General features: G+C 52.1%; 49 protein-coding genes, 1 tRNA gene and 7 pseudogenes (2 of these 57 cut by a window edge). 39 read left to right on the top strand and 18 right to left on the bottom strand.

Annotated elements, in window-relative coordinates; translation table 11 throughout:
• From gltB to L1889_RS10105, 3 genes are all read right to left on the bottom strand, one after another.
• Positions 1-270 carry the start of a glutamate synthase large subunit gene (gene gltB, locus L1889_RS10115; RefSeq protein ID WP_238665020.1) on the bottom strand. The gene continues 4,212 nt to the left of window position 1, outside the view, so 270 of the gene's 4,482 nt are visible here — the first part of the coding sequence; its start codon is at positions 268-270; the stop codon falls past the left edge of the window.
• 225 nt (positions 271-495) lie between these two features.
• On the bottom strand, positions 496-1,284 hold the full coding sequence (locus L1889_RS10110) for a helix-turn-helix domain-containing protein (protein WP_238665019.1): 789 nt from the start codon (positions 1,282-1,284) through the stop codon (positions 496-498).
• A gap of 340 nt (positions 1,285-1,624) precedes the next feature.
• A tRNA-Gly gene (locus L1889_RS10105) sits at positions 1,625-1,700 on the bottom strand.
• Positions 1,701-2,044: 344 nt separating this feature from the next.
• On the opposite strand from L1889_RS10105, the gene murB reads away from it, so the two are divergent.
• From murB to L1889_RS10045, 12 genes and pseudogenes are all read left to right on the top strand, one after another.
• Positions 2,045-3,079, top strand: coding sequence for a UDP-N-acetylmuramate dehydrogenase (murB, locus tag L1889_RS10100; protein ID WP_238665018.1), 1,035 nt, complete (start codon positions 2,045-2,047; stop codon positions 3,077-3,079).
• 372 nt (positions 3,080-3,451) lie between these two features.
• On the top strand, positions 3,452-4,372 hold the full coding sequence (locus tag L1889_RS10095) for an NAD(P)-dependent oxidoreductase (RefSeq protein WP_257793889.1): 921 nt from the start codon (positions 3,452-3,454) through the stop codon (positions 4,370-4,372).
• A gap of 41 nt (positions 4,373-4,413) precedes the next feature.
• Positions 4,414-4,793, top strand: a pseudogene (locus tag L1889_RS10090) (carboxymuconolactone decarboxylase family protein).
• Between the two features lie 41 nt (positions 4,794-4,834).
• A complete protein-coding gene (locus L1889_RS10085; RefSeq protein ID WP_238665016.1) occupies positions 4,835-5,584 on the top strand; it encodes an SDR family NAD(P)-dependent oxidoreductase in 750 nt (249 codons plus the stop codon).
• A 209-nt stretch (positions 5,585-5,793) separates the two neighbouring features.
• A complete protein-coding gene (locus L1889_RS10080; protein ID WP_308217672.1) occupies positions 5,794-7,038 on the top strand; it encodes an MmgE/PrpD family protein in 1,245 nt (414 codons plus the stop codon).
• A complete protein-coding gene (locus tag L1889_RS10075; protein WP_238665015.1) occupies positions 7,035-7,985 on the top strand; it encodes a branched-chain amino acid ABC transporter permease in 951 nt (316 codons plus the stop codon). The genes L1889_RS10080 and L1889_RS10075 overlap by 4 nt, the downstream gene beginning before the upstream one ends.
• Positions 7,986-9,481 (top strand): annotated as a pseudogene (locus L1889_RS10070) (ABC transporter permease subunit); the annotation flags it as partial. It abuts the gene before it with no gap.
• On the top strand, positions 9,482-9,781 hold the full coding sequence (locus tag L1889_RS19205) for an ABC transporter ATP-binding protein C-terminal domain-containing protein (RefSeq protein ID WP_372871746.1): 300 nt from the start codon (positions 9,482-9,484) through the stop codon (positions 9,779-9,781).
• A complete protein-coding gene (locus L1889_RS10060) occupies positions 9,774-10,481 on the top strand; it encodes an ABC transporter ATP-binding protein (RefSeq protein WP_238665012.1) in 708 nt (235 codons plus the stop codon). Before L1889_RS19205 ends, L1889_RS10060 begins: the two co-directional genes overlap by 8 nt.
• 52 nt (positions 10,482-10,533) lie before the next feature.
• Complete coding sequence (locus L1889_RS10055) at positions 10,534-10,773, top strand: hypothetical protein (protein ID WP_238665011.1); 240 nt, start codon at positions 10,534-10,536, stop codon at positions 10,771-10,773.
• A gap of 2 nt (positions 10,774-10,775) precedes the next feature.
• The gene (locus L1889_RS10050) at positions 10,776-11,768 is read left to right on the top strand and encodes an ABC transporter substrate-binding protein (protein ID WP_238665010.1); all 993 of its coding nucleotides are present in this window, start codon (positions 10,776-10,778) and stop codon (positions 11,766-11,768) included.
• Positions 11,769-11,952: 184 nt separating this feature from the next.
• On the top strand, positions 11,953-12,660 hold the full coding sequence (locus L1889_RS10045) for an N-acyl homoserine lactonase family protein (protein ID WP_308217621.1): 708 nt from the start codon (positions 11,953-11,955) through the stop codon (positions 12,658-12,660).
• Here L1889_RS10045 and L1889_RS10040 read toward each other — a convergent pair whose 3' ends face one another.
• From L1889_RS10040 to L1889_RS10025, 4 genes are all read right to left on the bottom strand, one after another.
• Entirely contained in the window at positions 12,661-13,587 is a 927-nt protein-coding gene (locus L1889_RS10040; RefSeq protein WP_238665009.1) for a LysR family transcriptional regulator, read from the bottom strand. It abuts the gene before it with no gap.
• An 83-nt stretch (positions 13,588-13,670) separates the two neighbouring features.
• Positions 13,671-14,465 carry a 4-hydroxy-tetrahydrodipicolinate reductase gene (gene dapB / locus L1889_RS10035; RefSeq protein WP_238665008.1) on the bottom strand — a complete coding sequence of 265 codons (795 nt, stop codon included), beginning with the start codon at positions 14,463-14,465 and terminating at the stop codon, positions 13,671-13,673.
• A 15-nt stretch (positions 14,466-14,480) separates the two neighbouring features.
• Positions 14,481-15,017 carry an outer membrane protein assembly factor BamE gene (locus tag L1889_RS10030; protein WP_238665007.1) on the bottom strand — a complete coding sequence of 179 codons (537 nt, stop codon included), beginning with the start codon at positions 15,015-15,017 and terminating at the stop codon, positions 14,481-14,483.
• Complete coding sequence (locus L1889_RS10025) at positions 15,007-15,171, bottom strand: hypothetical protein (RefSeq protein WP_238665006.1); 165 nt, start codon at positions 15,169-15,171, stop codon at positions 15,007-15,009. Before L1889_RS10025 ends, L1889_RS10030 begins: the two co-directional genes overlap by 11 nt.
• Between L1889_RS10025 and fur the strand changes: the two genes are divergently transcribed.
• Positions 15,170-15,646, top strand: a complete 477-nt coding sequence (gene fur, locus L1889_RS10020) for a ferric iron uptake transcriptional regulator (protein WP_238665005.1) — start codon at positions 15,170-15,172, stop codon at positions 15,644-15,646. The two genes, L1889_RS10025 and fur, sit on opposite strands and share 2 nt — an antisense overlap.
• Positions 15,647-15,785: 139 nt before the next feature.
• Here fur and recN read toward each other — a convergent pair whose 3' ends face one another.
• Together recN and L1889_RS10010 are read right to left on the bottom strand one after the other, a co-directional pair.
• Positions 15,786-17,429 (bottom strand): DNA repair protein RecN, encoded by a 1,644-nt coding sequence (gene recN, locus L1889_RS10015; protein ID WP_238665004.1) that lies wholly within the window; start codon positions 17,427-17,429, stop codon positions 15,786-15,788.
• A gap of 12 nt (positions 17,430-17,441) precedes the next feature.
• Positions 17,442-18,340: pseudogene (locus L1889_RS10010) on the bottom strand (NAD kinase).
• Positions 18,341-18,467: 127 nt separating this feature from the next.
• On the opposite strand from L1889_RS10010, the gene hrcA reads away from it, so the two are divergent.
• From hrcA to dnaJ, 5 genes and pseudogenes are all read left to right on the top strand, one after another.
• Entirely contained in the window at positions 18,468-19,478 is a 1,011-nt protein-coding gene (gene hrcA, locus L1889_RS10005) for a heat-inducible transcriptional repressor HrcA (RefSeq protein ID WP_238665003.1), read from the top strand.
• A gap of 64 nt (positions 19,479-19,542) precedes the next feature.
• Positions 19,543-20,619 (top strand): ferrochelatase, encoded by a 1,077-nt coding sequence (gene hemH, locus L1889_RS10000; protein WP_238665002.1) that lies wholly within the window; start codon positions 19,543-19,545, stop codon positions 20,617-20,619.
• A 107-nt stretch (positions 20,620-20,726) separates the two neighbouring features.
• Positions 20,727-21,299 carry a nucleotide exchange factor GrpE gene (gene grpE / locus L1889_RS09995; protein ID WP_238665001.1) on the top strand — a complete coding sequence of 191 codons (573 nt, stop codon included), beginning with the start codon at positions 20,727-20,729 and terminating at the stop codon, positions 21,297-21,299.
• A gap of 130 nt (positions 21,300-21,429) precedes the next feature.
• Positions 21,430-23,351, top strand: a pseudogene (dnaK, locus tag L1889_RS09990) (molecular chaperone DnaK).
• A 98-nt stretch (positions 23,352-23,449) separates the two neighbouring features.
• Entirely contained in the window at positions 23,450-24,580 is a 1,131-nt protein-coding gene (gene dnaJ / locus L1889_RS09985; RefSeq protein ID WP_238665000.1) for a molecular chaperone DnaJ, read from the top strand.
• A gap of 154 nt (positions 24,581-24,734) precedes the next feature.
• Here the strand turns inward: dnaJ and L1889_RS09980 are convergent, their stop codons facing one another.
• A complete protein-coding gene (locus tag L1889_RS09980; protein WP_238664999.1) occupies positions 24,735-27,512 on the bottom strand; it encodes a M16 family metallopeptidase in 2,778 nt (925 codons plus the stop codon).
• Between the two features lie 175 nt (positions 27,513-27,687).
• On the opposite strand from L1889_RS09980, the gene L1889_RS09975 reads away from it, so the two are divergent.
• A complete protein-coding gene (locus tag L1889_RS09975; RefSeq protein ID WP_238664998.1) occupies positions 27,688-28,359 on the top strand; it encodes a prepilin peptidase in 672 nt (223 codons plus the stop codon).
• Positions 28,360-28,494: 135 nt separating this feature from the next.
• Here the strand turns inward: L1889_RS09975 and L1889_RS18430 are convergent, their stop codons facing one another.
• The 3 genes from L1889_RS18430 to L1889_RS18800 form a co-directional block, all read right to left on the bottom strand.
• Positions 28,495-30,432 carry a collagen-like triple helix repeat-containing protein gene (locus L1889_RS18430; RefSeq protein WP_257793888.1) on the bottom strand — a complete coding sequence of 646 codons (1,938 nt, stop codon included), beginning with the start codon at positions 30,430-30,432 and terminating at the stop codon, positions 28,495-28,497.
• Positions 30,433-30,853: 421 nt separating this feature from the next.
• Positions 30,854-31,405, bottom strand: coding sequence for a MarR family winged helix-turn-helix transcriptional regulator (locus L1889_RS09965; RefSeq protein WP_238664997.1), 552 nt, complete (start codon positions 31,403-31,405; stop codon positions 30,854-30,856).
• A 351-nt stretch (positions 31,406-31,756) separates the two neighbouring features.
• Positions 31,757-33,067, bottom strand: coding sequence for a collagen-like triple helix repeat-containing protein (locus L1889_RS18800; protein WP_505483618.1), 1,311 nt, complete (start codon positions 33,065-33,067; stop codon positions 31,757-31,759).
• Between L1889_RS18800 and L1889_RS09955 the strand changes: the two genes are divergently transcribed.
• Entirely contained in the window at positions 33,044-33,325 is a 282-nt protein-coding gene (locus tag L1889_RS09955; RefSeq protein WP_238664996.1) for a hypothetical protein, read from the top strand. The genes L1889_RS18800 and L1889_RS09955 overlap by 24 nt on opposite strands.
• A gap of 475 nt (positions 33,326-33,800) precedes the next feature.
• Here L1889_RS09955 and L1889_RS09950 read toward each other — a convergent pair whose 3' ends face one another.
• Complete coding sequence (locus tag L1889_RS09950) at positions 33,801-35,528, bottom strand: ShlB/FhaC/HecB family hemolysin secretion/activation protein (protein ID WP_238664995.1); 1,728 nt, start codon at positions 35,526-35,528, stop codon at positions 33,801-33,803.
• Positions 35,529-36,299: 771 nt separating this feature from the next.
• Here L1889_RS09950 and L1889_RS09945 point away from each other — a divergent pair.
• The 14 genes and pseudogenes from L1889_RS09945 (at position 36,300) to L1889_RS09875 (ending at position 50,694) form a co-directional block, all read left to right on the top strand.
• The gene (locus tag L1889_RS09945) at positions 36,300-36,473 is read left to right on the top strand and encodes a Flp family type IVb pilin (RefSeq protein WP_238664994.1); all 174 of its coding nucleotides are present in this window, start codon (positions 36,300-36,302) and stop codon (positions 36,471-36,473) included.
• A gap of 99 nt (positions 36,474-36,572) precedes the next feature.
• Entirely contained in the window at positions 36,573-37,043 is a 471-nt protein-coding gene (locus L1889_RS09940; RefSeq protein ID WP_238664993.1) for a prepilin peptidase, read from the top strand.
• Positions 37,025-37,501 (top strand): TadE family protein, encoded by a 477-nt coding sequence (locus L1889_RS09935; protein WP_238664992.1) that lies wholly within the window; start codon positions 37,025-37,027, stop codon positions 37,499-37,501. The genes L1889_RS09940 and L1889_RS09935 overlap by 19 nt, the downstream gene beginning before the upstream one ends.
• On the top strand, positions 37,498-38,088 hold the full coding sequence (locus L1889_RS09930) for a TadE/TadG family type IV pilus assembly protein (RefSeq protein ID WP_257793887.1): 591 nt from the start codon (positions 37,498-37,500) through the stop codon (positions 38,086-38,088). Before L1889_RS09935 ends, L1889_RS09930 begins: the two co-directional genes overlap by 4 nt.
• A 7-nt stretch (positions 38,089-38,095) precedes the next feature.
• Positions 38,096-39,052, top strand: coding sequence for a Flp pilus assembly protein CpaB (gene cpaB, locus L1889_RS09925; protein ID WP_238664990.1), 957 nt, complete (start codon positions 38,096-38,098; stop codon positions 39,050-39,052).
• A 40-nt stretch (positions 39,053-39,092) separates the two neighbouring features.
• Positions 39,093-40,399, top strand: a pseudogene (locus L1889_RS09920) (type II and III secretion system protein family protein).
• Between the two features lie 33 nt (positions 40,400-40,432).
• Entirely contained in the window at positions 40,433-41,698 is a 1,266-nt protein-coding gene (locus tag L1889_RS09910) for a CpaE/TadZ family protein (protein ID WP_238664987.1), read from the top strand.
• A gap of 17 nt (positions 41,699-41,715) precedes the next feature.
• On the top strand, positions 41,716-43,065 hold the full coding sequence (locus L1889_RS09905) for a TadA family conjugal transfer-associated ATPase (protein WP_238664986.1): 1,350 nt from the start codon (positions 41,716-41,718) through the stop codon (positions 43,063-43,065).
• Positions 43,066-43,067: 2 nt separating this feature from the next.
• Positions 43,068-44,966, top strand: a complete 1,899-nt coding sequence (locus L1889_RS09900; RefSeq protein WP_238664985.1) for a type II secretion system F family protein — start codon at positions 43,068-43,070, stop codon at positions 44,964-44,966.
• Position 44,967: 1 nt separating this feature from the next.
• Positions 44,968-45,951 (top strand): tetratricopeptide repeat protein, encoded by a 984-nt coding sequence (locus tag L1889_RS09895; protein WP_238664984.1) that lies wholly within the window; start codon positions 44,968-44,970, stop codon positions 45,949-45,951.
• A 95-nt stretch (positions 45,952-46,046) separates the two neighbouring features.
• Entirely contained in the window at positions 46,047-46,400 is a 354-nt protein-coding gene (locus tag L1889_RS09890) for a DUF3613 domain-containing protein (RefSeq protein ID WP_238664983.1), read from the top strand.
• A gap of 27 nt (positions 46,401-46,427) precedes the next feature.
• The gene (locus L1889_RS09885; RefSeq protein ID WP_238664982.1) at positions 46,428-48,536 is read left to right on the top strand and encodes a Tad domain-containing protein; all 2,109 of its coding nucleotides are present in this window, start codon (positions 46,428-46,430) and stop codon (positions 48,534-48,536) included.
• Positions 48,537-48,571: 35 nt separating this feature from the next.
• A pseudogene (locus L1889_RS09880) lies at positions 48,572-49,950 on the top strand (sigma 54-interacting transcriptional regulator).
• An 18-nt stretch (positions 49,951-49,968) separates the two neighbouring features.
• Positions 49,969-50,694: a DUF2968 domain-containing protein gene (locus L1889_RS09875; protein ID WP_238664981.1), complete on the top strand. Its 726-nt coding sequence runs from the start codon at positions 49,969-49,971 to the stop codon at positions 50,692-50,694.
• Positions 50,695-50,781: 87 nt separating this feature from the next.
• On the opposite strand, the gene L1889_RS09870 is transcribed toward L1889_RS09875, so the two are convergent.
• From L1889_RS09870 to L1889_RS09860, 3 genes are all read right to left on the bottom strand, one after another.
• Positions 50,782-51,915: a vWA domain-containing protein gene (locus L1889_RS09870; RefSeq protein ID WP_238665908.1), complete on the bottom strand. Its 1,134-nt coding sequence runs from the start codon at positions 51,913-51,915 to the stop codon at positions 50,782-50,784.
• 27 nt (positions 51,916-51,942) lie between these two features.
• Positions 51,943-52,521, bottom strand: a complete 579-nt coding sequence (locus L1889_RS09865) for a GNAT family N-acetyltransferase (RefSeq protein WP_238664980.1) — start codon at positions 52,519-52,521, stop codon at positions 51,943-51,945.
• 98 nt (positions 52,522-52,619) lie between these two features.
• Positions 52,620-53,489, bottom strand: coding sequence for an AAA family ATPase (locus L1889_RS09860; RefSeq protein WP_238664979.1), 870 nt, complete (start codon positions 53,487-53,489; stop codon positions 52,620-52,622).
• A 172-nt stretch (positions 53,490-53,661) separates the two neighbouring features.
• Here L1889_RS09860 and L1889_RS09855 point away from each other — a divergent pair, with 172 nt between their 5' ends.
• Both L1889_RS09855 and L1889_RS09850 read left to right on the top strand, forming a co-directional pair.
• On the top strand, positions 53,662-54,024 hold the full coding sequence (locus L1889_RS09855) for a c-type cytochrome (protein WP_372871428.1): 363 nt from the start codon (positions 53,662-53,664) through the stop codon (positions 54,022-54,024).
• Between the two features lie 8 nt (positions 54,025-54,032).
• The gene (locus L1889_RS09850; RefSeq protein ID WP_238664978.1) at positions 54,033-54,392 is read left to right on the top strand and encodes a c-type cytochrome; all 360 of its coding nucleotides are present in this window, start codon (positions 54,033-54,035) and stop codon (positions 54,390-54,392) included.
• Positions 54,393-54,496: 104 nt separating this feature from the next.
• On the opposite strand, the gene L1889_RS09845 is transcribed toward L1889_RS09850, so the two are convergent.
• Positions 54,497-54,922, bottom strand: a complete 426-nt coding sequence (locus L1889_RS09845; RefSeq protein WP_238664977.1) for a DUF1841 family protein — start codon at positions 54,920-54,922, stop codon at positions 54,497-54,499.
• 255 nt (positions 54,923-55,177) lie between these two features.
• Here L1889_RS09845 and icd point away from each other — a divergent pair.
• From icd to L1889_RS09830, 3 genes and pseudogenes are all read left to right on the top strand, one after another.
• A pseudogene (gene icd, locus L1889_RS09840) lies at positions 55,178-56,433 on the top strand (NADP-dependent isocitrate dehydrogenase).
• A 336-nt stretch (positions 56,434-56,769) separates the two neighbouring features.
• Positions 56,770-57,669 carry a DMT family transporter gene (locus L1889_RS09835; protein WP_238664976.1) on the top strand — a complete coding sequence of 300 codons (900 nt, stop codon included), beginning with the start codon at positions 56,770-56,772 and terminating at the stop codon, positions 57,667-57,669.
• Positions 57,666-57,671 carry the 5' portion of an NUDIX hydrolase gene (locus L1889_RS09830; protein WP_238664975.1) on the top strand. The gene runs 420 nt beyond the window's last position, so 6 of the gene's 426 nt are visible here — the first part of the coding sequence; it begins with the start codon at positions 57,666-57,668; the stop codon falls past the right edge of the window. Before L1889_RS09835 ends, L1889_RS09830 begins: the two co-directional genes overlap by 4 nt.

The following is a 57,671-nucleotide window of genomic DNA, read 5'->3' as shown; positions in this document are numbered from 1 at the left end:
GTATTGTCCTGTTGGCGGCAGCGGATTCGATAGATCATGCCAGTCCTGCCGAAACAACAAATCCGGCAGACGGGTTAGGATTCCCGCTCCGTCCCCCAGTTGGCAAGTCTCCTCGCAGGCTCCGCGATGACGCATTCGTTTCAAAGCCGTCAAACCCTGCTGAATGATGTCATGCGAGCTTTCGGCCCGAATATGAGCAATCATGGCTACACCACACGCATCGTGCTCGAAACGTGAATCGTATAGTCCGTGGGACTGTATGAACGGCATCGCTGTAACCCCTATGATGCTTGCTTCAGTGCATTGAAAAATCAGTGTAGCAACTAGGGGGCGCCTGAATTTAGACTCAGAAGCAGATGCTGTGTACTTTTTCCTGGTGTTCATCAGGCGTGTTGCTCCCAAGGGCACACACGCTGCACAGCAGCCATCACATAATCGTTCCGCCGTATCTTCTGCTAGCAAGAGCCGACCCCTTGAGGGGCTCAGGCTGAGGGCTCAGCGTATTTCGGATGGATTTCGACCGGTATATTGCTTGAACTGGCGGCTGAAAAAATGCATGTCGTTGTAGCCTAGTGCGTAGGCAGTTTCTGTAACCGACATACCCGTGAAGTGCAGCAAATGTTCCGCCCGCCTGATTCTAGACTCCACAATATATGAGCGCAGGGTCTGCCCCATTTTTTCTTTGAATCTCTGGGAAAAATATTTTGGAGACATATTCACGCGCATGGCCAGATGCTCTACATTGTGCGGAAAGCCCGGGTGCACGCTCACATAGTTGGCGACTTCGAGAATGGCCTCATCCAGTTTTCGCTTGCCGTCACTTTGAGCCGTCTCATTTTCCTGCTCCTCGCGCAGCAGATGAATCATGGCCTGTTTGAGAATCAGCTTCGCTTCGACTTCCGCGCCATAAGCCTGAGTGAGAAACAGTTTCACATAACGGCTGAGCAATGTTTCCAGCGTGATGAAATCTTTGATCACACGATACGGGGCGGGAATCTGTGTTGCTGGCTCAGCCAAATCAAAATGGATGTAGGTAAGCACCAGTGGATGATCCGACCGATGCGTTGCGTCATTGACATCACCCGCCCGGAACAAAAAACAGCTGTGCGGCCGCAAGGCGTAACGCTTGCCATTCAGGTTCATTTCGCCATGCCCGCTCCAGACATAGAACAAATCGTAATTGGGCATGGGCGCCTTGCGCTTGCGCCAAGCCCAGTTCGGCTCACAATGAATGGTGGCGAAATAGGGTTTCAGCACAAAATGTTCGGGACTGATGTGCAACAAAATGAGGCGCTCCATCATAAAAGGGGGATGACCAGTTCTCATTAAACTTGTTTTTACGATGAACGTGCTTAATGGAGTGGTATAGGCGCTACATCACGAAAGGGGATGTCCGGCTTGGCCTGCCGGAGGATTAAATCAGAGAGTGCCATCGTTCGAACACTCTAAGTTACGGCTTAGGTTCAATGCTCGTCACGATTCGCGCTCTATCCCAGCAACAATCCGGAACTGATGCCACCCATATATTATGGCCTTAAAAAGGCTGACTGTCCGCGGGTCCCAGTGAGCTTCGGCAAAAAGCAAAAAGGCCCTGAAACAGTAGTTTCAGGGCCTTTTTAGAATTTGGAGCGGGAAACGAGGCTCGAACTCGCGACCTCAACCTTGGCAAGGTTGCGCTCTACCAACTGAGCTATTCCCGCATATTTGTCTTTTAGGACAAACTTGATAAGCGTTGGTGTTGTGCTAATCAAGAAAGAATAAAATTATAAGCTAGAGCTTTTTATTTTGCAAGTATTATTTATTTAACATTACAAAAAATTTTATTCTTGGTTGTTTTTATAAGTGTAAGTCGTGATTTTCACAACCAACACACTTTAGATAAAAACAACATTTGCTTCAACCTATGCATCGCATTCCCTTGGACGGTTTGCATGGGCTAATTAAGCAAAGACAGAACTTTAGCACTGAAACGTGATACGCGTCAAGCATAATTTTGAAAGTATCAGTGCAGAGTGGTTTTCGCTGCGTTATGCTTGAACTATTATTGAGTCTTTACACTGCCACCTACGTGAATATCTACGCGCACCATAATTTAAGCAAGCTGAACACCTTCGGCTTAACGTCGTCGGCAAAGGCGATGATTTTTTACCAAAGCCGTCGGCAACTAAGCGATATCAGCGCTTTGCTTAATCAATTCGAATCGCATTGGGTGTTAGGCGGCGGCAGCAACGTAGTGCTTGCCCCCCATATAAATGGCTTAACCATTAAAGTAGATAGTAAGGGCATACGGCTAGCCTCCGAAACCGAAGATCATTGGGTCGTCGAAGCCGAGGCAGGCGAGTGCTGGCACGATTTTGTCAGATATACGATTGGGCAAGGCTGGTTTGGTTTAGAGAACTTGGCCTTGATACCGGGTACCGTAGGCGCTGCACCTGTGCAAAATATTGGTGCCTATGGGGTAGAGCTGGATCAGCGCTTACATAGCGTGTTGGCGTGGAATCTACGCGAATCCACGTTGCATGAGTTGACGCCCGATGAATGTGGTTTCGCTTATCGGGATAGCCGCTTTAAGCAAGCGCCGCCCGGAACCTGGTTGATTGTCGCCGTACGATTCTTACTGCCGAAGCAATGGCAGCCTGTATTGCGTTATCCCGACCTTCAGTCACATCCGCTGTTAGCCCACGCCCCCACACCAATGGATGTCTTTAGTGCTGTCGTTGAGATCCGTCAGCGTAAATTACCTGATCCTGCTCTTATTGGTAATGCGGGAAGCTTCTTTAAGAATCCGGTTGTGGATACCGCCGTGCTGGAGCATATTCGACAGCAGCATCCGGACGTTACGGCTTATAAACAGCCTGATGGCCGCTATAAGCTGGCTGCGGCCTGGCTGATCGATAAGGCCGGATGGAGAGCAAAAACCGTGGGATCCGTAGCGATGCATAATACGCAGGCTTTAGTTATGACCAACCTGGGTGGAGCTACCGCACATGACGTTGACACCCTTGCCTCGTTAATAAAAACGGATATTCAACAGTGTTTTAAGGTGAGGCTGGAGCAAGAACCTATTGCAGTTAGCTGACAGTGCCGGTTAGCAGAGCAATTTTCAGTATCGTATCTATGACCCACTTGAAGAGTCTGTTATGTCTTTTTTGATGTGTTATGGAGATCAACCTGCACTAGAATGTTTTTAAAGCGTGGTAATGGATTACACCCCGCTCGATTGCCTGTTGTTGTATATGCGAAAAAAATAAATTATCAATCGCCGGAGACAAGCATGGACAGTCAGCCAGATAAAACGTGGCACGAACATCATTATTTGCTCCATCGGCCAGACCGGCGTCTAACGCCGCCTTAGTCTCGTCGCACCACAGTTACCTATAGCAGCGGCTGTCTGACACCCAACATCTTGCTGGTGTCAGGAAGCCTTGTGGACGCGGTGTTTGCATCGGGTATGAAATCAACCAAAGGGAAAAACATGAGCGATATTGTTTTTGGCTTTGTGGGGTTGGGCCGCATGGGCGCTCCAATGACGCGACGCTTGTTGAATTCAGGGCATGAGGTAGTTGTTTACGACGTGGCTGATCAGGCTATGCAGGCACTGGTGAGTGCCGGCGCTGAAAGGGCCACCACGGCCCGCGACATTGCCGAGCGTGCGGATGTGGTATTTGTCAGCCTGCCCAATCCCGAAATTGTTCAGGCCGTTGCTTTAGGGCCTTCAGGGCTGATCGAAGGCACACGAGCTAAGCATGTTGTTGATTTCTCTACGATCGGGCCTCGCGCTGCCAAGATTCTGTTCAGCGCTTTCGACGATCGTCAAATCAGTTATATCGATGCACCGGTGAGCGGTGGGGTGAAGGGGGCGTCAGACGGAACACTGGCGGTCATGGTGTCGTGCCCGAATGAAACTTTCGCCTTTATTGAGCCTGTTGTGAAAATTTTCGGCAAGGTTTTTCATCTGGGAGAAGGTGCTGGGCAGGCGCAGACGATGAAGCTAGCCAATAATTTGCTGGCTGCGGCTGCACTGGCTATATCGGCAGAGGCTGTGACGATGGGGGTCAAGGCAGGTATTGACCCCAAGGTCATGCTCGATGTTATTAACGCTGGCACAGGTCGAAACAGCGCCACGCAAGACAAGTTCCCGCGTTCGGTTTTGCCGGGGACCTTCGATTTTGGTTTTGCGACCGGGCTTTCGTACAAAGACGTACGCCTGTGTGTGGACGAGAGCGAGGCGCTCGGCGTGCCGATGATAGTGGGTGCAGCAGTACGTGAAATGCTGGCAGTGACAAATGCCATCTACGGTCCAGACTCTGATTTCACCTCTATCGTTCGAGTGGTGGAAACCTGGGCTGGTGTTGAGGTGCGTTCAGCCTGATGGTTCAGGGCATTTTTTTCGACAAGGAGCAAGTAATGACAATGAATGACGATCTGTTTGAGAAAGGCCTGGAGATTCGCAAAGCTGTACTCGGCAAGGAGTTTGTAGAAAACGCCTTGTCGGCCGCCGACGATTTCAATATGCCCATGCAGCGTTTGACCACGGAATATTGCTGGGGCGCAGTATGGGGACGCGACGAGTTGCCGAAAAAATTCGCAGCATGCTGAATTTGGCGATGATAGGAGCGCTAAATCGGCCGCACGAGTTGAAGATGCATGTAGCCGGAGCGCTGCGCAATGGGGTTTCAAAGGAGGAAATCCGTGAGGTTTTGCTGCAAGTGGCTATCTACGCCGGCATCCCTGCAGGTGTGGACGCATTCCGTATCGCCCGCGAAGTCATTAATGAGCAGGAAAAGACCTAGCTTTCTACGCTGTTCGACAACCTAAAGATAAGGAGGCAAGCGTGGGTAAACTGGAAGGAAAAACGGCAGTAGTAACGGGTGCCGCCGGAGGAATAGGCAAAGAGATTGCGTATGCCTTTGCAAACGAAGGGGCCGTGGTCGCCATGTTGGACAATAACGAGGCGCTGGTGATTCAAGCCGCTGCGCGAAGCCCATTCGGCAGAGGGCGTGCTGTCGTATGCGATGTATCGGATCGTCGGGCGGTATTCGCTGCGTTTGATTCTTTTGCTCAGGATGCAGGCGGAATCGACATTCTGGTCAATAACGCTGTGTATTTTCACTATGCACCCTTGGTTGATATGAGCGAAGACGTCATTGAGAAAATGCTTGGCGTCGGGTTGAAGGGAACGCTTTGGGCCTCTCAGGCTGTGACTCCGCACTTGCTTGCCCGGGGTGGAGGGGCAGTGATTAATTTATCGTCAATTGCTGTTTCTTTCTCCATCAAGAATGCGGGCGTTTATACGGCTATTAAAGGGGCGGTGGATGCGCTTACCCGCCAGCAGGCCGTAGAACTCGGTGTGCATGGTATACGAGTTAATGCCTTGGCTCCTGGGCCAGTGGCTACGCCTGGTGCTGACTCGGTTATTGACGAGGAAGGCTGGGAGACGCGTCGACAAAGAACGCCGCTGGGACGATTGGCGAAGGCCTCTGAAGTTGGTGCGGCCGCTGTTTTTCTGGCGTGTGATGAAGCTGCCAGCATTGCAGGGGTGACACTCAAAATTGATGCTGCTATTACTCTCTGCAGTTCTTGAGCATTCAGCAGCGTTTGGATCCATTATTAGTGGCCGGAACACGAGGGGAAAGCGATGGACGCATTGACTCCGAAAGTAGGGTGCACAGCCGCTGTTGATCTGGTTAATACGGCTTTGCTTGTGCCCTCGGGTTCTTTTTCCGATGAGGTCATTGAGAAGGCCAAGCTATGTTTGCTTGATTTTTAGCCTGCGCTTTTGAGGCGCTTCCTCTGGACTGGAGCGTACAGGCACGGAGGCTGGCGACGACGGATCGCGACGGTGTGCATATCATCGGCGAGAAAGGCACCTATGCCGTGCAGGGAGCGGCCTTTGCAAATGCGGTTTCGGCACATGGGCTGGTGCGTGAGGATATGCATCCTGGCAGTATTTGTCATTTGGGCGTGGTTGTTTGGCCGATGGTGCTGGCTCTGGTTGAGCGGCACCGGCTCACAGGACGTCAGGCGCTGGCGGCTGCGATTGTAGGGTATGAGGTAGGAGCTCGCATTGGACGCGCATTGATGTCCAGTGATCTCGCACGATTGTTCCGGCCTACCGGTTTGATTGGGCCCTATGCGGCAGCCGTTACCGGTGCGCGAATTATCTCCCTGAGTCCTGATCAGGCTGTGGCAGCGTTTGCGCTAGCAGGCAACTGTTCTGCCGGGTTGAATGAATGGCCCTATACCGGCGGTAGCGAAATGTACTTTCATCCGGGCTTTGTTGTGCAAAATTCCCTGGCCTGCCTGCAGCTTGCACAACTCGGGGCGATTGCATCTGAGTCCATTCTGGAAGGCGAGGCGGGCCTGTTTCAGGCTTATGGACGTGTCTCAATGGCAGACCCTATTGTGCTGTTTGCCAACGGAGAGGCAGAGATTCTTTCGGTATTCAATAAAGCGGTTCCAGCCTGCAATTTTGCGCAATCTCCTTGTCAGGCTGCCTTGAAAGCAATTGGCCAGTTGCGTGGCGGCAGTCAGCAGATCGTAGCAGTGCGTATAGACAGTACGCTTGCAGCGGTTCGCTATCCGGGGTGCAGCAGTACGGGGCCCTTTAATTATGCGCTTCAAGCCAAGATGAGTATCGTCTTTGGCGTAGCCGCAACGCTGGTGAATCGCGATATTCAGGAAAATAATTACAGCCAACTCAACGATGCGGAAATCTTGCGGCTCGTAGCAGCGACGACCTTGAGAAGCGATGGACGCTACACCGCCGCTTTTCCTGAAAAGCAGGGGGCCCGAGTGACGCTCTTTTTGGAGGATGGAGAGGTTTTGTCGGCAGAGCTGGATGACGTGATCGAGGCCGATGCCGCATTGATTCATACGAGGTGTCTGGAGGCCGCAAGATCGGTAATGGGGCAAAGAAGGGCCCAGCAGATCGTTGCTCTCGTGGATTCGTTCGAGGCTGAACCCGATGCGGCGTTGCTTGCCACGCTGTGTTCTAAAGACCGGAACAATAAAAATAGGGAAAGGAGAGATCAATGACAGAACTGCAGATTATGTCTGAAGCTTTTCTACAGGCGCTGGTGGCTGGTCTGTTGGTAGGCGGGCTCTACGGTTTGATGTGTCTGGGCCTTGCCATGATTTTCAGCATTATGCGGGTCATCAACTTCGCACAGGGTGACTTCATGATGCTGGGAATGTATGTGGCTTACTTCCTGCTTATCATGAGCGGAAGCCAAAGCATATTGGGTACTTATGCTTCGATTTTTCTCATGGTCCCCATCATGTTCATGGTGGGTTATCTCGTACATTATTTTTTGATCTCCAGGGTGACCGGCAGTCGTACAAGCCAACTAGAAGGAGATGGTCATTACGCACAGTTAATTTTGACGCTGGGTATTGCGCTAATTTTACAGAACGGCGGAATGATGCTGTTTGGCTCGCAACTGGTATCCATTCGTACGCCACTGTCCAGTGGCGCATGGGAAGTAGGGCCGTTGTGGGGAGACTTCATCAGTATTTTCATCAACAAGGGGCGCGGCGTAGCCATGCTGGTGTCTCTGTTGGTGATTGTGCTCTTCACGGTGCTGGTCAACCGTACGCGCCTTGGAAAGGCTTTGCGTGCGGCAGCAGATAATCCAGTGGCATCGTCCTACATGGGCATTAATGTGAACTCAGCCTATCGCATGGCATTCGCGCTTGGAACGTGTATTACCGCATTAGCCGGAGGTTTGCTGGCAACGAATTATCCGTTTCAGCCCTTTGTTGGGCTGGAGTTCGTGATCATCATGTACGCGGGTGTAGTGCTCGGAGGTATTGGCAGTATTGTCGGTGCGTTTTGGGGTGGAATGGTGATTGGTCTGGTGCAGCAGCTCTCCAGTCTTATCTTGCCGATGCAACTGCAGAATGCCGCTATTTTTGTTTTTTTCCTGTTGATCGTAACGCTGAGACCGCAAGGGCTATTTGGGCGTATTTCGGAGAGGACCTGAATGAAAACGTCTAAGGCTACTGTGATTCTTGTTATTGCGGCAACTGCTTACCTTGGCCTGGCTTTACTGGTCAGAAACTCCTATCACCAGTTGATGCTGACCTTGGTGTTGGTTTGGGCATGTTTTGGCCTTTCGTGGAATATGCTCAGTGGTTACACGGGACTGGTGTCATTTGGTCATGCCTCCTTCTTTGGACTGGGAGCATACGCCACAGTGCTGGCACAGATTCATCTGGGGCTTAGTCCCTGGGTGATGATTCCGGCATCAGGCGTGATCGGAGCATTGGCTGGGTTAATAATCGGACTGCCCACATTTCGCTTGCGTGGGCACTATTTCGCTTTGGCAATGCTCGCCTATCCGCTGGCGCTTCTGTATGTGTTTGAGTGGCTTGGGCTGCAAGAGGTGACGTTTCCGCTACAGCGAGAGAATGCGGCGAGCTTCATGCAGTTTTCTGACCCACGCCTCTACACGATCTTGGCATTGCTGATGCTATTGGTGTTTATACAGATAACTCGCTATGTGGAACGAACGAAGTTTGGAATGGCGTTGATAGCCATCAAACAAAATGAGGCTGCGGCGGAGGCTTCAGGTATCAACACGCTAAGGTGGAAGCTCAAGGCAATTGCTTTGAGTGGTGCCATTGCTGGAGCTACGGGGGCTTTCTATTCAGTCGTGCTCCTGGTTGTTACGCCTATCTCAGTATTTGGAATGTTGGTTTCAGCGCAGGCCTTAACAGTAGCTATGTTTGGTGGTGTAGGAACCGTCTGGGGGCCGGTGATTGGTGCCGCGATCCTGATTCCATTGGGTGAGATTCTGCATGCCGAGCTTGGCTCCCGCTTTCCTGGCATACAAGGTGTCATTCTGGGGTTGGCCATTGTGATCGTGATTCTCGTCGCGCCCGAAGGCGTCTACTGGAAAGTTCGGGACTATTGGATCAAGAGGACGCAGCGGATGAGAGGGGGACGGGCTCCTGCTGGTCCTGGTGAGTCTCTCCAGAATAAGCGTTCAGAATCAGGGCTGGCTCATGAAATTAAGCCGGCACATCAACGGTCAGAGACAGAGAAAACAATCATCCTGGACGTACAGTCTGTGTCCAGAAGCTTTGGTGGTCTGAAAGCTGTACAGAACGTCAGCTTCAAGGTGCGCAAGGGCATGATCCTGGGTGTGATAGGTCCTAATGGGGCAGGGAAAACCACATTGTTTAATGTTCTGAACGGATTTTTGACCCCGGACGGGGGAAAATTCTTGTTAACGGTGTGGATATGGCTGGGCGGAAACCGCACGTATTGTGCGTGGCTGGGGTAGGACGGACTTTCCAGATCATGAGGCCATTTGCCCGATTGACGGTAGCGCAGAATGTAAAGGTCGGAGCCTATGTCAGAGCGCAAGGGGAGCAGGAGGCCGACGCTTTGACTGCCCAGGCTATTTCTCAGCTCGGACTGGAGTATTGTGCCACCCGGCTTGCTTCAGCTTTAACCACCAAAGAGCTTCGCTTGATGGAGTTGGCACGAGCCCTGGCAGGGCAGCCCGAGTTGTTGCTGCTGGATGAGACCTTGGCCGGATTAGGGCAGGGCGAAGTCGATGAGGTAGTCCGCGAAATACACCGCTTGTCGCAAGCGGGTATGACTATTGTCATCATAGAACACACCATGCAGGCTATGGTGCAGCTAGTGGATGAGTTTGTGGTTTTGGATCATGGCGAAGTACTGGTGACGGGGAAGCCGCATGAGATTACGCGGGACAGGCGCGTCATAGAGGCGTATCTGGGCAAGAAATGGAGTGCTGCCAATGCTTGAGATTACACAGATCGTGGCCGGCTACTCAGCTGTATCAGTGCTGAAATCTATCAGTCTGACAGTCAATAAAGGTGAGTTTGTAGCGGTGGTCGGGCCAAATGGTGCAGGTAAAAGCACCTTGTTTAAAGTGATTTCAGGAACTGTCCAGCCATCGTCTGGTGCCATCGTATTCGAGGGGCAGAATTTGTTGTCCGTCGCCCCGTGGCAAAGGGCGCATCTTGGTATCGCACATGTTCCGGAAGGTCGCCAGGTGTTCGCTTCGATGACCGTTCTTGAGAATCTGGAAATGGGTGCTTATACCAAGGCGGGGCAGCGAGACTGGAAACGGAGCCTGGAACAGATCTATGAGTGGTTCCCCCGAATAAAGGAGCGGGAGAAGCAGTTAGCCGGAACCTTGTCGGGAGGGGAGCAACAGATGGTAGCTATTGCCCGGGGGCTTGCTTCTTCGCCCCGCCTACTGATGCTGGATGAGCCATCAATGGGCCTGTCACCTGCGATTGCGGATTTTATCTTTGAGCGGCTACTCGACATACGCAGGGAAACCGATCTGACGATTCTTTTAGTGGAGCAACGGGTGGCAGAAGCATTGCAGTCTGCCGACCGTGGGTATGTGCTGGAAACCGGATCCGTTGTGCTGGAAGGTACTAACGAGGCCTTGCAAGCTGATGACCGGGTACGGCGTGCCTATCTCGGCATGTAGGTTCAAAGCTTGCCTCTGAAAGCTGGATAATTATTAAAGAATGGAGACTACCATGAAGCAGAGAAAAGCAGGAAGCAATAAGCTCTTGAACGTTTTAGTAGCGGGCGCGGTGGCCCTGAGCCAGGTGTCCATCGTGATGGCCGCGGATGTAGAGCCGGTACAGGTCGGCCTGATTGCGCCTATGTCTGGTATTTATGCCAGGTATGGGCAAGTCATGCGAATGGGTGCGGATATGGCTATTACAGACATCAACGCACAGGGGGTATTAAGTCGCTTGGAGGCGCAGAGCTAAAGTTGGAGGTAATCGATTCTGGTGATACCACTGAAAAATCGAAAAGCGCTGCCCAACGGATGGTTGCTGACTATCCTGATTTGGTGGCAGGAACCGGAGCCTATCTAAGCTCTTTCACCTTGGCAGTAACAGAGGTTACAGAACGAGCGAAGCTGCCGATGCTGACTTTGTCGTATTCCGACATGATCACGGGCCGTGGCTTTGAGTATATATTCCAGACGTCGGCTACGGCAGGAAAACAGGCGGAGCTATCGATTCCTACTATTCTGGATTTAGCCGAACAGACATCCGGAAAGCGCCCTGAAACGGTAGCCATTATCACGGATAATACGGCTTCTTCGCTGTCTTCTGTAAAAGCGATGAAAGACGGTTTGCTTGAGGAAAACGGATTAAGACTGGTTGTGGACGAGACTTTTACCCCTCCCTTGGCAGACGCCTCTTCTCTAATCCAGCAGGTCAGGTCACGCAGGCCAGATCTGGTTTTTTTCCTGCCCACGGTCATTTCTGATGCCAAGCTCATTCTGGAGAAAATGAATGAGATGAACGTGCGTGTCCCTGTGATCTCGTTCGGGATTGCGATTGCCGAACCCGAAGTGCTCAATACGGTAAGTCCGGACTTCCTCAATGGGGTAATGTCGGCAGTCGCTAACTGGGGGACCAAAGGCCAGGAAGCTCTTATTGAGCGGATGAAGAAAGAGCACAACGAACCATGGATGACGCAGAATGCTATTTCTACCTATGGCGATATGTGGTTGATCAAAGAAGCGCTGGAGGCATCAGGAAAGGCTGATCGCGAATCGGTAGCACAAGCTCTACGTACAATGGATGCAGGAGAGTCAATCTATTACCCAGGTGGCGAGTTGAAGTTTGATGACCATGGACGCCGCGTGGGCGCAAGCCTGACAGTCATTCAGTGGCAAGAGGGAGTACCAGTTACGGTGTACCCCGATGAACTTGCCCTTTCCAAACCGATCTGGCCAGGCAAAGGCCAGTAGAAGGGCGAGGATTGAATGTGTCTGTCAAAGCATGGCGTTGTGATAGTCCAGTACAGCGCCATGCTGATTCTAAAGGCTTGACTGATATGAACGATGATACTTACGAAGCATTTGCGGTGACCTACGCTCGAGTAGACAGAAATGCGGCGGCAAACTTTTTGGGGGGGACGCTCATGACGGCCCCATGGCACTTAACTACTATGTCTGGGTCATTCGCAACGAGCTACGCACAGTTGTGATTGATACTGGTTTTGGTGAACGCGCAGCCCGGCAGCGTAACCGCGAGCTGCTTAATCCGGTCGCTAAAGGGCTCGCCATGCTCGGCGTGGACGTCGATGCAGTAGAGGATGTTGTGATTACACACATGCACTATGATCATGCGGGAAATAACGAACTCTTCTCTAAAGCGACCTTCCATTTACAGGATACGGAAATGGCCTTCGCTACGGGTCGATGCATGTGTCACGATGCGCTGCGTCATTCTTATGAGGTCGACGACGTTGTCTTGATGGTGCGTAGGCTATTCGAGGGGCGTGTGTGCTTTCACGACGGGGATGTGGAGCTTTTCCCTGGCATCACGCTGATACATATTGGCGGTCACACTAAAGGCTTGCAGGCAGTGCGGGTTAAAACGCGGCGTGGATATGTCGTCATTGCTTCAGATGTGGCCCATCATTATGCGCATCTGGCGCAGCGGCGCGTGTTTCCTGTGCTGGACAGTGTGTCGGCCGTACTAGAGGGGTATGACCGTGTTGACCGTCTGGCGGAAAGCAGAAATCATATAATTCCTGGGCATGATCCGCTAGTCGCGTCAATTTATCCACCTTATAGCGAAGCGACTAAAGGCTGGATTGTCAGGCTGGATGAAGCGCCGTCGGAAAGCCCCTATTGATCAGGCAGGCGGCGACCATCGGCCTTCGTCTACCAGGCTCTGGACCAGTTGCCTCACGAATATCATTAGTTCGCGTGACGCTTTGGTCGAAGGACGTTGTGAAGAGCTGACGACAACCAGGTTGCGTTTTATCGTGGGCTCTATGATTTTCCAGTACCGTATTCGACGACTTTCTATCAGTTCATGAGCGCTCGAATACGACAGAACGGTGTAGTACTGTAGGCCGTGCTCAATTAGGCTAAGCGTGGATGGCATGGCGTCCATTTCAAGCTGTATATTGGGTATAACGGCTGATTTTGCCATAACTTCGTCCAACAGCAGCCGCAGTCCGTGGGGCTTATTGGGAAGGATTAGCGGAATATGGGCCAGGCTGCTCAGAGGGACAGGACCTTCTCCGGCGCGAGCCGGATCGTGAGTAGGGCCGAGCAAGAATAGCTCATCTGTTAACAGGGGATCCCCCGTGAGCATGCCGTTGTATTTGGTTTGGTACAGAATGGCAATATCCAGTCGGCCTGTTGTGAGCCACTCCTGTACATGCCCACTGAAGCCTTCCATGATGCCAAGGGATACCTGGGGAAAGCTTTGCCGGAATCTTTTCACTAGTGGTGCAGCCAGCACAGCCTGTACGGAAGGCGGCATACCGATTAGCACGCGCCCAGAAGGTTCTTTCCCTAGAGCGGTGAGTTCCCTTTTTGCAGTCGCTGCTGTGTCCAGTATGCCTTTGGCGTATTGCTCTAGGCACTTCCCGGCATCGCTTAATACAACGCCATGTCCCGTTCGGTGATACAGCGTTACGCCGAGCTCTTGCTCCAGCGCTTTGATCTGGCGGCTTAGTACGGGTTGCGAGACCCCGATACGCAAGGATGCACGAGAGAAGGATTTGAAGTCGGCGATCGCAATGAAATATTCCAGTTGCTTCAGTTCCATGCTTACCTCTCGCTCAGTGAAAGTGGGACCGGAATGCTACTGGAGAAATTTCCCGTTGCTAGGTGGATCGCCGCATACTGCCTCTAGTTTATTCCCAGAACATCCTGCATCGAGTACAGTCCCTTTTGTTTGCCTGCCAGAAATTGAGCGGCGCGCATGCTGCCTTGGGCGTAGGTAGTGCGGCTGCTGGAGCGATGCGAAATTTCGATACGCTCACCGTCACCGCAGAAGTAAACGGTGTGGTCGCCAATAATGTCGCCGCCACGTACGACCGAGAAACCAATATGGCCAGTTTCGCGAGCGCCGGTGTCTCCGTGTCTGGCCCAGTCAGCGATGTCGTTCAGATCTTTACCCCAGGCGTTGGCGACAGTTTCACCCATGGCCAGGGCAGTGCCTGAAGGGGCGTCGACTTTATTGCGGTGGTGAGCTTCAAATACTTCGACATCAAAGCCGGAGTTCATCAGCTTGGCTGCCACTTCAAGAAGTCGCAGGGTGGCGTTCACGCCCACGCTCATGTTTGGAGCAAACACAATGGCAATGCTTTCGGAGGCCTGGCGAATACGGTCTTTTTCATCGTCGCTAAAGCCGGTGGTGCCAATGATGCAGTTGGTATGGTGAGCCACACACGCATCAAGGTGAGCCAGCGTGCCGGCGGGGCGGGTAAAATCAATCAGGCAATCTGCATTTTCCAGTAACGCGAGATCGTCGCTAATTAAGATGCCGGTATCACGGCCTAAAAAAGCCCCGGCGTCGACGCCAATAGAGCTTGACCCCGCACGGTCTAGTGCAACCGTGAGAGTGAGTTCCGGGTGATTCAATACTGCTTCGATCAGCATGCGGCCCATGCGACCGTCAGCGCCAGTAATGGCAATACGCATAGTTGAAAAGTCCTGTTAACGTAGAGGTTCGGGGCGATGCGAGCCATCTACAGTACCGCTGGGCTCCGGGCTCGTGGCGGGCTGATTGATAGGCAGCGCGGTCCCGGTGTCGATGGGCAATGTTTGCCCCGTGCTGCTTTCTGCCCCACTTTGTGCCCTGGCGTCAACTGAACCCGTATCTGCTTTCTGGAAAGGCTGGCGTTCAGGCTGCTCACTGCCTTCCCAGCGTACTAAGGTATCGCCTTCAAACCAGACAGTAAATAGGCGTAACTCTTCGTCGCCGTAACCAGGTTTGTTGTAATACGGGTATTCCCAGCGATCGGTGTGGAAAATATCTTGTAAAGTAGGGGTGCCAAGCACGTAGCGTACTTGTTCGCGTGTCATCCCTGGTTGAAGGCGGTTAACATCTTCAGTGGTGATCCAGTTGCCTTGCTGCACATCAGCTTTGTATGGAAAACCCCATTTACCGGTGCCACACGCACTTAAAAGTACGGCGGTAAGGCATACTGCTATGCCTGTGCGCAGGACAGGAGTGAGTTTTTTAGCTTTCATCTGCTTGCAATGCCCCTGTTGGAATAAAATCGTTATCATATAAGGGATTCGACATCAGCGCATACTGCGCTGTGAAATCCGTCTCGGAATCCGTCAGTGTATTTGCCTGATGGGCCACGAGCCTTACCCCCTTCAGATGTATAATTTTAGCCATGAAAGATCAAAATGAACTGAAAAATATGGGGCTTAAGGCGACTTTTCCGCGCCTCAAGATTCTCGACGTCTTCCGTCGTAACGATGAAACCCAAGAAATGCGTCATCTTAGCGCCGAAGACGTATACCGTCTTCTAATCGCTGAAGATGTAGACATCGGCTTGGCCACCGTATATCGCGTGCTTACTCAGTTTGAGCAAGCTGGCATTTTAATGCGTAGTCAGTTCGATGGTGGAAAAGCTGTCTTTGAGCTTAACGATGGAGATCATCATGACCACTTTATTTGCACGAACTGCGCCAAAGTTGTCGAGTTCTCTGACCCCGAAATTGAGCAGCGTCAATATCAAATTGCCGATGACTTGGGCTTCGAACTCGAAAGCCACACATTGGTGTTGTACGGCATTTGCGAAGAGTGCACAAGCTCTAACCGCCTTAACGCAGGTGGGCGCCAGACGCATAAACCGACTTCCCGATAGCATGTCAGCGGCCGGATGCTCTGACTTCCGGCCTTAGGCTCAAAAGCTGAATGAAGGCCAGAACCTGACCCGCAGGCTGGCTTTCACGCCGTGGTCCCGGCCCGAGCCTGGAAGCTGGCCGATATCGCCGGATAATCCGTTAATGCTGCAGCATTTCTTTAGCGTGCCGGCGCGTGGTTTCAGTAATCTCAATACCGCCCAGCATGCGCGATATTTCTTCGACGCGTCCGTCGGCACTCAGCGTTTCGATGTTCGAGGTAGTGCCACTTTTCCGGCTGTTTTTGCTGACCTGGAAGTGATGTTGCCCCTGTGCAGCTACTTGGGGCAAGTGCGTTACGCATAAAACCTGGTGTCTGTCACCCAGTTTGCGAAGCAAAGTGCCTACCACTTCGGCAACCGCGCCGCCTATGCCCGTGTCAACTTCATCAAATATCAAGGTGGGAACCCTGGCCGCCTGGCTGGCGATAACGGCCAATGCCAGCGAGATCCTGGCCAGCTCGCCGCCCGAGGCTACCCGACTTAAGGGAGCAGGGCTGACGCCGGCATGCCCGGACACCAGAAACTCGATGTTTTCGTTGCCATGTGCTGAGGCTTTGGCCGGGGTGATGGCCACCCGGAACTGACCACCTTGCATGGAAAGGGCCTGCATGGCGTCGGTAACTTGCAGACTTAAGGCCTTGCTGGTGGCTGTTCGAGCCTGGGTTAACTGGCGGGCGAGTGTGTCGTAATTGTTTTTAGCGGAAGCAACAAGCTCTTCCAGTTGTTGAAGATCGCTGGCTTCGTTTAATTCGGCGAGGCGCCGTTCAAGTTCGCCTTGGGCCTGAAGCAGTTCTTCAGGCTGGCACTTATATTTGCGCGACAAACTGAATATTTCAGCCATGCGGGCTTCGGCGATGGCGAGCCTGTCAGGATCAAGTTCCATGTTGGAAACATAACTGTTCAGGTCTGAAATCGCCTCGGCGCACGCGATACGTGCAGATTCGATGGTATCAAAAATTTGCTGCAAATGAGTATCGTGGCGGAGTATGGCCTGAATTTCATGGGCTGCTGTATTTAGAGCGAGCTGGGCCGAGTTCTCGTCGGCATCCAGCAGCTGCAGGGTGGTGGACGTGCCATCAATCAGCGTCTGGGAATGAGCCAGGCGTTGATGTTCGTCGCTGACGGTCTCCCATTCACCCTCTTGCAGGTCCAGGTTTTGAAACTCACCCAGCTTCCACTCAAGCTGTTCACGCTCATTGGCCAGAATGTCGGCCTGTTCAGCAGCGAGTTGATGGCGGCGCTGGGCATCTTGCCATTCAGACCAGGCTCTATGTACTTGCCTGGCTAAATGGCTGTGGCCGCCTTGTGAGTCAAGAAGTTCGTATTGCTTGGCGGTTTTCAGCAGACTTTGATGTGCATGCTGGCCGTGTATATCGACCAGTAATTCGCCGATGTCTCGAAGCTGCGTTAGCGTGGCCGGGGCCCCGTTTATAAATGCCCGGCTGCGCCCTTGACTATCGATGACACGCCGGAGCAATAAGTCGTCGTCAGCGTCGAACTCGTGTTCACTGAGCCACGATGTTACCGCTGCGGTGCATTCGAACTGAGCGCTGATGTCTGCCTTGGGACAATTCTCGCGTATGACCTTGGCATCGCCACGGGCTCCAAGGGCCAATGACAATGCATCAATCAGGATTGATTTGCCGGCCCCGGTTTCACCTGAAAAAACAGTGAAGCCGTTATCGAACTCGATATTGGCCTGGCTTACGATGACGAAGTCGCGGATGTGCAGAGAACGCAGCATAGAAGTAGGGTGTTATTCGTTTTCGTCTGAGGGCAGGGGCATGCGATTCCAGTCAAGCTTGTGACGCAATGTTGAAAAGAAGCTATACCCCGTTGGATGAATAAAACGTACGGTTTCCTGGGCGCGGCGTACATCGATACGGTCGCCGGGCTGGCAATCGGACCAGGCTTGCATGTCGAAATGCACGCTGGCACCGGTTTCAACCCGTCCCAAGGTGGTGATTGTTAGGCTTAGTGTACTGCTATCGGGCACAACCACTGGTCGGTTAGACAGTGTTTGTGGTGCAACAGGCACTAATAAAATAGCATTTAGCGCCGGATGCAAGATAGGCCCATTGGCGGCCAGGGCGTAAGCGGTGGAGCCGGTAGGTGTGGAAATAATGACACCATCAGCGCGTTGGCGGTGCATAAATACACCATCAAGTTCAACGCGCAGTTCGATCATTCCCCCCGGCCTGCCCGATTAATTACAATGTCGTTAAGCGCGATACCCGAGAACAGGGTTTCGTCACCGCGTACAATCCTGCCTTCAAGCATGCTGCGCTCTTCGGCATCGTAGTTGCCGTCGATGACACTGATGATGGCATCATGGGCGCTGGCAAGCGGGATATCGGTAATGAAGCCGAGTCTGCCGTGATTGATCCCGATCAATGGTACGCCAGTACAGGCAAGTTTCCGTGCAGCGCCTATCATGGTGCCATCGCCACCAACAATAATGGCCAGGTCGGCATGCTGCCCGATGTCTTCGTACGAAACCGCGCGAATGTCGTTGATGCCTGTGTTGCGGGCAGTTTCTGTTTCTATCAGTACAGTGCAACCTGCTTCTTTCAGCGTTTGGGTGACGGCACGTAAGGGCGCATCGAGGCCACTGTCTTGATATCGACCTATGATGGCGACCGTTTTAAAGTGCATGAGGTAAATACCTTATGATCGTATTGAGTAAGTAGAATTACTTGAATTATAGAGTTGCGCGGCTATTTGTGGCGGTCCGGAAACGGATTCTGTCTTAAGCGCATCAATAACTACTGCATAAAGAGCTATGGACGATAGAGCGAACGCATTGCTTAAAGTATTGATCGAGCGATATATCGCCGATGGACAGCCCGTTGGCTCGCGAACCTTATCGAAGATGTTTGATTTATCGCCTGCCACCATTCGTAATGTGATGGCAGATCTTGAAGACTTGGGTTTGATTCAAAGCCCTCATACTTCGGCGGGGCGCGTACCCACACCCCAAGGCTACCGTATTTTTGTAGATCGTTTGCTGGCAGTGCAGCGTTTTGATCAACCCATTGTCGAGCCCATGCTGTTGCGGCTGCCTATCGACGAGCCGGGCAGGGCGGTTAATTCTGCAGCGGCGCTGCTGTCTAATCTGTCGCAGTTTGCGGGTGTGGTCATGGCGCCCAAGCGTGCGCAGACCTTCAGTCAGATCGAATTCATACGTCTCTCCGGAAAGCGCGTGCTGCTGATCATCGTGACGCCGGATGGCGATGTGCAAAATAGAATTTTGTTTATGCCGCGCGATTATCTGGCTCAAGAGTTAATTGAAGCAAGCAACTTTTTCAATCAGCATTTTTCAGGCAAATCGTTCTCGCAGGTGCGCGAGTCTCTGGCAGTAGAGTTGTCCTCACTGCAGGCTGATATTTCCAAATTGATGCAAGCCGCGGTGGCAGCGGGCAGCGCCGAGCCTGATACTGAAGAGTCCGTGGTCATATCAGGCGAGAACAAGCTCTTGAACATCAGTGAAATGACCGAAGATATGGATCGCCTTCGACGCTTGTTCCAGCTCTTCGAGAAGAAAACCGATCTTCTTCATCTGCTGGATGTGTCCAGCCATGCCCAAGGGGTGCAGATCTACATCGGGGGTGATTCAAACCTGATGCCGTTAAACGACGTATCGGTAATCACGGCGCCGTATGGGGTAGATGGCGAAGTCGTCGGAACACTGGGTGTTATAGGGCCTTCCAGAATGGCTTACGAGAAAGTAATACCTATCGTGGACATAACTGCCCGGCTGTTGTCCAATGCACTTAGTTACAATCCCAAGTAATGATCCGGGCCCGACCGGCAATAGCTGTTGATGAAACGGCGTACTCACGTTACACCTGACACCCATGTTGTTAACCAAATACCTAGACGAAGCCGCAGATCCCACCCTGCTGGATAGCGAAGTTACATCGCGTCCAGAGGCCGCTATCGGTGTGCTATTGTTGAATCTGGGCACGCCCGACGCCCCTACTGCGCCAGCCATTCGGCGCTACCTTGACGAGTTCTTGTCTGATCCCCGCGTCATTGAAATACCTCAAGTACTGTGGCAACTGATTTTGCGTCTGGCGGTGTTGCCATTTCGCCCGAAAAAACTGGTTCCTAAATACGAACTGGTATGGATGGAAGAGGGTGCTCCGCTACTGGTGTACAGCCAGAGGCAGGCAGAAGGTCTGGAGGCGAAATTGAAAGCGCTGCAACCGGACATTCATGTAGAGCTGGTCATGCGTTACGGAAATCCGTCTATTCCTGCCGGTATTCAGGCCTTGCGAGACAAGGGGTGCGAGAAAATTCTGGTTGCGCAGCTTTACCCGCAGTATGCAGCCAGCACGACGGCAACGGCGGTTGATGCCGTCAATCGTCATGTAGCCAGGCTTCGTAACCAGCCCGAACTGCGATTCATAAAAAACTACTACGATGACCCTGGCTACATTCAGCCCCTGGCTCAGTCAGTACGCCGCTATTGGGCACAGAACGGTACCCCCGAACGGCTACTGCTTAGTTTTCATGGATTGCCTCGTCGATGCATAGAGCAAGGCGACCCGTATTACCGCGAATGCATGCTGACGGCGTCGGCATTGCGTAAAGCCCTGGCTGATACCCATGTTCCTGTGTATGCCTCATTTCAAAGCCGCTTCGGAGCCGAGCGGTGGCTTGAGCCCTATACTGAGCCTCTGCTGCGCCAGTGGGCAAAAGAAGGGGTGAGGTCAGTGCATACCATGTGTCCGGGGTTCCTGGCTGATTGTCTGGAAACGCTGGAAGAAATCCAGGTCGAATGTCGCGATGCGTTCATTGCTGACGGGGGCGAGCACTTTGGTTATATTTCATGCTTAAACGATGATCCGCAGTGGATTGACGGCCTAAGTCACATTGTCTTGAAGCAATTAGGTGGTTGGGTCCCCGATTCCGACAAAAAGCTGGCCTAAAGTCCAGTTTTTAGAATCTATGTAAAAGGTAAACAGCGGGCACTTGAAAGTGGGGGCATTGGCCCCCATATTCATTTTATTGACGTTTTTTAGCCGTGGAGAAACTTATGTCTGAATCGAAAGATCAGCACGAAAACAATACCCCAGATACTGAAAATGAATCGACCGCCAATGAATCTGTCGAGAGCCTGAACGAAGACGGCACTGATGGCGTCATTGTTGAAGAAAACCTCGAGCAGCAACTCGAAGAAGCACAAGCCAAAATCGCTCAATATTACGATCAGTTGCTGCGTGCCAAGGCTGAAGTCGAGAATATCCGCCGCCGCGCTGAGGACGAAGTTTCCAAGGCACGCAAGTTTGGTGCCGAATCTTTTGCAGAAAGCTTGTTACCGGTGCGTGACAGCCTCGAGGCCGCATTGGCGCAAGGTGAACAAACCGTCGAGACTTTCCGTGAAGGCGTAGAGACCACGCTGCGCCAGATTGATAATGCCTTTACGCGTAATCAGCTTAAAGAAGTCGCACCGGCACCGGGCGATAAATTTGATCCTCACCTTCACCAGGCCATGTCATCGGTGCCTTCCGAGCATCCCCAGGGGACTATCGAGCAAACGCTTCAAAAAGGTTATTTGCTTGCTGACCGCGTATTGCGACCTGCCCTCGTTATGGTCTCCGCAGGTTAAGCCTATATAGGGGGCAGTTTTATTATTTTTAAGACTCGCTCTTGAAATTGCCAAAGCTAGCCCCACCTAGTCTTTATCAAACAATTCTTGCTTCAATGGCAAGCGTAATATTTTTCACAAGGTAAAAAACATGAGCAAAATCATCGGTATTGACCTTGGTACTACCAATAGCTGTGTTGCAGTATTGGATGGTGATCAGGTCAAAATTATTGAAAACGCCGAGGGTACTCGCACTACACCTTCCATCGTTGCCTATATGCCCGATGGTGAAGTGTTGGTAGGTGCTCCCGCTAAGCGTCAGGCAGTTACAAACCCAACCAATACGCTATACGCAGTCAAGCGTCTGATTGGCCGTAAGTTCAGCGAAAAAGCGGTACAAACCGATATCGAACAAATGCCTTACAAAATCACCAAGGCAGATAACGGTGATGCTTGGGTAGAAGCGCAAGGTAAAGAATTGGCTCCCCAGCAGGTCTCGGCTGACATTCTTCGTAAAATGAAGAAAACGGCGGAAGACTACCTCGGCGAAACTGTCACTGAAGCGGTCATTACTGTGCCTGCTTACTTTAATGACAGCCAGCGTCAGGCTACTAAAGATGCAGGCCGCATTGCTGGCCTGGACGTCAAGCGCATCATTAACGAACCTACCGCTGCCGCTCTGGCTTTTGGTATGGACAAGGCAGCCGAAGGCGATCGCAAAATCGCAGTGTATGACTTGGGTGGTGGTACGTTCGACGTTTCCATCATTGAAATTGCCGATGTAGACGGCGAAAAGCAGTTCGAGGTGTTGTCCACCAACGGTGATACTTTCCTGGGCGGTGAAGATTTCGATCAGCGCATCATCGACTACATCATCGACGAATTCAAGAAAGACACGGGCGCCGACCTGTCCAAAGACGTCCTGGCATTGCAGCGTCTTAAAGAATCCGCTGAGAAAGCCAAAATCGAACTTTCGTCTACGCAGCAAACCGAGATCAACCTGCCGTACATTACAGCAGATGCTTCAGGTCCTAAGCACCTGAACCTGAAAATCACGCGTGCCAAGCTAGAGGCCATGGTTGAAGACCTGATCGAGCGTTCGATCGAGCCTTGCCGCATCGCCATTAAAGATGCTGGCGTCAAGGTTTCCGAAATCGATGATGTCATCCTGGTGGGTGGCATGACTCGTATGCCTAAGGTTCAAGAGCTGGTTAAAGAGTTCTTTGGTCGTGATCCTCGCCGTGACGTCAACCCTGACGAAGCTGTGGCTGCCGGTGCCGCCATTCAAGGTTCAGTGTTGTCTGGCGACCGTTCCGACGTGCTTCTGCTTGACGTAACACCGTTGTCTCTGGGTATCGAGACCCTGGGTGGTGTTATGACCAAAATGATCCAAAAGAACACAACCATTCCTACACGTCATTCGCAAGTGTTCTCCACTGCTGACGACAACCAGCCTGCCGTGACCATCAAGGTATTCCAGGGCGAACGCGAAATTGCGGCCGGAAACAAGGCTTTGGGAGAGTTCAACCTTGAAGGCATTCCACCATCAACTCGTGGTACGCCTCAAATTGAAGTCACTTTTGACATCGATGCCAACGGTATCCTGCATGTGTCTGCCAAAGACAAAGGTACTGGCAAAGAAAACAAGGTCACGATTAAAGCGAACTCGGGCCTGACCGACGAAGAAGTTCAGCGCATGGTTCAGGATGCTGAAGTCAATGCGGCAGAAGATCACCGTATTGCTGAGCTGGCAATGGCTCGTAACCAGGCCGAAGCGCTGGTACACGCCACACGCAAATCGCTGACTGACTACGGCGACAAGCTCGAAGATGGCGAGAAAGAAGCCATCGAAGCTGCTATTACCGACCTCGAGGAAAGCCTCAAAGACGGTGATAAGGAAACGATTGATGCTAAAGTCGAAGCACTCAGCACAGCCTCGCAGAAGTTGGGCGAGAAAATGTACGCTGATATGCAGGCACAAGCTGCGGCCGAACAGGGGGCGCTGAGCAGGCTGAGCCCGCTGACGAAAACGTGGTTGATGCCGACTTCAAGGAAGTTAAGCGCGATCAGTAAGCGTGTGACTGTTTAGTATCGGGCCCGGTATCTCACATAATCTGTGGGCACCGGGCATTATTATTCTACGAAAGGGCTTTTAAGGCTCAACAGTCAAGATGGCAAAACGCGATTTATACGAAATACTCGGGCTTGCTAAAAACGCTAGTAAAGACGAGATCCGGAAGGCTTATCGCAAGATGGCCATGAAATACCATCCCGATCGAAACCCCGATAGCAAGGAAGCCGAGGAAAAATTCAAAGAAGCTAAAGAAGCTTACGAGATTCTCCACGACGAGCAAAAACGTCAGGCTTACGACCAGTATGGTCATGCCGGTGTTGATCCCAACGCAGGTATGGGTGGCATGGGCGGTGGCTTTGGTGGCGGTGGTTTCGGAGACTTGGGCGATATCTTTGGCGAAATCTTCGGGGGCGCTGGCCGTCGCGGAGGCGGTGGTCCGCAGGTTTACCGTGGCTCCGACTTAAAATACTCTTTAGATATCAGTTTAGAGCAGGCAGCCAAGGGTTTTGACACTGAAATCCGTGTGCCTAGCTGGGAAAACTGCGAAGTGTGTGACGGCTCAGGTGCCAAGCCTGGTACGCAGCCCACCACATGTAGCACGTGCCATGGGGCCGGCGCAGTGCGTATGCAGCAAGGCTTTTTCAGCGTGCAGCAGACATGTCCCACCTGTCATGGTACGGGTAAGGAGATTAAAGAGCCTTGCACGTCATGTCATGGTGTAGGGCGCAAACGTGTCGATAAAACGCTGCAGGTGAAAATCCCGGCCGGTATTGACGATGGTATGCGTATCCGTTTATCGGGCAATGGCGAGCCAGGTGTGAATGGCGGGCCTGCTGGTGATCTGTACGTGGAAATTCACCTGAAGCAGCACGGCATCTTCGAGCGTGAAGGTGATGATTTGCATTGCAGTCTTACCATTCCGTTTACCACTGCAGCGCTGGGTGGCGAAATCGAGGTTCCTACCTTGACGGGGCGTGGTGAAATCTCCATCCCCGAAGGGACCCAGGCGGGTAAAACCTTCCGTCTGCGTGGTAAAGGGATACGCGGAGTACGTTCTAGCTATCCTGGCGATTTGTACTGCCATATACAGGTCGAGACGCCTGTACGTTTGTCCGACGATCAGAAGAAAATTCTTCGTCAGTTTGAAGAAGCATTGAAATCCGGTGGTGATAAGCACTCGCCCAAAAGCGAGTCATGGACCGATAAGGTGAAGAACTTCTTCTCTTAAGTATGGTGCCCGGCTATTAGCTTTTGATGTTTTAACAAGTGCGTATGAAAACCGCCCCAACCGATGATCCGGTTGGGGCGGTTTTTGTTATGTTGCCAGCCAGATTACTGCTGCAGTGTCTGCCTGTTAAGCAGACACTGCGGCAGGGCAGGAGTCAGGGTTCGGCGGTAGCTGTCTGCTCTTGCTTGCTTTGGTCTGCAGCAATAGCAGTGCTGAATGCCTCAGCATCAAGGTACTGACGAACCACGGTATTAACCGTTTTTGCGTCTAGCTTGGAAAGTGCATCGTCTATGCTTTGTGACCAGGCAAAAGTGCGGTCCAGATCAAGGTAGCTTAACCACGTCGAGGCTAAGGCTCTGTCTTGGCTGCGTGCCAGCTGGCGGTATTTCAAAATCGCATCCACAGACTCACGCACTTCGTCATCACTAAAGCCTTCGGTCAGGACTTTTTGTACTTCTTCCTTGATAGTGGCATCTACGCGCTCTGAGTTCTCAGGGGCATGAATGGCGTATAGGCTCCAGGTAGCACTGGGCTCGTACGATGAGACGCTCAGCACACTGCGCACATCGTAGGATAAGCCTTCGTCCACGCGTACGCGGTTCCAGAGACGCGACGTTGCAGATTGACCAAGCATGTAGTTGGCCAGGTAGAGCGCTGCAAAATCTTTTTCGCTGTCTTGCAGCTTAATATTTTGTTTTGCCAGGTAGAAGGCATTCGCCTTATCGGGAGTGTCGATGTTGAAGAGTTCAGGGGCGACTTTGCGGAAAGGGTCGCCAGCGCGCTCATAATGAGGCGCTTTCTTCCACGAGCTTAAACCCCGGGTCAACGCTTTTTTCACTGCGTCGGGGTCAAAGCTGCCGGCAGCGCTAAAGCGTATGTCGCCGGTGCCATAGAAACGTTCATGAAAAGCCAGCAAGTCAGCACGGTTCAAGTCCTTGGCATCGGCAATGGCTTCGTCGAAACTGGGGGTATAACGAATGTCGTCTTTGCTCCATGGATTGTCATGGCGCGCCAAGGCTAAAGAAGCCAGTTCGGTAGGCTCATTTTTGGCGTTTTCATACGATGTAAGCAGCTGCGCCTTGTATTTGTTGAGTTCTTCTTCAGGGAAGTTGGCGTCGCGCAGTACCTGCAAAGCCAATTCAAGCGTCGGGGCCAGGTTTTCGCCCAGCGTAGAAATGCTCACCGTGATCCCGTTGCTGTTGCCATTAAAGCTGACATCAGCCTGAAGCTTAGTGAACTTGTCGTCAATGCTTTGGCGATCTAAATGTTTGGTGCCGAAGTTGACTAAATACGCAGTGGCGTCGCCGATGGTTCTGCTGCCTTTGAGGCTTTCAGGGTCACCAAAGCGAAGGGTGAGCAATGCTTCTACGCGCTCACCACGAGAGGCCTTAGGAAGCAAGGCCAGCTTGACCTCACCTAGGCCATTGGGAAGTTCTAGCGATTCGCGCTGGGTGCGCTCATCGATGTTGTCGGGGGTAGGCTCAAAGGCTTCTGCGCTGGCTGCTGTGTCTCTGCCTTGGTAGTCCTTGAACAGTTCCGAGAGATCGGTTGTTTCCAATGTCGGGGCACGCTCGGGAGCAGCGGTGGGGATGTAAAGGCCGTTGGTGCGGTTATCGGCTAATAGCCAGCGTGCTGTGGCGCTTTGCACATCCTCGGTTTTAAGCTTTTCTATTTGATCACGGCCCAGGAAAAACAGGCGCCAATCGCCGCTTGCCACACTTTCAGATAAGGCAGAGGCTAATTGAGATGAGTCTGCGTAAGTGCGCGACCAGTCGCTAAGCCATTTGCTACGGATGCGGTTGACTTCGTCATCGGTGAACGGGTGCTCGGATAGAGTTTCAAGCGTTTGGTTTAAGGTATCCAGGGCTTTTTCCTGCTCCATGCCGGCTTGCAGTTCAGCACCAAAAAACGCATAGCCTGAATCGTGCTGAGCTGCTGCAAAACCAAATACACTGGTCGCCAGATCGCTATTTACCATGGCTTTATAGAGGCGGCCCGAGGGCGTGTCGCCCAAAATGCCGACCCCTACACTGAGCGCAGTATAGTCAGGGTGGGCTTGGGCAGGGATGTGATATTGCGCCGCCACAATAGGCGAGCCGCCTTGCCGTCTGAGGGCTACCGTTCGGGTTCCATCTTGTACAGGCTCTTGGGTGTACTCGGGCCGAAGCTTGCGTGTGGGCTTTTCCAGAGGACTAAAGCTTTTGGCGATCTGTTCCAGGGTGGCATCGACATCAAACTGCCCGCTAACAATCAGCACGGCATTGTCAGGCTGATAGTACTCATGGTAGAAGGCCTGTAACTGTGCGATGTCTACGTTTTCAACATCCGAGCGTGCGCCAATTGTGCTTTTGCCATAGTTATGCCACTGATAGGCTGCGGCTTGCATTTTTTGCATCAGGACCCGGAATGGGCTGTTCTCGCCACGTTCCATTTCATTTCGAACCACCGTCATCTCAGCGTCCAGATCCGCTTGTGAAATCGTGGCGTTAACCATGGCATCAGCTTGCCAGTCAATGTACCAGTCCAGGGTCTCGGGATTGGCCGCAAAGCTGGCGTAGTAATTGGTTCGGTCAGAAGAGGTGGTTCCGTTGGCGGCCAGCCCGCGTCTGGAAAACTCGGCTAAGGCATTGGGTAGTTTTGGCGTGCCTCGAAACAGCATGTGCTCAAGCAAATGGGCCATGCCAGTCTGTCCGTAGTTTTCGTGCCGTGCACCTACCAGATACGTCATGTTAACTGTAGTGTTGGGGCGCGAAGGATCGGCTGCCAACAATACGCGCAGACCATTATTAAGCGTATATTCGGTGACCCCCTCGATCGTGGCACCTTCGGTGATGCCCTTAGGCAGGGCGTAGGAAAGGCCGGGCATGAAGCAAAGAATAACAACTGTGAAACGTAAACGGGTGCTAATACGTGAGAGGCGAACAGATGGCATTGATATGAGTTCCTAGATTTGGGTCTATCAGTAGCAGTTGGTCACGCGCTGCGCCAACGCATGCCTGTGTTGTGTGCGGCTTAGCGCAGCATTGCAGCAGACAGCGACTCATCTATCATAAACTATGCCCTGTTCCCGTGTCCCTATCCCCCCACGCCAATTACCTGTGAGTTCAATGATTCTTTATCTCGCCTTAACCATGATCTTGCTTGCAGCGGGCGGCTACCTGGGCTTGCGATATGCTCAGGTTTACGTAACGGCGATTGAAAAGGAGGCTATCCCTGACTGGCACACGGCGTTAGCGTGTTTATCGGGCGTGTTCACGATGCGTGAATCTGGCTCTGGAGTCTTTTCCTGGGAACTGGCGTATTTGCTACCGGCCATGTTGCTGGCAATTATCCTGCAAGACAGCGCTCTACAAATGGTACTCCTTATGATGCTGATGCCGTTGCTGGTGGCGCTGTGGCGTATAGACAGACGCACCTATTTGCTACCTGATGCTTTGCTGAGCGGGGTTTTGCTTTTGGGTGTTCTGTACGCGCATACAGAGCATGAGCTTTGGGCCCGGTTAATTCTGGCATTGCTCATTTACGGCGTGTTGCGCCTGCTCTGTAGATTGTACGAAGCGCTTCGATCCAGGCCTTCTATGGGGGCGGGAGACATCAAGCTAATGGGTGCTTGGGCTATATGGATTGGCATTGATTATTTTTTATTGTTTATTGCAGCTGCTGCCGTGATGACATTGCTGATGGCCCTAGTCTTGCGCATACAAACAAGGGTGCTTGCGTTCGGACCGTCGCTTATTATCGCAGGTGTATTGACGCTAGCCCTGAAGTCTTTGCTTTGAGCGATGAGCTTGACCGGTGCTATGGTTTAGCGGTCATAAAATTAAAAACAGTACGCCCCAAGCCTCGAATGAATCTTCAAGCCTTGGGGCGTATTAAAGGTGTAGTGCTTTCTAGTTTAAGCTCTACTTCCCAGCCTAGCGTCGACCGCCACCCAGCAAGCCACCGACGATTCCAGTGACTGGTGCCAGCAATCCGCCCTGTGCATTGCCACCCGATGTCTCTCCGCCGGCATTGCCGCCTAATCCACCCGTCAATCCACCGACCAGATTAGTGACTGGCGCCAACAAGCCGCCTTGTGCGTCACCGCCAGTATTGCCGCCTGCGCCGCCGGTCAACCCACCGACCAAGTTAGTGACCGGAGCCAGCAAGCCGCCCTGAGCGTCACCGCCACCCAGACCGCCGGTTAAGCCACCAACCAGATTAGTGACCGGAGCCAGCAAGCCGCCCTGGGCGTCACCGCCGCCCAGGCCACCGGTTAAGCCACCAACCAGATTAGTAACTGGAGCCAGCAAGCCGCCCTGGGCGTCACCGCCGCCCAGGCCACCGGTTAAGCCACCAACCAGATTAGTGACTGGAGCCAGCAAGCCGCCTTGAGCCTCACCGCCACCCAGACCGCCTGTTAATCCGCCCACCAGGTTAGTCACGGGAGCCAGCAAGCCACCTTCAGCGCCACCACCCAAGAGCCCGCCGGTCAAGCCGTCCAGAGGCCCGCCACCCAGACCAATACCTTCAGTCAGGCTGGCTACTGTAGTGGTGGCATTGTTTAATAGGCTGCCGACCGGATTGGTATCGGAGCCATGAACCAGACCGCCTGCGCTAGTGACCGTTTTGCCCAGGTTGGCAACCACATTGCCCAAGCCCAGTGGCGCAGCCGGGGCAACCTGTCCGCCAGCCTGTTCAAGAGCTGATCCCAGTCCGCCTAGCAGCGCATTGATAGGCTCGCCGACGCCCAGGCCATCACCGACTTGTTGGGTGACGTTGCTGACGGTGCCTGTGATGGGGGATACGGCGTGGTCCAGAGCCGCACCGATTTCAGCCAGAGGCTCGTTTAGTCCCAGCGGGAGCAGGTTGTCCACGGTCTGGCCTACATTGCCTAGGGTGGGTTCCAGAACAGGAGCCTGTTCGCCCGAGACCAGTTGACCTAAGCCAAGCTGGCCGGTCAGTGGTGACAGCAGGCTGCCTTCGCCCATAAGGGAGGATGTGAGATGGTTGACGCCTTTAGTGGCATGACCAAGAGTATCGGCCAGCGCGTTGGTGGAGCCGTTGGGATTCAGCAGACCGCCGGCGCTAGCCAGTGCATTGCCCAGCTCGCTGACCAATCCACCAGCGCCCGCGCCCAGGTTCAGGGGAAGTCCGGTGTCGCTCAGGTTGCCACCGATTCCGGTGAGGGCGCCGCCAACCTGGTTCAGCACGCCGTCTACAGGCTCACCCAGCCCGGTCAGTCCGCCAATGGTTTGCGTGGCGTCGGTGACGGTTTCTACCACGGGGCCCAAGTGTTTATCCAGGGCTGTGCTCAGCTCTTCGCCTGTCTTGCCCAGGTTGAGGTCGACGACGTTATCGACAGCACCGCCTGTATTTTCTAGTGCTGGGCTAAGAACACGCGAGGCATCGGTTTGGTCACCGCCGTTGCCATTATCGCCACCGTCGCCGTTGTCGCCGCCGTTGCCATTATCGCCACCGTCGCCGTTGTCGCCGCCGTTGCCATTATCGCCACCGTCGCCGTTGTCGCCGCCGTTACCGTTATCGCCGCCGTCGCCGTTGTCACCGCCGTTGCCATTGTCGCCACCGTCGCCGTTGTCACCGCCGTTGCCGTTGTCACCGCCGTTGCCATTATCGCCACCGTCGCCGTTGCCGCCACCGTTACCGTTATCACCGCCGTTGCCATTGCCGCCGCCATTCCCATTACCGCCGCCATTTCCGTCGCCGGGTAGCTCTGTGGTAGGAGGGGTCGGATTGTCACCATATCTAAGCGTGCCTGAGCAACCGCTTAAGGTAAACGCGCTTAACAGCAGTGTTACAAGTATGGTTTTGCGTAGGGAGGTAGGTTTTTTTGATATAGAGTTGGTATTCATTAGAGTACTCCTCGGTGAATGCATAATTTGCGTCTTGCATTCACTAAAGCAAAAACCATGCCAACTTTATAAATTATTTATTTTATCTTTATAATCAATGGCTTAACTTGATTTTTGTATCGATTTTGGATTGAGTTTTATAATTTTTTAGAAATTGGGAATTAATAAAGGTGTTTTGAGGCTATTTTCGTAACAGTGTTACGTAACGGTCTGTCGGAGTTGATTGAGGGCCGGAGGTGATTTGCAGGCGTTTAATGGCAGCAAAAAGATATCTGTTGTGGAGTGGATTTAGCTAATTGATGTACAGAAAAAAGCGCCAATAAGGCGCTTTTATAATGGGTCTAAACCGTACTATCTGTATCTAATGCGGATGAAGGCGTGATAGTCGTGTTAAGGCAGTAGCCTTGCTTTGTTGTCTTGGTCAGAGGGGCTGGTTTTTACTCTCCAGCCATTCCAGAGTGCCTTCTTTCAGGCTATCCATGCTATCCAGCAAGAAATCGTAGATGGCCATGACTTGATTGGGGTTGTCTTTGGCTGCAAGTTCCAGTGCGCCTTTAATAGAGTTCTGACGTGTGGCGATGATCTTTTCACATTGCTCTTTGATGGGCATGATGGCAACCACGCGTCGATCCAGCGGATGCCTGCCGCGTTCAATGTAGCCCGCAGCCTCCAGTCTATTGATCAGCGAGCTTACCCCGCTGGCGCTTAAGTTCATTAGTTGCGCAAGCTGCCCGGTGGCCAGCGTTTTAAATTCAACAATATATTCCAGGGCTTTGTAATCGCTTAATGGCAGCCCCGACTGCTCAGCCATGCGGGCTTTGTTGGCTTCAGCGTAAACCGAAAACTGCCTGACTAACATTACCGCAACGTCATCCACTAACTGATGCGAGAGCACGTCCGCTTGAGTCCTCAGGTTGCGGGGACTGATGTTTGAGTAGGACGGACTTACATTCCATTCAGGAGTATTTAGCATCTTTGACGTTCTCCTTGTTGTCATAGGTGGCGCAAGGCGAGTCAGTGTTTGGAGCCGACTCAAATTCCACAAAACGATGTATTGCGGTGTTAATGAGTATTAAGCAAAAATCATGCCAACTTTATTTTTCTTGTTTTTTTAAAATCTAGGTGATTGATTAAATAGGGTGAATTTATTGTTTTTTGTATTTGTTGAGGTTTTGCTATGTGTGCTGAGAGGTGAGTCTGTTACTTTTTTCAATGATGTTACGTAACAAGCCATGAAAAGCACCCCAGGGTCTGGATCGCTGTCCAGCTTCTGGGGTGCAATTCATAGATAGCAGATTTTGATGCTTAGGTCAGGCTGGCTGACTTAGCGTCGACCGCCACCCAGCAAGCCACCGACGATTCCAGTGACTGGCGCCAGCAATCCGCCCTGTGCACTGCCACCCGATGTCTCTCCGCCGGCATTGCCGCCTAATCCACCCGTCAATCCACCGACCAGATTAGTGACTGGCGCCAACAAGCCGCCTTGTGCGTCACCGCCAGTATTGCCGCCTGCGCCGCCGGTCAACCCACCGACCAAGTTAGTGACCGGAGCCAGCAAGCCGCCTTGAGCCTCACCGCCGCCCAGGCCACCGGTTAAGCCACCAACCAGATTAGTAACTGGAGCCAGCAAGCCGCCTTGAGCCTCACCGCCGCCCAGGCCACCGGTTAAGCCACCAACCAGATTAGTAACTGGAGCCAGCAAGCCGCCCTGGGCGTCACCGCCACCCAGACCGCCTGTTAATCCGCCCACCAGGTTAGTCACGGGAGCCAGCAAGCCACCTTCAGCGCCACCACCCAAGAGCCCGCCGGTCAAGCCGTCAAGAGGGCCGCCACCCAGACCAATACCTTCAGTCAGGCTGGCTACTGTAGTGGTGGCATTGTTTAATAGGCCGCCGACCGGATTGGTATCGGAGCCATGAACCAGACCGCCTGCGCTAGTGACCGTTTTGCCCAGGTTGGCAACCACATTGCCCAAGCCCAGTGGCGCAGCCGGGGCAACCTGTCCGCCAGCCTGTTCAAGAGCTGATCCCAGTCCGCCTAGCAGCGCATTGATAGGCTCGCCGACGCCCAGGCCATCACCGACTTGTTGGGTGACGTTGCTGACGGTGCCTGTGATGGGGGATACGGCGTGGTCCAGAGCCGCACCGATTTCAGCCAGAGGCTCGTTTAGTCCCAGCGGGAGCAGGTTGTCCACGGTCTGGCCTACATTGCCTAGGGTGGGTTCCAGAACAGGAGCCTGTTCGCCCGAGACCAGTTGACCTAAGCCAAGCTGGCCGGTCAGTGGTGACAGCAGGCTGCCTTCGCCCATAAGGGAGGATGTGAGATGGTTGACGCCTTTAGTGGCATGACCAAGAGTATCGGCCAGCGCGTTGGTGGAGCCGTTGGGATTCAGCAGACCGCCGGCGCTAGCCAGTGCATTGCCCAGCTCGCTGACCAATCCACCAGCGCCCGCGCCCAGGTTCAGGGGAAGTCCGGTGTCGCTCAGGTTGCCACCGATTCCGGTGAGGGCGCCGCCAACCTGGTTCAGCACGCCGTCTACAGGCTCACCCAGCCCGGTCAGTCCGCCAATGGTTTGCGTGGCGTCGGTGACGGTTTCTACCACGGGGCCCAAGTGTTTATCCAGGGCTGTGCTCAGCTCTTCGCCTGTCTTGCCCAGGTTGAGGTCGACGACGTTATCAATAGCTCCACCTACATTTTCCAGGGCGGGGTCCAGAACGCGCGTGGCATCAGTTTGATCGCCACCGTTGCCATTGTCGCCACCATTGCCGTTATCACCGCCGTTGTCACCACCATTGCCATTGTCGCCGCCGTTACCGTTATCGCCGCCGTTGTCACCGCCATTACCGTTATCACCAGGTATGTCAGTGGCAGGGGAGTGGCGGGGCCGCTATAGGATTTTGTTCCGGAGCATCCTGCCAAGGTAAATGCGCTAAGCAGTAAAGTAACAAGAAGGGTTTTGCGTAAGGTGCTGGATTTTGTTGGTGTGGTTGTGAATTTCATTGGAATGCTCCTCGAGTGAATGCGTAAGGGGTGTCTTAACATCACTAAAGCAAAAAGCATGCCAACTTTTATTTGTTTTGTTTTTGTTAGGCTTAATCAATGGGTTAGCGGGTTTTAGGGGTGGTTTATAAGTCGGGGTTGAAGTGATGCTTTTAGAAATTGGGATTGAATAAAGGGCTTTTTCTCGGGTTTTCGTAACAGTGTTACGTAACAGCACGGAATAAAACAGCTAAAGCCTGCCCCTTGCTGGCAAGGGTTTAACCCTCTTTTGACAAGCGCTTGTTATACAGGGCGATGAGTGGATTCAAAATAAAAAAAGCGGCGATGAGCCGCTTGAGTGGGGTGAGGTAGATCGAAAAAACTGTATCTTACTGATATGAAAACACGACATTCGCGTTTACACGATATTTACGCTTAGACGAATTTAGCGGTAAGTCGCCTATAGGCTTGGCGACATTGATATCAAATAGATAGTGTTTTTGATGGCCCAGACGCAGGCCCAGGGCGGCAGAGCTAAGCTTTCTTTGATTGTAGCTTTGAAGGTTGGGATCGTTATACCAGGATCGGGCCCAGTCTACGGCTACATAAGGCTGGACGTGATTCAGCAGGGGGTTGGAGAAACTGAATTTTTTATTGACTTCAGCCGTCAGGCCGTAGCCTTTGTCGCCAGCCGCCTCGCCAGAGGGGTAGCCAAAGCCGTGGCGCCAGGCGCCATAAGATACTTGTTCGAGGCTGGGCAGTATGTGCGGGCTGTATTGGCCGCTAGCCTGCAGGGTCAGGCCAAACTGTTTGCCCAGATCAAGGGTTTGTCGTGCGCTAAGTGTTGTGCGCCAAAAATCAAGGCGCGTGTTCAAGCGGGCATCGGGGTTAAAGGCAGCGTCCAGATACTGTTTGGCGCCTAAACCGTCAATGCCTTTGTGCATCGCCAGTTGTACATCGTGGGATTGACGTCTGGATGAGCTACGGTAATTCAGATCTCCGGAGAGCACGCGTAGGTCGGTGACCTGAACAATATAGCCGCGATTTATCTGATTATGGTATTCATCAATTGAGCGTGAAGCCCCCACTGAAACGCTGGCTTTTAGCGAGCGCTGGTTTTCGGCAATGACGGGGTAGCTTAAGCCCACCCCGATACGCTCGTTGGTTACGCGACGATCCCAGCCCAGTTGCGTCAGTAATGAGTCATCGGGTGTGGAGCGGTAATGATAGCCCTCGACGTCAAGGCTCAGGCCATTGTTTCCAAGCGGTAAAGAGGCTTTTCCAGCGATGTATTTAACATCATTGCTGCCATTTGGCACTGCAGCACTGATACGCAGCTCTTCGCCAAGCGGGCTTAAGCTTTTTACGGCCAGTTCTACGATGGCCTGGCGCCCAGAGCCCAGATCGGACACGCTGACACCAGCCCCTATGGCAGAGTGCTGAACGCTTAGTACCAGCTCAGTGCCGCCGTCTGTAGTGCGAGGCATATCAAGCGAGGGGACAAGCTGCAAGCCGGGAATAGTGCGCAGCAAGTTCAGGGTGCGCTCCAGTGTTTTACGGGTAAGGGGCCGTTCGTTCAACAGCTTTTCACTTAAGCGATGGATACGGGCGCTAGTGCGTCCTGCATCGCCCTCAATACGCAAAGCCTTAACGTGGCCTTCAATCACGTTGATCTTGACCAGGCCGTCAGCAAAGTCTTGCTCGGGCAACACCGCAAACGACAGGGGAAAACCACGGTCTTGATAGAGCGTGGTGATGCGATTGGTTTGATTAACAAGATCGGCGAGCGTCATGGTTTGATTCGCGAGTGGCTCGATAATGGCCACGATCTCGTCAAAGGGAATGCTTTTGCTGCCGCTCACATCAAAATGCTTGGGCACCAATGTTTGTTGCAGACGCTGCATGATGGCGTCTTGAGCCGCATTGGGCACCGCTGGCAGGCGCATGGGTGGCGCTGTCCGTATATCTTCGCTTCTGTCGGTTGAACTGGGCGGCAATGCGTCCATGGGGTTACCGCGCAGGGGTGCATCGGCATGTGCAGTAGCGCCATACAGGCTAGCGACGGCTACGCAGGTTTTAAGTAATTGTTTAATGCGTGGGCTGGCGAAACTGTGCATGGTTATCTGGAAAGTGATGACTTATTTAATAGGTAGCAATCATATGAATGAGCGGCCAAGACTAGGGCATAAGATCTTATGACGCGCATACGGAGGCTTTGTTTTAATTTTTACGGGCATTTGTTTTACTGTAATAGCCCTAGATAAGAACATAATCTCTCCTTTTTATCCATAAGTTGTCAAAATGCAACTTAATATTTTGTTTCTAAATATGCGTTTTGTTACATAATACAGCTTAAAGAGGCTGCGTTATCCTTCTTTAGTTAGATGTTTAATTCGCAATAAAACCTCCGAAAGCCCTCCTGAGATAGAAAAATACTTATAAGGTTACGGAGTTTTAGACTTGTGCTTACAATTTTTTTTATGACTAAGTCTGTCTAGTCATTTGATAATTAAGCACATCTATTTAAATAAATTGTATGAAAAACTCAAATTTTGATTTTACCAAAGCAAGGGTTAACGCTAATTTGTGTCAAATAAGTCGAGAATGTAACCTAAGTTTTGGATATTTATGCGGCTGTCTTTGTATTACCATGCATTTAATGCATAAATTAAATACGGTGCTAGAATAAATTTAGCTCTTAGGTCGCAAAGTAGAGAATTTTGCAAGTAAATAATTCAGCGACAAGGTGGTGGCAGTCAAGAATTGGGCTGTATTTGTTTTATTCAAAACAGTACTCTGTTTGAATTTACCAATACGGGATAACCCTTTTCTTGAGTGTGTATCTAGAGTCAGTCTTTGACTGGGTTTTTTACTAAAAGGGGACTTTTATGAAACAACAATTACTTCAACTTTGGCGTGACGAAGATGGGGCGACGGCGATTGAGTATGCGCTGATTGCTGGGTTGATTGCGGTGGTCCTTATTGGGACATTAACAGCGTTAGGAACGACGATGGATGAGGCTTTTGAGAAAATCTCTGAGGCAATCGCAGGTGAAGAATGATGAGATGGCGAGTAATAAAGAGAGCTAACGGCATTCTGCCAGGCTTTTCTATAAGTCTCAGTTATTAACGGGATCTCTAAAAGCAGTATTGCCCCATCCATGGCCATTTTCCTTACTCTCGCTTTATTGTTTTGCGCTGTCAGTGATTTCTTACAACGTAAGGTTCGTAACGTAGCATTAGTTTTGATCATGGCTGTGGTGGGCTCAGCTTATCTGCTTCAATCTCTGGGGTGGTTCACCCCGGAGCTTTACACCTCGTGGTCTGCAGGAAGCTTGGGTTTTGCAGTGGCTTTTATTGCCTCGTATATCGCCTGGCGTTTCAAGATTATCGGTGGTGGTGATGTCAAGCTGCTTGCCGTATTGGGTTTTTGTTTCGGCCTCTTTGCTTTGGGGCCTATTGTTTTGATCGGAACATTATTAACCGGCGCTCATGCTCTGGTGCTTTATGTATTACGCCGTTATCAGGCAGATTTCGGTTTTATGATTGCTCGCCTGCCTGCATCCGTGCCCTATGGGGGATGGCTGGCGATTTCAGCAATAGGGTGGATGCAATGGACCATTTCTCAATAGGCGATGACAGACTTAACAGCCGCCAACGATTAGCTCAGCTCGGTGCCTCAGCGCTTGAGTTTGCTTTGGTCTTTCCCTTGTTTTTCCTGATTCTCTATATGGCCATTGCCTACGGCTTGATTTTCGCGGCGCAGCAAAGCATGAACTATGCAGCCGAAACCTGGGCGCGGGATTCCCTGGTGCGCGGAAACTTAGCTTCTGAGGCTGTCAGTACCCGCAGCGTAGATTGGTTACGAAGTATGGGTGGCAGCGCTGCCTTAAGTACGGAGTGCGATGCCGACACTGCCGCGCCAGCGCTTGGGCAGCATGAAATAAAAATTTGCATTCAATACGATTATTTAAATCACCCCTTGGTGCCAAACTTGGGGCCGCAGTTTTTCAGTGGAATTTTGTTTCCTGAAAAACTGGTGGCAACCGCCATCGTGGATCATGAAATTGCGGGTTCGCTCAGTCGATGAGAAGCGATATCTATAGCCCCTCTGCATCCTTTGTTTCAGTCGCGATTGAGCGACAGCGGGGCAACGCGGCTATAGAGTTCGTGCTGATACTGGTGCCGTTGCTCCTGCTCTTGTTCGCGATTGTGTCTTACGCCAGCTTTTTTCTATTACAGCAGCGTGTGAATCATACAGTAGGCGATGTGGCACGAATTGTCAGTTTGCAGCGTTTTGCGGCTGAGCCTTCTGATGATGAAGGGGCGCCCCTGCCGGATGGAAGCTATGAACGCTTGATTGTTGATCGTCTTGAGCAAGATGGCTGGTTAAAGGATTTTAGTCGCCCATGTTTAGACGGTAATTCTGATTTATGCCATGAGACCTTCATACAACAAACAAATAATGGGGATTGCGACTGGCTAAAAGGGATTGATGGAGAAGACGCTGTATTTGATGCGCAAAAATGCGCAAACGTGAAGTTAACCCTCCAGATTGAAGGCTGGCTATTAACTGATTTACTACGGCATGTCTCCAGGGTGTTTTCCGATTCGGCGAACTGGATACCAACAAACGTCAGCGCGTCGGTGCTGGTGAGATTGCAAAATAACAGGTAGGCAAGGTATGACGCGTTTTATGAAAATAGCCGCCATTGTGTTGAGCGTGCTGGCACTAATTTTGATTTTGTTAGCGATTAAATTGATTTTTGCTCCCGCGCCACAACCCGAGCGTGTGGTGGTACGGGAAGCCAGTACCGAAGAGCCCGTTGAAGCGATCGTGGTGCCGACCTATCCGGTTCTGGTGGCAGTACGGGACATGCAGGCCGGTGCAGAAGTGACAGCGCTGGATGTAGACATTGCCCAGTGGCCGATTCAGCCCCAGCACAGTTTGCCTGATGCTGAAAGTGCCATAGGCGAGTATCTGCGCCTGGACATTGCCGAGGGCGAACCCATTCTGCGGCCTGTATTTAAGCGTGGCATTGCCGAGTATCTGGGGGCTAACGAGCGGGCGCTGACCATTCCTGTTGATGAGCAGGTCGGAGCGGCTCACCGCATTCAGCCGGGTGATCATGTGGATGTGTTTTTTACGCTGGAACGGACTAATGAGATAGGCCATACGCAGTCGCGCTTATTGTTGCCTGCTGCCCGTGTGCTGGCTTATGGCGGCGATAGCGTAGATGGCCCTGCTGCACCAGCAGGCCAGGCACGCGCCGGTCAAAGTGAGGCGGCGGCGCGTCATGCGATGCTTGCAGTGCCTCTGGCACAAGTCAATGAGTTGCTGATGGCGACCCGAAAAGGACGTTTGCAGCTGGTGCTGCGGGCAGCAAGCGATGTTGCCATGCCCGAGCCCGAGCTGTTTGATGCCTACAAGCCATTGCGTGACGCTCGCTCCGGCTTGAGTACAGCACAAAAAGAGCAGTTAAACACGCCCGAGAACCTGGCTTATGCAGGACTCAGCCTTGAGGAAGTCGCGGTGAGCGACGAGGCGGTTGAGGCCCCCGTTGTACGTCAGACAGGTAGTGCCGCTGTGAGGCGTGTCCAGGTTATACGTTCAGGAAAAGTATCTGATGAGTCTTACTAAACGAGTTGTGCCCTGCGCCGCTTTTGCTATGAGAGTAAAAATGAAGCTTCATAAACTACAGTGGCTTTGGCTGGTAGCCGCGCTGGTGATGGTGGCTGCCATGTCGCCACTGGCAGTACAGGCTAACACCGTTGAACTGGTGGTGCATGATCAGGAGCTTCTGCGCTTTACCCGTCCGTTGACCCGTGTGGCCGTCGGCGACGATGCGGTGGCGGATGTGCAGGTGCTGGAGAGCCAGAGCCGTGGTGCGAATGAACTGCTGCTTATTGCAAAAAGAGCGGGCAATACCGATTTGCGCGTGTGGCTGCAGGGCCAGGAACAGGCGGTTCGTTATCAGGTCCGGGTCAAAAGTCAGGTTGACAAGGCACTGAGCGACAGCGGGCGTCAAGTGCAGGCCGATGTGGGTTCGGCCGGGAGCGTGGCCACCATTACGGGTACTTCTGATTCTTTATTAGAGCATCGCGATGCCATTGCGAGCGCCAGCGGCGCAAACAATGACACGACGGTGGTGGATTTATCTGAAATTAACCTGAGCGGCATGGTGCAGGTCGATGTGAAGGTCGTGGAAGTGTCGCGATCAGTAATGAAAGATGTAGGCATCAGCGCCGCAGCCCAGCGTTCCAGTGGCCGCTGGGCTGCAGATATTGCACTGCCTTTAACTGCGACTAACGGTTTTAACTTGATGTTCAGTTCGGCAAGCTTTAATGCCCGTTTAAGCCTGCTTGAGCAAAACCGCATGGCGCGGGTGCTGGCCGAACCCACCCTGGTTGCCTTGTCAGGCCAAAGTGCGAGCTTTCTGGCTGGCGGTGAAGTTCCGGTGCCCGAAGCTGGTGGCCTGGGTACAACCAGCGTCACCTATAAACCTTTTGGGGTAGGCCTGACCGTAACCCCGACGGTATTGTCGCGTGATCGTATTTCACTAAAGGTTGCTCCTGAATCCAGTGAGCTGGACTATGGCAATGCGATCCCCGTGGCCTCGGGCGACAACGTCACCCTGATGCCGGCTTTTAGAACGCGCCGGGCCGAAACCACGGTAGAGCTGGGCGATGGCGAAAGCTACATTATTAGCGGACTGGTATCACGCCAAACGGCCGCTGATGTGGCCAAGATGCCTTTTCTGGGCGATCTGCCCATTATCGGTGCCTTCTTCCGTAGCGTGCGCTATTCACAGCAAGAACTGGAACTCATTATTGTAGTGACCCCCGATTGGTAAAGCCCATTGCCAAGGATGTCGCCCTGCCTTTGCCGGGCGGACGCCAAGAGCGTAGTGATACCGCGACTAACGCATGGGGATACTACCTGCTGGGCCCACAGGGTGGTGATCTCATGCCAGGTTTTTCTAATTAATTTCATTGTCTTGCTCGTCAAGGAGTTTCACGTTTGCCGAACGACTGGAAATTTTTACTGTGCGGTTCAGATGCTGCTACAGCCGCTCGCTTAAGCGATGTTTGCAGTGAGCTAGGCTCATTGCAAGTAGGGACAGCTGCGACTCCGGAAGTGCTGAGCACTCTGGAGCAGAGTGGTGCGGATTTGGTGTTTTTTGATTTTGGAGCATGTGGTTCCGGTTGCGCGCAGTGCGATGCCGCTGTCGAGCTAACGCAGGCTGTGGCGCAAAATGCACCACAACTGGGCCGTATCGCCATCGGAGCCAGCGAGGACTCCAAGAGTGTGATTCGTGCCTTGCGTGCCGGCGTGCACGAATTTGTGGATTTATCGCGGCCGGCGGAAGTCCTGGAAACGCTAAGCCGGGTACTGCGTGATCAGGCAAGTCGCGCTCAGCTTGTAGCCCAGCCGAAGAAAGGACGTAGCGCACTGATTATGGGCGCGCGGCCAGGAGTAGGGGCGACAACGGCCGCCGTGCACGTGGCAGCACATTTGCAAAAACAGCTCTTGATTAACGCAGCGCATTGCGCAGAAAGCACCATGACTGATGATCACTCACGCTTGCCCCTTGAGCATCGTGTGTGCCTGGTCGATTTAGGCTGGCCTACCGGAGACAGTAATTACTATTTGAACCTGGCCTCCGATTTCAGCTTTATCGATGCCAGCAAACAGGTGCATAGGCTGGATGGCACCTTGTTGAAGACGGCGTTGCCGCAGCACCCCTGCGGTATGAGCACGATTACCTTGCCGACAGATCCCGGTGCAATTCAGGGAGCTTCCCTAAAAGATTGTCTGCAGCTTTGTGCTGTGCTTGCCCAGCACTTCGGTGCGTTGGTAATTGAGACCAATGGTTTTCCTAACCAAGGCTTTTTACGGCAATTGGCGGATCAGGTTGATGAGCGCTGGCTGGTATGCGACCAGAACGTAGCTTCATTGATCTCGGTTGCCGATTCGCTGGCTGCCTTTGAAGATTTGCCTTTGCAACTGGTGATCAATCGCTACGACATTCGGGCAGGCCTGCCGGCGAATGAAATAGCAGAGCGCTTCAAATTGAATTTACTGGCTACCCTGCCCGATCGTGGCTGGGAAATGCTGAAAGCGATGAACCTGGCCGAATTGATCAGCGGTGGCAATGAGCGAGACCCCTATATCAAGGCCATTTCAGCGATGGCAACAACGCTAGCCCCGGTTTCCGGGTTAATGCCGGCCAGCAACAAAATAAAATTGAAGTGGTTGGCCCGTTTGGCTAATCGCTCACGCTAACGAACAAGGAACGTGCAATGAGCTCAACGTCTTTTCCAGAGAGTGACTCGCTACTAGGCGGAGTGGATATACATCGCATCAAAGAGGCTGCTCATGAACACTTGTTGACGCGTATTGAAGAGCTGGGAGCAGAGTTCGGTCGCTGGACGCGAGAAGCCATACAAGAGTTTGTGGGCATCGAAGTCGCCAACTTTGCGCGACTGCGCCGTTTGCCGGTAAATGAGCTTGAGCAGCAGCAGATTGTGGATGCACTCACCAAAGAACTCGCGGGCCTGGGACCACTTGAAGACTTGCTGGCCGACGTAGAAGTGGAAGATGTGCTGATCAACGGCTTTGAGAACGTCTTTGTCTCCAGGCATGGCAGGCTGGCCCGGGAAAACATCCGCTTTAATGACAACAACCATGTGCTGCGCATCGTACGCCGCATTCTTGCACCCTTGGGACGTCGGCTTGATGAGTCCATGCCCATGGTCGATGCGCGCCTGCCGGATGGCGGGCGCCTGAACGTGGTGATTCATCCTTTAGCGGTTGATGGGCCCATGGTGTCGGTGCGTAAATTTCGTAAAGACCCGCTGAAGCCCAATGACCTGCTTGAACTGAACACCTTTGATCAGGCTATTTTCCAGTTGCTTGAGGCCGCGGTCGCCAGTCGCTGCAATATTCTCATATCGGGTGGCACGAGTTCGGGTAAGACCTCACTGTTGAATGCCCTGGCATTCTTTATTCCCACCACCGAGCGGGTGGTAACGATTGAAGATACGGCTGAATTATCGCTCAATCACCCTCATGTGGTGCGTCTGGAAGCGCGACAGACCGGTTATGACGGTAGCGGCGAAGTCTCCATCCGCGACCTCATCCGCAACAGTTTGCGGATGCGTCCCGATCGAGTGGTAGTGGGCGAGGTACGTGGCGCCGAGGTGATAGACATGCTGCAGGCAATGAACACGGGGCATGAGGGCTCAATGGCTACTATTCACGCCAACTCGCCGCGCGAGTGTTTATACCGTATGGAAATGCTGGCGGGTTTTGCCGGTTTTCAAGGCAGCGAAGAAAGTCTGCGCCGACAAATATCCAGTGCCCTGGACTTTATTGTTCAGATTGGCCGTTTGCCCAACGGGCGCCGGCGTATTCTCTCGGTGACGGAAATCACCGGTATGGGTGACGGCGTGATCTCGACGCAAGAACTGTATAAGCATGAGAACTACGTTGATGAGCAGAATGAAGAAAAAGACCGCTGGACCACCTTGGGTATTCATCCGCATAACCGCAAACTTGCCACTTACCGCGATAGGTTAAGCACGCAGGCACAAGAGAAGTTTGACAGCGATAACGGTAAAGAACCCGGCTTCTGGGATTGGAGGCGTTAGCCATGACAGGCTTTGTGCTCTTGGCTCTGGGTCTGGTGTTTTTTGGCGGGGCGCACTGGTTATGGCGCTACGCCCTGATGCGTGAACAGCGCAGGCGCGTAGGCGCGCGTCTTACGCAACAACTGGATCGCCTCGCACCGTCTGAGCTTGCCAATTTCCTGAAAGAACAGCGGCGTGGCTGGGTGCGGACGCCGCGTAGCTGGACTGAGCTGCTATTGAGGGCCGGCCTTGAAGAGTCCAAGGCACTTCATCTAAAAATCTTTGGCCCCATGCTGCTGGCCTTCATTCTGGTGATGATGACCTTGGGGGCCTTTGCCGCTTTTCTGTTTCTCTTTTGCTCGGTGCTGATCCTTTACTTCTGGCTGTGGTTACGGGCTGACAAGCGCTACAGAAAAATCACCGGCCAGATCCCTGATTTTCTTGAAATGATTGTGCGCCTGATGACCATCGGAAATAGCATGGGCGCTGCCTTTCACCGCGCGGGCGAAACCTCGCCTGAACCTTTGCGCTCCGTATTGGAGCGGGCCATTGCCTTGCATCGTTCGGGTAAAGAGTTAGACGAGTCCCTGCGTATGGTGTCCCGACTGTATGGATTGCACGATTTGTTTTTAGTGGCCTCGGTAATTGGGGTGGCGATGCGTTTCGGCGGACGTAGTGATCAGACCCTGGAGCGTATGGCGGCCTTTATGCGTGATCGCGAACATGCACGTCACGAGCTGCACGCGCTCTCTGCAGAGGTGCGCCTGTCTGCGTGGGTGCTGGGTCTGCTGCCCCTGTTATTGGCCTGCTACATCCTGATGTTCAATAACGCCTTGTTCATGGGCATGTGGCACGACAGCACCGGAAAAAACTGTTGCTCCTGGCGGTGGGCCTGCAGATCTCCGGCTCCTATTGGCTGTATCGCATGGCACGTCAGGTCTAAGGGGAAAGCAATGAATGAAAGTGACTTCATTTGGCTCCTTATCGCATGTGCGGCCCTGTGTGCGCTTTTTGCAGCCGGCATTGGTGCCTGGTTTTTGTTCAAATATGGAAGCGATCGACATAAGCTACGCAAGAACATGGACGCCGCCATTACCCAGCGTCAAACCGGCAGTGGCATTGAAAAGCAAAATCAGAGCCTGGCAAAGCGAGTCGTCCAGACGATTGAAGGCATAGGTCAGTGGGCGTTGGCGGGCCCCTTGGGAAAGTTTGTATTCGCTGAAGAAGATCGGGAGCTGGTTGATGGAAGCGGGTTCAAGAATCTGTCTCAGGCTCGTGTTTTATTTGTTGGAACACGGGTACTGACCACCTTTTTCTTTGCCTTTGTCGCGTCCTTTATTCCCCTGGGCGGCTTGCTGGAAAAAATCCCGTTCCTCAGCACTTTCCTCGGCTTCGGATTGGGCTGGATGATGCCCAAGTGGGTTTTGCAGCGACGCACAACTGAACGGCGAAACACCATCAAGCAAGAGCTGCCACTGTTTGTCGATTTAATACGCTTGCTGCAGGGGGTGGGGCTGTCGATGGATCAAAGCCTGCACACCATAGAACAAGAGTTCCAAAACGTGATTCCGGTGCTGGGGCATGAGCTGACGCTGGCACTAGAGCTTTATTCCCGAGGGCGCTCACGCGAGCAATCGCTTGAACGCCTGGCTAACAATTACCGTAACGACGATCTGGCAGCGATATGCCGCCTGATCGTGCAGGTCGATCAGCATGGTGGTGGCATGCAAGAACCGCTTAATCGTTTTGGCGAACGCCTGCGCGAGCAGCGCCGTTTAGGCCTTAAGGAAGAAGTCGGGAAGCTGACCGTCAAAATGACTGGTGTCATGGTCATCACCTTATTGCCCGCGTTATTGATCGTGACAGCCGGTTCTGGTTTTCTGGCCTTGTTCAGGGGCCTTTCACAAATTTCAGGGAGCTAGCATGAGGCTTGCTAAATGGCACCAGCGTGTAACAGTCAAGCGCCTCAGCGTGGTGGCCTTGCTGGCGTTGGCCGGTTGTTCCGGCAGCGGAATGGAAAGTGCCTATCAGCTTATTGAACAGCAGCAATCTCAACAGGCGCTGATTCGTAAGCACGAGGCCGACGAATGGAAGAAAAACGCACCGAACCAACGTGAAATTGCCCTGAACACCATCAGTGAAGTTCAGCAGCAAGGCCGTTACTTCGCCTCGCTTGCCTTTATAGATGCCTACGTATCCGAGTTCGGACGCAATGCGGAAATTGATGTGATGCAGGCCGAAGCGCTGCGCAGCACCGGTCAATTTGAAGAAAGCCAGGCACTTTACGAAAGCCTGGTCGCCGGTTCTGAAGCCGCCCTGGCACATCGTGGCCTGGGCCTGTTGGCGGGGCAGCAGCAGAATTATCCACAAGCTGCCAGACATCTGTCCAAAGCCGTACAGTTACGCCCCACCGATGCACGCCTGCTTAGTGACCTGGGTTTCGCACAGTTAAGGTCCCATCAGTTGGCACAGGCGCGTGTGTCATTAGGTAAAGCCGCAGAGCTGGATCCTGAAAACGCAAAAGTATTAAGCAATTTGGCCTTGTACCTGCTGGTCGATGGGCAAGAGCAGCGAGCCCAAGCCGTCATGGCCCAGCTAAAGATTTCGGATGGCGTGCGCGACGCCATTTATGAATTGGCACACGACATTCAGCGCGACGTAGCACTGGCGTCTCAGCCGGTCGCTGTATCGGGCGGTGCCGTCAGCGTGGTCAACCAGTCAAGTCACGAGTCCGCGGCAGCACCTCATCGTGTCGGCAGCGCAGAGGATGTGGCTGGCCCTGCAGCAGCGGCTGAAGCCAAACGTGTCGTCAGTGCTGTGAGCCAGTCAAACCCTGAACCTATCTGGGAGCAGTCGAATCAAGCCGAAATTCCATTCGGTTTTACCAATCCCCGATTAATTCAATAACGCATTATTGAGGCCATTATGAAACGAATTCTATTGACCTGCGGTGCTCTTACGTTTTTGGGGTCAGGTGCGCAGGCACAAAACCAGAACCCCTGATGCAGCGTATAGAAAACAGCCCCACCGCCGTGCAGTCGCAAAGCTTTGCGATACGCCCTACAGTAACGGCGCCCGCTCCGGTACAAGCAACACCACCGTCGGCCCCACAAGCCGCTGTGGTCCGTAATCAAGAAGCGCCTGCTGTGGCCAGTACGACTTTCGTTGCCCGTGAAGAAATAGGCGACGTCACCCGCATGCTGTTGGCAGCTCAGGCACGCAGCGAACGCAGTGGAACCGAACATACCGTTCTGGGCGTCACCGCCACCCACACCTGGGAGCGCTACATACAAAGTTTCACGCATCCCATTCCGCAGACATTTGAAACCCTGGACACCCAGAGATCAAGCAATTAGTAGCGTTTCAATTAAAGGGACGTAACCATGCAGCATTTAACGGATAAAACACGACACCTTGCCCACGCAGCCCAGCGTGGCGCAATCCTGATCCCCGCCGTCGCGGCGCTGCTGGTGTGCGTGGTGTTGTTAGGTGCTGCGCAGCTAGGTCTGTACTTCTCAGTCAAGCGCGACCTGCAAAACGTCGTGGATCTGGCAGCGCTGAATAATGTGGTGTTGTTGGATAACGTTGAACAGTTAGAGGGCTATGAAGATAATCCACGTGAGGTATGTGAAGCAGCAATGCTGGGCTACGTAAGTGACTATATATCTTCCAGGTCCGACTTTAATACTCGTCTTGATGAGGATGAAAGTGCACTAGTCGTTAGCTGCGAGCGCGTTAACGTCGTGGAGGACAAAGAAGACGGTGTTATTAGCTATCACGGCGAGCCGCTTGGCGTGACAGGCTCTTTCAGCGCCATTGGCGTGACCTTTACGCTGAAGGCTAAAGACTATGCTTTCTTCGGCAGTTTAGGTCTGGAAAACATCAGTGCGAGTTCTACTGCGTATCTGCCGCCTATAGATGAGTTTTTGGAGCAGCAGAGGTTTAGTGTTAACTACGATACGCTTGGCATTAACAACAGCGGATTACTTTCGTTGCTGCTGAAGCAAGTGGGGTTGAACACTGAGCAGGTGAGCGTGTTAACGCACAATGGCTTAGCAAACGTAAAACTTACACCAAGCGGTTTGCTTCAAGAACTAGATCTTCCTGTAGGTTTGGACTTGGATGTCGCAACATCGGGCGATTTATTAGATTTACACGATTTTAGAATAGCGGAACTTCTACAGGCAAGTGCTACGGTGCTAGGTCAGCAAGATTTGGCAGATGTGAGTGTGACTGCTCTATCGTCAGCTATACAGGCTTTAGCTAACTTGCCAGGATTTAGCACATCAGTGCCTTTATTTGGCACAAGTGGTTTTTTGAATATTGCTGATAATGGTAATTCAAAGGCTGCATTAGCAACAGTTATTGATTGGGGGGATTTTTTAAATACAGCAATTTCTATAGCTCAGAATAATACGGGTATAGAGTTGAAACCCACAGTGGGATTAGGAAGCTTATTAACGATAGATTCAGCAGTACGATTAATTGAGCCGCCAGCGACAGCTCCACTTATAAAGGGTGCTAAGGCAAATCACGCGAACGTAAGAGTGTACTTACGTGCAAAGCTAAATCTTCTTTTGTTGGAAGTCGATTTACCCATTTCAATTGAGTTAGGTCAGGGTGCAGCCACGTTGTTGGAGGAACCTACATATGATCGGGCTACTGCACAAGGTGAAGCTATTTTCGAGGTGAAGGGTTCGCTGGCAAACTTATGCATAGGTGATCCTGGTGTGATTTTTTCACGCATAAATAGTTGTGCCGATGAAGAACTCGTATTCCCACATAAGTTTGTAAAGGTATTAAATAGTGGCACTAAAACGGCCGGGTTAAAAATCCCTATTCTCGCTGACAGTACAGGTTCAAACGAACCAGTGATTGTGACGTTGGTTGCTGGAAAGCCGTCGGTTTCAGAACCGGTACAAACCTTAAAATTGAATTTACATGAGATCGTAAAACAAGTACTTGGTGAAACGATAGGGAAGATATTGGGTGGCATACTTGATGTGAAAAGTGATTTGCCCTCTAGAGAGTCTAATTTTACGGCACTGTCCAATAATTTGATTAGTGAGTATGGGAGCCTGAATCGGTTTAATAACGCTATAGAGACTACTGCTGAGACTCTAAATACTTATGATGTGACTAATCAACCCCCATCATTGGTTGAGTTTTTAACATCGATTGTTAGCTTTGCCGGCGATTTGCTTAAAAACTTATTGGACCTGCTGAGTAACTTGCTGTGCATATTTTGTAGTGATCAGACCAAGTTGTCTAAAATTTTAGTGGCAGATGGGGACGGCGGAGTTTCGATCCTTGCCCTCACAGTGCTAAATCAGTTATTAGAGCCCTTGGAAAATCGTCTTCTTAATCCGCTTTTAGAAAATTTACTAAAAACATTAGGTTTAGACGTGGGTGAAGTGACCGTTCGAGTAGACGAGTTTTTCAGCTCAGACAACTTTGAAGGGATCCTTATCCACATCGAATCTTCCGATTAACCCCCACCTACCCATCGTTTGACGCGGATTTACATATGACGCCTACGCTTTACGTAATTGAAGGTTCCTCTGATCTGTTTTTCGGGCAATGCGCTGCTTGGAAAGCAGTGACGTGGGCGTTATTCGGGTCGAGTCCGACACCTTATTACCCAGCACGGAAAATAGTTTGAAAACCGCCATTGCGCTGGTGTCGGTCTCTGTGATCGCGACACCCAATTTTCACGCGCAGCAGTGGCTAAGCAAACATGCAGTCCCGGTTATTTGGGTTGCCTCGTCTGAGCGGGCGGGTGATCCGCGTTATTTTCCCGAACGGCTTTCTCATACCTTATCGCCTGACTTTAATTGTGCTGAGCTACGGTTGTTAATTGATCAGATCAGTAGTGGTGGAGCATTGGCAGAGCAAAATACAGAAGAGTCCGTCCAGACAGAGCCGTTGATTGCGGTTTCAGCAGTGATGCAGGCCTGCCTGGATGAAGTCAGGCTGTATGCGGATACGCGTGCCAGCGTGCTGATACATGGCGAAACCGGTGTAGGCAAGGAAAGGGTGGCCAAGCTTTTGCATGAGCAGTCCAGACGCAAAAAGGGGCCCTTTGTTCCTGTTAACTGCGGCGCAGTGCCCGAAGGGTTGTTTGAAGCCCACTTTTTTGGTCACGCAAAGGGTGCTTTTACGGGGGCTGTGGGCGCCCACAGTGGCTATTTTGAGCAGGCTAATGGCGGGACGTTATTTCTTGATGAAATCGGTGACCTTCCGTTGCATCAACAGGTTAAACTACTCCGAGTTCTGGAGCAGCGTACGGTGACGCGTTTAGGGTCTACGGCAGAAATTCCTGTTGACTTTCGTATGGTTGCGGCAAGTCATCGCAGTTTGGCGCAGTTGGTGTCCGAGGGCCGTTTCAGGGCCGATTTGTATTATCGCCTGGCGGTGATCGAGTTGCATATTCCTAATCTGGAAGAGCGGGGCGGTCAGGAAAAGCTCGCCCTGTTTACGGCGCTGCTGCAACGTGAACTTGAAGTCCAGTCAGTGGTATTGCCCGATTGGGTGGGTTCTACGCTGGATGACATGGTGTTTGCAGGTAATGTACGTGAACTCGCCAATCTGGTAGAGCGGGTGGCCTTGCTGTATAAACGTGAAAAAAGTTGGGACAGTCCACAGATCAGGCTGGTGTTTGAACGTTTTGCCAGCGTAGGCCTGATGATGAGTTCTCAACCCGCTTTAGCGGTTGTTGCTGACAACTCCGAAAGTGAGTTCAGCACGACAGAACTGGCTGAGCGAGAAAGAATAATTGAAGCGCTGGAGCGTAATGCCTGGCGTCGTCAAGACAGTGCAGCTGATCTCGGCATCAGTCGTAAAGTCTTATGGGAAAAAATGCGCAAGCTCGACATTACAGAGCAGGGCGAGCGCAGCGAAGTTTAAAACAGGGAAACAACAACAATGGGAAGTACGACGATACGCAAGCAGGTCATGACCATTAAGCTGTGTTCGCTAGTGGTTCTAGCACTAGGTATTAGTGCATGTAGTTCAATTTCGTTAAAAGAAGACGAGCCTGCACGTCCGGTAGTGCAGCAGACGCAGGATACTGCCGAAGAAAGTACCGAGCTTAGGCCTATTGCTGAACCAGAGCCCGCACCTGCATTGCAAAAAACGCCAGGCGGTACCGCTGATGAGCTGCAGGCCTTGATACAAGACCGCAGCGTGCGCGAATTACGTACCGCTTATAACGGTTCGTATGGGGTGAGCATGCTGTTTAATCCCGAAACGCTTGACTATTACGTGGCGCTATTTCAGCAGCAGCGTTTCTGGCGTATTTTTAGAACCCAATTGCTATCCGAGGCAGAAAGCACCTACACCGCTTATAGGCAGGAAACGGTAGCATTGGCCAGTACCGAGTTACAGCGTATTCGCCTCGAAGCCGAATACAACAAGATCGAATCTGAACTTAGCGACAGTGCAGACACATTAACGACGCTGCAAAATGACATGGAATATCAGCGTCAGCAAGAAGCGCTTATAATTGCTGAGCAACAAAGCGCCAAGCGCGAAGCCGAGCAGTTGGCAGAGCAAGAACGCGAAGCCCGTAAACAGCTGCAGGTATTGCAAGAACAAATTCGTCAGCTAGAGCGTCAGCGCTCAACCATACGCCGCTTGCACGGGCAATAAACGGGGTTGATATGAACAGGAGGTGCTGCTGCAAATGGGGCGGCACCTCCTGTATGTCCTCGTGGCCGCGGTGTTACGGGGGCATTGTTATTTGGACAAGTAACGCATGCCTTCTTCCAGCCCTGAAAGGCTGACGCTGTACATGCGTTCTTGCATAATATGTTCAATCATCCCTATGCTTTGCCTGTATTGCCACATGGGCTTGGGCTCGGGATTCAGCCAGATGGCTTTGGGCCATTGGGCTAAAAGCCGTTGCAGCCAGACTACCCCGGTTTCTTTGTTGTAATGCTCGACTGAGCCGCCCGGTGCCATGATTTCATAGGGGCTCATGGTGGCGTCGCCCACAAGAATAAGGCGCCAATCGTCGTTGTAGCGGCGGATTACATCCCAGGTTGCGACACGTTCGTGATGACGGCGATGATTATGCTTCCACAAGGTCTCATAGGGGCAGTTATGGAAGTAATACACGTCCAGGTGTTTGAATTCGCTACGAGCTGCTGAAAACAGCTCCTCAACCATCGCAATGTGATCGTCCATGCTGCCGCCTACATCCAGCAGCATCAAGACTTTTACCGTGTTTTTGCGCTCAGCCGCCATTTTTATGTCGAGCAAGCCGGCGTTTTTGGCAGTGTGGCGAATGGTTTCCTTAAGATCCAACTCATCAGCGATCCCTTCTCGAGCAAAGCGTCGTAGGCGTCGTAGCGCCATCTTGAAATTACGCGTTCCCAGCTCTTGCTGATCGTCGTAATCCCTGAACTCACGCTTATCCCACACCTTGACGGCGGTGCGGTGTCCTGCCGAAGGGCCGCCAAGGCGTATTCCCTCAGGATGATAGCCGCCATGCCCAAATGGCGAACTGCCTCCCGTACCTATCCATTTGTTTCCGCCGGCGTGTCGTTTCTGTTGTTCTTCCAGGCGCTCCTTGAAGAGCTCCATCAGCTTGTCCCAGCCGTGCTTTTCGATGGCCGCCTTTTCTTCCGGGCTGAGGTTTTTCTGGAAATCCTTGATCATCCAGTCCAGTGGAATTTCTTTGCTGTCGGGCAGGGCTGCTTCTATTTTTCGGTAGAACTCACCAAAAGCCTGGTCGTAGCGGTCGAATAAGCTCTCGTCCTTGACCAGCGTCATGCGGGCCAGGTGGTAGAAAGCGTCGACAGTAGGAGGCATGATACGAGCCTGCAAAACGCCGAGCAAAGTCAGGTATTCTTGCACTGAAACGGGCAGTTTGTGTGCGCGTAAATGGTAGAAAAATCAGTCAGCATGGCGATTCAGTTGGTACTCCAGGTGCTTTTCGACTTCAGGCCACTCGCCTGCCAGCAGGCTGTACATCACGGTATCGCGTACCGTGCCGTCACGTCGCAAGGCGTGGTGTCGCAAGACACCGTCTTTTTGAGCGCCCAGGCGTTCAATGGCCCGTTGTGATGCAAAATTGAAATTGTCAGTACGCCAGCCCACCACCTTGGCACCGAGGGTACCAAAGGCGTGACGCAGCAAAAGCAGTTTGCAGGCGGTATTCACGTGACTGCGCTGCCAGCGTTTGGCATACCAGGTGTAGCCGATTTCAAGCCGGGCCACGGAAGGAATAATGTCGTGGTAGCGGCTGCTGCCGACTACCTCGCCGCTGCTGTCTTCAACAATAGCAAAAGGCAGCATATGGCCTTCTTCCTGACCTTGTAGGGCGGCGGCGATATACGTGGCCGCAGCGCCGGGTTCGGGCACGGATGTGACGCGTAAGGTCCAGAGTTCGCCGTCGGCGGCGGCAAGCTCCAGCGCCTGGGCGTGCTTACTCTGTAACGGGATAAGGCTGACCCCAAAACCTTTTAACGTCATGGGGAGGGTAGTTGGCTAAAGCCCTGTGTCGCATTCATGATTTTTTCCGGTTCAGATGAGATGTCTGGGTATCTTATATGGCAGCCAGCAGCCAGCCGTTAGCGGTGTTGCCCTGAGCGCGCTACGGCCGCCAGCCGTTGAAGCAGTGTCAGGTCTTGTTCGTTTTTGAGCAGGGCGCCTGCCATCAGGGGCAGATCACCGGTTGTTTTGCTGATGTCGTCAGCCGAAAACGCTTCGTTAGTCAGCAGACGCAGCCAGTCCAGAAATTCGGAGGTAGAGGGCTTTTTCTTGAGACCAGGCGCATCCCGCAGGGCAAAGAAGGTGTCCAGTGCGGCACGCAGAACATCGGCGCGGATGTCGGGATAATGCACCGCCACAATGGCTTTCATGGTTTCGCGGTCAGGGAAGTTGATGTAGTGAAAGAAGCAGCGTCGCAAGAAGGCATCAGGCAGCTCTTTTTCATTGTTCGAGGTGATGATGATCAGCGGACGATGGCGAGCCGAGACCGTCTGTTGGGTTTCGTAGACATGAAACTCCATCTTATCGATCTCGCGCAGCAAGTCGTTCGGAAATTCAATGTCGGCCTTGTCTACTTCATCAATCAGCACTACGGTGGGTTCGTCCGACTCAAACGCTTCCCACAGTACCCCCTTGACAATGTAGTTGCCAATGTCGTGTACCTTCTCGTCGCCTAGCTGGGAGTCGCGTAGGCGTGACACCGCATCGTATTCGTATAGCCCTTGCTGGGCTTTGGTTGTGGACTTAATGTGCCATTGCAGAAGAGGCCGGCCCAAGGCGGCAGCAACTTCCTCGGCCAGGTGCGTTTTACCCGTTCCAGGCTCGCCCTTGACCAACAAGGGCCGTTGCAGGCTTAGGGCAGCATTCACAGCCAGTTTCAAGTCGTCGGTTGCGATGTACCTGTCGGTACCCGAGAAACGAAGTTCAGAGGGGCTTAGCAAATCAGTCATAATCAGTTCACAAAAACAATAAGGGTATAAACACTAGTATGGTTTAGGCGCATGGCTTATCGTACAATTATGCATGTTTATCACGGTCGCTAGTAAGGCACCGTAACCATTGCGGTTTTGGGTAATGGCTTGCGGGCAGACCGGTTTCCAACTCAAAAGGTCTTGATACGCCATGATGAAGTTGCAACCACGCAGATCCGCCTTATCAAAACTGGTTCTTATACCGGTTTTTCTTCTTTTCTCTTATTCCATCTCAGCCCAAGACGCACCGGAGCAGCTCACGGGCAATCCCGAGGACGCTAAAAGCAAAATTTCAAATTGCACCGGCTGTCATAGTATCCCCGGCTACAAGGCCAGCTTCCCAGAGGTTTATCCTGTCCCCATGATTGCCGGGCAATCCGAGCAATATATCATTACGGCGCTTAATGATTATGCAAGTGGTGCACGATCATTCCCCACCATGGGAGCCGTTGCACATGGGTTATCACCTCAAGAAATCGCCGATGTTGCGGCTTATTACTCAAGCCTACAATAGGGATAATTATGCGTCAGTCTGTTATAGCTTTGACATTTTTAACTTCGGTGCTAAGCCTGAGTGTAAGTGCTCAAGATATCAAGGCAGGGGAAGCTGTCTGGAAAAAATATAATTGCGCCTCCTGTCATGGTGATGATGCCAAAACCCCTGTAATGAACACGTATCCGGTGCTTGCAGGGCAGCATTCCAAGTATTTGGCTCAAACCTTATATGCCTACCAGCGTGGTCAGGCAGGAGCACCTGCAACTTCCAATATACGTAAAAATGCAGTCATGGGTGCGCTGGCATCAGCCTTAAGCGCTGAAGAGATCGAGTCAGTGGCAGCCTGGCTGGCGACCCTCGATTCGCCTTTATCCGTTAAACGCTAAGGCAGGCTTCAGGCCGGAATAATGCAGCTCTCTTGCGAAGCTCGTTCCTCGTCTATTCAGACGGGAACGAGTGCAAGTTAGCCCTTAAGCCTTTCACCTGTTGCTTACCGCGTGGCATAGCGATTGATAAGCTCGATATAACGATCGTTATCCAGGGGCTTGTTCAGCCGTTGTGATTCCCAGATTATTTCGCCCAGGGCTTCCATAATAATATGGGCGGCATCGTGCGGGCTCATTTGCGTAAGCAATTTGGAGTGAGCGGCTTTGATACCGGGCGGCTGATCAATGGAGACCTGCTCGTGAATCGCCAAATGCATGGACAAGTGTAAGAAGGGATTTGTCTGGCCCTCTTCAACACGGTAATCGGCATGCACGGCGTCAGGATCAGTCAGCAGTTCGTGGTATTCGGGATGTTCAAGGGCCCAGTCTACGGCTATATGTTCAAGCGGGGTCAGCACGCCTTTGTTCTCGTGCTTTTGCCAGGCCTCAGTAAAAAACTGACGGACTTGTTCGCGGGTCGGGTTAAACATGGATGCAGTGCTTTAATATAGATTAGGTTATTGAATATCATTTTACCTGCTAGACCCCGCCAAAACACGCTAAGTTGCTTACTTCAGCCGTAATCGGCTTGCGAAATAGTCCGTTTTTTCTTAAAAAGCAGTTTTGTTTGCTTTACATTTCGTGCTTAGCCATGATTTAGGCTAAACTCTTATATAAGACTGAAACGAGCTGCAATATCGTTTCGCGTTTACCTGTTTTCTATTCTGGAGCACTACTGGAGCATCATGTCCTATCAGCATATCAAGGTCCCTGCAGAGGGACAGAAAATCACGGTTAATGCCGACTACTCTATTAACGTACCGGATCAGCCTATCGTTCCTTACATTGAAGGCGATGGTACTGGTGTCGATATTTCGCCCGTCATGATCAAAGTGGTCGACGCGGCAGTAAAAAAGCCTACGAAGGCAAGCGCCAAATACATTGGATGGAAGTTTACGCTGGTGAAAAATCCACCAACGTTTATGGCCCTGATGTCTGGATGCCTGAAGAAACTCTCGAAGCTGTTAAAGATTACGTGGTGTCCATCAAAGGCCCACTAACGACGCCCGTTGGCGGCGGTATTCGCTCGCTAAACGTAGCACTGCGTCAGCAACTCGACCTTTACGTTTGTCTGCGCCCGGTACGTTACTTTACCGGTGTGCCTTCGCCTGTACGCGAACCTGAAAAAACCGACATGGTTATTTTCCGCGAAAACTCCGAAGACATTTACGCGGGTATTGAATTCGAAGCCGAGTCTGCGGAAGCCAAGAAATTGGTTGAATTCCTGCAAAACGAATTGGGCGTCGACAAAATCCGCTTCCCCAATACCTCGGGCCTGGGTGTTAAGCCTGTGTCGCGTGAAGGTACACAGCGTTTGGTACGCAAAGCCATCCAGTACGCTATCGACAACGATCGTCCGTCGGTAACACTGGTGCACAAAGGCAATATCATGAAGTTCACCGAAGGTGGCTTCCGCGATTGGGGTTACCAGCTGGCTCAGGAAGAGTTTGGTGCTGAGCTAATTGATGGCGGCCCATGGTGCAAATTCAAGAATCCGAAAACCGGTAAAGAAATTACCGTTAAAGATTCCATTGCCGATGCCTTCCTGCAGCAAATCCTGTTGCGTCCGGCCGAGTATGATGTCATCGCTACACTAAACCTGAACGGTGACTACATCTCTGACGCGCTGGCTGCACAGGTGGGTGGTATCGGAATCGCTCCAGGTGCAAACCTGTCTGATTCTGTCGCCATGTTCGAAGCTACACACGGCACAGCGCCTAAATACGCTGGCAAAGACTACGTGAACCCAGGTTCACTGATTCTGTCCGCCGAAATGATGCTGCGTCACATGGGCTGGACCGAAGCTGCAGATTTGATTATCTCCAGCATGGAAAAAGCCATCCAGTCCAAGAAAGTCACCTACGACTTCGCGCGTTTGCTCGAAGGCGCTACCCAGGTGTCATGCTCGGGCTTTGGCGATGTAATGATCGAAAATATGTAGTAGCGTCTGCCGTTTTATTTGCTAGTCTGAAAAACCCGCATGGCTATTGGCTATGCGGGTTTTTTTCTGAAATGCCGGAACTAAGAAACTTCTTGGCCTTGCTGTCAAAATGACAACCGAAGCGGGGAGATAGATCAGGCTCTGTGAAGTAGAGATCACTCAATAAATTTCATCCCTTGCTAAGGTCGCAGCCAGCAGCGATGAAGATTGAAAACCGCCAATGTGAGATGATTTAAGCCAGTTAATATTGCTATTCGCAAAGAGGTTTTAAACGAATTTTTTCATACACTACAGTATGCTAAGACGGCATCGTCTTTCTATAAGGTTAATGGCGCTATGCAATTAAGCAAAAAATTTTCTCATTTGCTATTGTTAGTGTTTGTTTCTTTAATCGCTAGCAGCACTTTCGCTGGAATTAAAATAGCTTCAAGTTTTTTTAATGCCTACGAAATTACCTTTTTGCGTTCTTCCATAGCTTTTCTATTTTTCCTGCCATTCCTGTTTTTTCGGAAATCATGGATAGGGCTCAATTTTCACAGTTGGCTATCTGTTTTTTTAATTTCCTTTGTCGGGGTACTACTGCCATTTACTTTATTGAATTGGGCTGGCAAGCGTATTGACAGCTCCTTGGTTGGCATACTCTGGTCTACGCTCCCCATTTTTGGAGTCGTGCTGGCGCATTTTTTGACAAAAAATGACAGGCTGGGAGCAAACAAAATTTTGAGCGTAATGCTCGGTATCATCTCCGTTTATTTGATTAGTTTCCAAAATTTAGGCGAGAAAGATGTATCATCCAGCTTACTTCCTCATTTAGCGGTGATTTTTTCAGCTTTTTGTTATGCAGTAAGTGGTATCTTGCAAAAACGTTTGCCTCAACAGATAACCGGGCTGTTTTTGACTGCTACGACGATGGGCATTAGCGCGATCGCGTCCTATTGCATATGGTCTGATCAAATAAGCTTTAATGTTCAGGCTAACGCGGGCACAGCAGCTGTCGTTTATCTTGGGCTGGTTACATCGGCCATTCTTGCGTATTTACGTTTTATACTAATCAGGGTCGCAGGATACTCGTTAGTTTCATATACAGGATATTTAGTGCCGGTATGCAGTGTATTTATTGGTGTTGTATTTCTGGAAGAACACCTGCCTTCCAATGCTTATGCAGCTCTTGTCTTGGCTGTCATTGCCATTCTTTTTAGCCAAATACGTTTTCCGCCAACAAAGGCGGTTAAATGACG

The sequence above is a fragment of the Paenalcaligenes niemegkensis genome (assembly GCF_022230885.1).
In the GTDB taxonomy this organism is placed as follows: domain Bacteria; phylum Pseudomonadota; class Gammaproteobacteria; order Burkholderiales; family Burkholderiaceae_B; genus Paenalcaligenes; species Paenalcaligenes niemegkensis.
The sequence above is the reverse complement of the archived record's forward strand: the minus strand, read 5'-3'. Positions and strand labels throughout refer to the sequence as shown.

What these genes read in the sequence shown, in the direction of transcription:
- L1889_RS10095 (WP_257793889.1), top strand. Translation starts at nt 3,452, where the DNA reads ATGAAATCAACCAAAGGGAAAAACATGAGCGATATTGTTTTTGGCTTT.
- L1889_RS10075 (WP_238665015.1), top strand. Translation starts at nt 7,035, where the DNA reads ATGACAGAACTGCAGATTATGTCTGAAGCTTTTCTACAGGCGCTGGTG.
- L1889_RS19205 (WP_372871746.1), top strand. Translation starts at nt 9,482, where the DNA reads ATGGAGTTGGCACGAGCCCTGGCAGGGCAGCCCGAGTTGTTGCTGCTG.
- L1889_RS10060 (WP_238665012.1), top strand. Translation starts at nt 9,774, where the DNA reads ATGCTTGAGATTACACAGATCGTGGCCGGCTACTCAGCTGTATCAGTG.
- L1889_RS10055 (WP_238665011.1), top strand. Translation starts at nt 10,534, where the DNA reads ATGAAGCAGAGAAAAGCAGGAAGCAATAAGCTCTTGAACGTTTTAGTA.
- L1889_RS10045 (WP_308217621.1), top strand. Translation starts at nt 11,953, where the DNA reads ATGGCACTTAACTACTATGTCTGGGTCATTCGCAACGAGCTACGCACA.
- L1889_RS10040 (WP_238665009.1), bottom strand. Translation starts at nt 13,587, where the DNA reads ATGGAACTGAAGCAACTGGAATATTTCATTGCGATCGCCGACTTCAAA.
- dapB (WP_238665008.1), bottom strand. Translation starts at nt 14,465, where the DNA reads ATGCGTATTGCCATTACTGGCGCTGACGGTCGCATGGGCCGCATGCTG.
- L1889_RS10030 (WP_238665007.1), bottom strand. Translation starts at nt 15,017, where the DNA reads ATGAAAGCTAAAAAACTCACTCCTGTCCTGCGCACAGGCATAGCAGTA.
- fur (WP_238665005.1), top strand. Translation starts at nt 15,170, where the DNA reads ATGAAAGATCAAAATGAACTGAAAAATATGGGGCTTAAGGCGACTTTT.
- L1889_RS10025 (WP_238665006.1), bottom strand. Translation starts at nt 15,171, where the DNA reads ATGGCTAAAATTATACATCTGAAGGGGGTAAGGCTCGTGGCCCATCAG.
- recN (WP_238665004.1), bottom strand. Translation starts at nt 17,429, where the DNA reads ATGCTGCGTTCTCTGCACATCCGCGACTTCGTCATCGTAAGCCAGGCC.
- hrcA (WP_238665003.1), top strand. Translation starts at nt 18,468, where the DNA reads ATGGACGATAGAGCGAACGCATTGCTTAAAGTATTGATCGAGCGATAT.
- hemH (WP_238665002.1), top strand. Translation starts at nt 19,543, where the DNA reads ATGTTGTTAACCAAATACCTAGACGAAGCCGCAGATCCCACCCTGCTG.
- grpE (WP_238665001.1), top strand. Translation starts at nt 20,727, where the DNA reads ATGTCTGAATCGAAAGATCAGCACGAAAACAATACCCCAGATACTGAA.
- dnaJ (WP_238665000.1), top strand. Translation starts at nt 23,450, where the DNA reads ATGGCAAAACGCGATTTATACGAAATACTCGGGCTTGCTAAAAACGCT.
- L1889_RS09980 (WP_238664999.1), bottom strand. Translation starts at nt 27,512, where the DNA reads ATGCCATCTGTTCGCCTCTCACGTATTAGCACCCGTTTACGTTTCACA.
- L1889_RS09975 (WP_238664998.1), top strand. Translation starts at nt 27,688, where the DNA reads ATGATTCTTTATCTCGCCTTAACCATGATCTTGCTTGCAGCGGGCGGC.
- L1889_RS18430 (WP_257793888.1), bottom strand. Translation starts at nt 30,432, where the DNA reads ATGAATACCAACTCTATATCAAAAAAACCTACCTCCCTACGCAAAACC.
- L1889_RS09965 (WP_238664997.1), bottom strand. Translation starts at nt 31,405, where the DNA reads ATGCTAAATACTCCTGAATGGAATGTAAGTCCGTCCTACTCAAACATC.
- L1889_RS09950 (WP_238664995.1), bottom strand. Translation starts at nt 35,528, where the DNA reads ATGCACAGTTTCGCCAGCCCACGCATTAAACAATTACTTAAAACCTGC.
- L1889_RS09945 (WP_238664994.1), top strand. Translation starts at nt 36,300, where the DNA reads ATGAAACAACAATTACTTCAACTTTGGCGTGACGAAGATGGGGCGACG.
- L1889_RS09940 (WP_238664993.1), top strand. Translation starts at nt 36,573, where the DNA reads ATGGCCATTTTCCTTACTCTCGCTTTATTGTTTTGCGCTGTCAGTGAT.
- L1889_RS09935 (WP_238664992.1), top strand. Translation starts at nt 37,025, where the DNA reads ATGGACCATTTCTCAATAGGCGATGACAGACTTAACAGCCGCCAACGA.
- L1889_RS09930 (WP_257793887.1), top strand. Translation starts at nt 37,498, where the DNA reads ATGAGAAGCGATATCTATAGCCCCTCTGCATCCTTTGTTTCAGTCGCG.
- cpaB (WP_238664990.1), top strand. Translation starts at nt 38,096, where the DNA reads ATGACGCGTTTTATGAAAATAGCCGCCATTGTGTTGAGCGTGCTGGCA.
- L1889_RS09905 (WP_238664986.1), top strand. Translation starts at nt 41,716, where the DNA reads ATGAGCTCAACGTCTTTTCCAGAGAGTGACTCGCTACTAGGCGGAGTG.
- L1889_RS09900 (WP_238664985.1), top strand. Translation starts at nt 43,068, where the DNA reads ATGACAGGCTTTGTGCTCTTGGCTCTGGGTCTGGTGTTTTTTGGCGGG.
- L1889_RS09895 (WP_238664984.1), top strand. Translation starts at nt 44,968, where the DNA reads ATGAGGCTTGCTAAATGGCACCAGCGTGTAACAGTCAAGCGCCTCAGC.
- L1889_RS09890 (WP_238664983.1), top strand. Translation starts at nt 46,047, where the DNA reads ATGCAGCGTATAGAAAACAGCCCCACCGCCGTGCAGTCGCAAAGCTTT.
- L1889_RS09885 (WP_238664982.1), top strand. Translation starts at nt 46,428, where the DNA reads ATGCAGCATTTAACGGATAAAACACGACACCTTGCCCACGCAGCCCAG.
- L1889_RS09875 (WP_238664981.1), top strand. Translation starts at nt 49,969, where the DNA reads ATGGGAAGTACGACGATACGCAAGCAGGTCATGACCATTAAGCTGTGT.
- L1889_RS09865 (WP_238664980.1), bottom strand. Translation starts at nt 52,521, where the DNA reads ATGACGTTAAAAGGTTTTGGGGTCAGCCTTATCCCGTTACAGAGTAAG.
- L1889_RS09860 (WP_238664979.1), bottom strand. Translation starts at nt 53,489, where the DNA reads ATGACTGATTTGCTAAGCCCCTCTGAACTTCGTTTCTCGGGTACCGAC.
- L1889_RS09855 (WP_372871428.1), top strand. Translation starts at nt 53,662, where the DNA reads ATGATGAAGTTGCAACCACGCAGATCCGCCTTATCAAAACTGGTTCTT.
- L1889_RS09850 (WP_238664978.1), top strand. Translation starts at nt 54,033, where the DNA reads ATGCGTCAGTCTGTTATAGCTTTGACATTTTTAACTTCGGTGCTAAGC.
- L1889_RS09845 (WP_238664977.1), bottom strand. Translation starts at nt 54,922, where the DNA reads ATGTTTAACCCGACCCGCGAACAAGTCCGTCAGTTTTTTACTGAGGCC.
- L1889_RS09835 (WP_238664976.1), top strand. Translation starts at nt 56,770, where the DNA reads ATGCAATTAAGCAAAAAATTTTCTCATTTGCTATTGTTAGTGTTTGTT.